The sequence below is a fragment of the Streptomyces sp. NPDC054834 genome, from assembly GCF_053611185.1.
Map to the genome: position 1 here is coordinate 171257 of NZ_JBSGZV010000014.1, position 47284 is coordinate 218540.

A 47284-nucleotide genomic window follows, 5' to 3' on the forward strand; every position below is an offset into this window, starting at 1 on the left:
CGCTGCGGTCTTCCACCTCTCGACACTGTCGCCGGAGAACCGCGAGGGCATGCTCGAGCTCTTCGGCAAGGAGGATCTGCCCAACCAGAGCTACTTCGGTGACGGCGCGGACATCCCCGACGTCGTCGTGGCGCACATCCGCGACTGCTACCGGTCGGCGGCTACCCGCTTCGACTACGTCCGCGACGATGTCCTGGTCATCGACAACATGCTCACCGCGCACGGCCGGGAGCCCTTCACCCGGCCCCGTACGATCGCCGTCGCCATGGCCGAGGCGGTCGCGGCGACCGGGCGGAGGTGACCGGGATGACCGGCCGGACCGTGTCCGCCCTGGTGAGCGATGCGTCGTACGCCCAGACGCGGATGTACTTTCTCGACGAACTTGCCCAAAAGGCTGGGGTGTTCACGGTCGCCCGCGTCCTCGACCTGACCGGTGACGTCGACCCCGCGGCATGGGACGCGGCGGTACGTGGATGTGTGCTCCGCCACGAGAGCCTGCGTACCTGCTTCCGAGTCCTCGACGGACAGCTGCGACAGATCGTCACCGACCATGAGCCCGCGCTGCGCATTCTTGATCTACGCTCCCTGCTCGGGCGGGACACCCCGGTGGACGAGCGGGAGCTGGTCGCCGACCTGGCCGGGCGGGAGGCCGCGGAACCCTTTGATCTGCGGCGTGTTCCCCTGCTCCGGACCACGCTGGTCCGGCTCACCGAGCAGCGGGCCGTTCTGCTGGTGACGCTGCATCACATCGTCGCTGACGCCTGGTCGCTGGATCTCTTCCTGCGAGAGCTCTCCGCACTGTATCGGGCCCACGTCGCCGGAACCGCGGACGGGCTTCCCGAACTCCCCTTGCAGTACGCGGATTTCGCGGCCTGGCAACAGCGTGTCGGGACAACCGGCGGCCACGACCGGCTCCTCGCCCACTGGCGTGAACGTGTCCGCGACCTGCCGGAGCTTGTCCTGCCCACCGACCGCCCGCGTCCCGAGAAGCCCTCCTACCACGGCCGGGCGCACACCGTCCCGCTCGACGACGAGCTCGCGGACCGACTGCGTGCCCTGTGCCGAGAGGAGGAAGTGAGCCTGTTCATGGCGCTGCTGGCCGGCTTCTATGTCGTGCTGCACCGCTACAGCGGTCAGGCCGACCTCGCGGTGGGCTCCACCGTGTCCGGCCGGGCCCGTCCCGAGACCCAGAACGTGATCGGCTCCTTTGTGAACATGGTCGTGCTGCGGATCCTGGTGCGTGACGACCACACGCTGCGCGACGTGCTGCGCGCCACCGCGGAGACCTGCCACGACGCCTACGAACATCAGGAACTGCCCTTCGAGCGGCTGGTGGCGGCGCACGGTGGGGCCCGGCAAGCCAACCGGAATCCGCTGTTCCAGGTCGTGTTCCAGATGATCGTCGAGCCGGACGACGACCTGTCGGTGCCGGGGCTGCGCATCCGGATGCGCGAGTCGGCCACCGGCGTCACCACCTTCGACCTGGTGTGCACCGTCACGAACACGGCCGGCCGGTTGTCGGCGACCCTGGACTACGCGACCGAGCTGTGGGACCGGGACACCGTCGCCGCCCTGGGCCAGGCCTGGCAACGGGCGCTGCGGGAGCTGGCCGGCCGACCCGACCGCGCTGTGCGGGACATCCCGCTGGCCGAGGAACACCCGTACACCCCGGACGCGCTGCCGGATGAGCTGCGCCGGGCGACGGCCCTCGCGGACCTGCCCGCCGATGCCGTACTGACCGTCCGCGACCCCTACGGCCAGCCCGCCCCTCGGGGAGCGGTCGGCGAACTCTTCCGCCTCGACAGGCCGGACGGTCCCGCGAAGCCGGCCGGCGTCGCGGTGCGGTCAGCTGGAGACGGCCGTCTCATGGTCGCGCCCTTGCGGGACGCTTCCCTGCCCGCCGTCCCGGCGCCGGCCGCCCACTCCGCGCCTGTCGGCCCCATGGAACGTGAACTGGCCGGCTTGTGGGAGGAGCTCCTCGGTCGCACCGGAATCGGACGGTACGACAACTTCTTTCAGTGCGGCGGCCATTCGCTCCTGGCAACGGTCCTCATCACCCATGTCCAGGAGCGCTACGGCGCCCATGTGACCCTCGAGGCGTTCTTCGGTCAGCCCACCCTCGCAGGCCTTGCCGAGGAGATCGTCGCCGCATCGGGCACCACCCGGCCCGGCACTGGAGCGGATGAACTGACCGCGCTCATGGACGCCTTGGAGCGACAGGAGGACCATGCCTGAAGCCGACCTCGCCGAGCGGATCCAGAACCTCACCCCGAAGCAACGCGCGGAACTGCTTCGGCAGCTGCGCGAACGCCGTATCACTCCGCCGCTGAGCCTGTTCGCCGGGCCGGCCGAGGGCGACGCACCGGTGTCCTCCGCGCAGCGCCGCATCCTCTTCCTCGGCGCGCTTCAGCCGGAGAGTTCCGCCTACACCAGCGTCAACCCGTTCCGGCTCACCGGGCGGCTCGACCCGGCCGTGCTCCACCGCTGCCTGAACCAGATCACCGCCCGGCACGAGATCCTGCGCACCGTGTTCCCCGTGATCGACGGCGTCCCCGTGCAACGCGTCCGGGATGCCACGCATGTTCCGCTGGCCGTCGTCGACCTGCGTGGACTCCCGCCCGCACGCCGCGCCGCCGAGGCGGACCGCCTCATCGCGGCCGAGCGCGGCATCCCCTTCGACCTGTCGGACGCCCCGCCCACGCGGTTCCGGCTGCTACAGCTCTCCGCCGAGGAGTCGGTGCTGCTGGCCGTGTTCCACCACGTCGCCGTCGACGGATGGTCTCTCGCTGTCCTGGGCCGGGAACTGACCGTTCTGCACGAGGCGTTCTCGCTCGGCCTGCCCAGCCCGCTGACGCCCCTGCCGGTGCAGTACGGCGGATACGCCCGCTGGCAGGCGGCCTACGAGGACAGCGAGGAGGCCCGGCGTCAACTGGCCTACTGGGAATCGCACCTCAGCGGTGCCCCCGACCGGCTCGACCTGCCCACCGACCGGCCCCGGCCACCCGTGCAGAGCCACCGGGGCGCCACTCACCACTTCGTGGTCGACGCGGCACTCACCGAGGCATTGCGCAAGCTGGGCGTACGGCAGGGAGCCACGCTCCACATGACGCTACTCGCCGCGCTCGCCACCGTGTTGTACCGCTACAGCGGTCAGCGCGACATGCTCATCGGCGGGGCCGTCGCCAACCGACGGCACAGCGAACTCCACGACCTGGTGGGCTTCTTCGCCAACTCGGTGCTGTTCCGGGTGCGCCTCGACGACGATCCCAGCTTCACGGAACATCTGGCACGGGTACGCCGGACCTGCCTGGAGGCGCACGCCCACCAGGACGTCCCGGTGGACCTGATCGCCCAGCGCCTGTTCCCCGAGCGTGACCTCGCGCGCAACCCGCTGTACCAGGTGAATCTCACGTTGCACAACACACCGGCCGTGACCGGTGCCCCGTCCGGCCTGACAGTGACGCTGCTCGACACGGCGGCCGAGTCCTCCCGCTTCGACCTCGACTTCAACATCCTCGAGACCGACGAAGGGCTCGACTGCCTGGTCGACTACGCCACTGACCTCTTCGACGCCGCCACCGTCGGCAGGCTCTCCGACTCCCTCACCGTGCTGCTCTCCGCCGTTGCCGCCGACCCCGACCGGCGTCTCTCGGCCCTGCCGGTGCTGTCCGCGCGCGAACTGCGGCGGATCGTGAGCGAGTGGAACGACACCGGCACCGAGTCCTGCGCGACCCCCCTGCACGAACTGGTGGCGGCCCAGGCGACCCGCACGCCCGACGCCATCGCGGTGTGCGCCGCGGATCACACCTTGACGTACGCCGAACTCGACGGCGCGGCAAACCGGCTCGCCCACCATCTGCGGGACGCCGGGGCCCGACCCGGCACCGTGGTGGCCGTGCTGATGGATCACGCACCCGAGACCGTGACCACACTGCTCGCGATCCTCAAGACCGGCGGCGCCTATGTGCCGCTCGACCGCACCCATCCCCCGTCCCGGACGAACGCCATGATCGCCGACAGTCAGGCCGCCGTCCTGGTGGTGTCCGACGGCCTGCCGGCAGAGGTGGACCCGGCCGGCGCCCGAGTCGTCCGGCCGGCCGCTGAAGCCGACGCGATCGCACGACGGCCCTCGACCGCCCCGGATGTCCCGGTTTCGGCGGACGACCTCATCTACCTCATGTTCACATCGGGCTCCACGGGCCGCCCCAAGGCGGCCCTGCTCACCCACCGCAACGTCGTCAACTACCTGCAATGGGCCAAGGACCACTACTCCGCGGCTGCCGGAACGGGCGTACCCGTGCACTCGCCGCTCGCCTTCGACCTGACCGTGACGAGTGTCTTCGCGCCCTTGCTCGCCGGGCAGCGCGTGCTCCTGCCGGCACCGACCGCCGACGACACCCCCGACGCCGCTCTGCACGATCTGCTGGCGAACGCCGCTGACCTGAGCTTCGTCAAACTGACGCCCTCGCACCTGAGGCTCCTGGAGCAGTCCGCGGACGGCGGTCCGCTCATCCTGCCCGCCCGGACCGTCATCCTCGGCGGGGAGGACCTGCACGAGGACACCCTGTCCGCGCTGCGCGCGGGTACGACCGCGGTCCGGATCATCAACGAGTACGGACCCACCGAGACCGCTGTGGCCTGTACCGCCTTCGAGGCAAGGAGCAGTCCGCCGGCGGGGAGCGGGGGCCGGGTGCCGATCGGCCGGCCGATCGCCAATGTCCGCGTCCACGTCCTGGACGAGGCGCTGCGCCCGGTGCCGGTCGGCGTGCCGGGCGAGGCCTGTGTCGGCGGCGCCGGAGTGGGCCAGGGTTACTGGAGGCGGCCCGCGCTCACCGCCGAACGCTTCGTGCCCGACCCCTTCGGCACGATTCCGGGCGCCAGGCTGTACCGAACCGGAGACCTGGTCAGGCTGTTGCCCAGCGGCGAGCTGGAGTACCTGGGGCGGCGGGACGACCAGGTCAAGGTGCGCGGCCACCGGCTTGAACCCGCTGAAGTCGAGGCCGCGGTACGCAGCCATCCAGAGGTACGGCAATGCGCCGTCGAGATGGTGCGCCGGGCACCGGGCGACGAGCGGATCGTCGCCTTCGTCTGCCTGCGAGACGGCTCCAGCCGCGACCGGAACTGGGACGGAGACCGCGTCGAGGAGTGGCGCCGCCTGTACGAGACCACCTACGGTGATCTGCCGGGGGACCGCGACACCCCCTTCAACCTCGCGGGCTGGCTCAGCAGTTACACCGGTCGGCCCTTGGACGAGGCGGAGATGCGCAGCTGGCTGGACGACACGCTCCGCCGCATCAGCACCCTGCGGCCCCGTGACGTCCTGGAAATCGGCAGCGGCACCGGCATGATCCTGCTGAACCTGGCGGCCGGGTGCCGAAGCTACCGGGCCACCGATGTCTCGGCCGCCGCCGTGGCGTACGTACAGCGCACGGTGGCCGCCCTGGACCTCCCGCCCGGCCGGGTCGAGGTCCGCACGGCTCCCGCGCACCAGAGCATCACCCCGGAGGCGGGGGACCCGGCACCCGACACGGTGGTGCTCAACTCGGTGGCCCAGTACTTCCCCTCGGCCGACCACCTGCTGGATGTGGTCCGGCAGGCCGTCGACGCGGTGCCCGACGGCGGCCACGTCTTCCTCGGCGATCTGCGCAGCCTGCCCCTCCTCGACCTGTTCCACACGTCCGTCCAGGTACACCGGGCCCCGGCGAACATGCGCATCGCCGAACTGCGGTCCAGGATCCGCCGACGGCGGGCCCTCGACCCGGAACTGTGTGTCGACCCCCGGCTGTTCAGGGAACTCGCGGCTCGCTGGCCCCGGGTCGCGCAGGTCCGCGTCCTGCCCAAGCGCGGCCGCTACGACAACGAGCTCAGCCACTACCGGTACGACGCCGTCCTCACTGTCGGTCCCAAGGCACCCACGCCGCAGCGATCCGGCGTGGAGCTCGACTGGGCCACCACACCGCTCACGCCGGGCGAGCTCCGGCGACTTCTGGAGCAGGAGCACCCCGAGTGTCTCCGTCTCACCGGCGTGCCCAACGCCCGGCTGTGCGCGGCCCGATCTCTGCGCGACCTCATCGAGGATCGTGCTCCTACCTCCTCCGTGGGTGAACTCCGAGCCCGGGCCAGCGCCGTGCCCCGGCACGGCTGCGCACCGGAGGACTGGTGGGACCTGGCGGACCAGTGCGCCTACGAGGTGGAACTGAGCTGGCTGGAAGGGCGGTCCGACGGCGCGTACGACGTCGTCCTGGTGCGCCGCGGGGCGGGCGCCGATTCCGCTGTGTCCTCGACCGCCTTGATGGACCGCAGTGCCACGCCACCCGCTGAGCTGTTCGACGCACGGCGCTACACCAACGACCCTCACTGGCGTCGGGCCTGCGCGGTGACCATTCCGGACATCGACGCCCACGTACGGCGCTGGCTCCCCGAACCGGTACTGCCGGCCCATTACGTCCCGCTGCCCGAGCTCCCGCTCACCTCGAACGGGAAGACGGACCGCACCCAGCTGCGCCGCCTGGCCGCGGATCCCGAGGTCGTGGAGCGGGCCGCGTGGACAGCGGCCACACGGGAGCTCACCGGTACCGAGCAGGTGGTCGCCGACGTCTGGCGCGAGCTGCTCGACTGCGGCGACGTCACGCCCGACGACGACTTCTTCGGGCTGGGCGGGCACTCCCTCCTCACCCTCCAGGTCGTCTTCCGCCTGCGCAAGCGCCTGGGCGTCGCCCTGCCGGCTCGCGCCCCGTTCGACCACCGGACCCTTGCCGAGCTGGCCGACTGTATCGACGCGCTGCGGGAGCCCGAGGGCGACGCCGGGCCGCCGCCGCTGACCGCCACGCCCCGCGGTGGCGTGCTGCCGGCCTCGTGTGCTCAGGAACGTCTCTGGTTCATGGACCAGTTGAACCCGGATGATCCCCGGTACAACGTCCCGGTCTTCGACCGGATCCACGGCCCGCTCGACCCCACGGCGCTGTCCCGGGCGCTGGACGCGCTCGTCGCCCGGCACGAGGTGCTGCGGACCCTGATCACCGCGCCCATGGGCACGCCCCGGCAGGAGATCCGGCCGCCCGAGCCGGTGCCCTTCCCGCTGGTCGACCTCACCGCTCTGCCCGTGACCGCACGGGAAGCTGAACTGGCGCGGCTGGTGCGGGCGGAGTACCACCGCCCCTTCGACCTGGCCGAGGGGCCGGTCCTGCGCACCCACCTGGTGCGCCTCGCTCCGGAGGATCATGTCCTGTTGCTGTCACTGCATCACATCGTGCACGACGGCTGGTCGTTCGGACTGTTCAACTCCGATCTCGCCGCGTTCTACCAGGCTTTCGCCGAGGGACGCGAGCCCGAACCGGCCACGCAGCCGGTCCAGTACGCCGACTACGCCGTGTGGCAGCGGCGGCTGCTCGACGAGGGTCACCTGGACGCCCAGCTGGCCTACTGGAAACACAGGCTGGCCGGCGTCACGGATCTGCCCCTGTTGCCAACGGATCACCCACGGCCCGTCCGGCCCACCGGCCGGGGCCGGCTGCTCCCGGTCTCGATCCCGGCGGAAACCGTGGGCGAGATCCGGCAGCTGTGCCGAACGACCGGGGCCACCCCGTTCGCTGTGCTGCTCACCGCGCTCAGCGCGGCCCTGTCCGCCCACACGGGCGAGCAGGAGGTGACCGTCGGCACCGATGTCGCGGGCCGGACCGCCGCGGAGACGCAAGAGATGCTCGGCTTCTTCGTCAACCAACTGGTGCTACGCGTCGACCTCGCCGGCGGGCCGACCCGGCGGGAGCTCCTGTCGCGTGTCCACGGCACGGTACTCGAGGCGCTCAGCAACCAGGACGTGCCCTTCGAACGGGTCGTACAGGCGCTCAACCCGCCCCGTAGCCGTCGGCACAGCCCGCTCTTCCAGAGCAAGCTCGTACTGAACAACACACCGGGACGGCCCGGCCTCGAGATCCCGGGGCTGCGGATCACACCGGTCCCGGTCGACCTCGACACCACCAGGTCCGACCTGGCGCTGGTACTACAGGAGAGCCGGCAGGTGCGGGACGGAAACGGCCCGCCCGACGCGGACGGGGAGATCACCGGTTTCCTGGAGTACAGCACCGAGCTGTTCGAGGAATCCACCGTCACCAAACTGCTCGACGACTTCGACCATGCCCTCAATGCTCTGATCGACGACCCAGGGCTGGGCGCCTCGGAATCGAGGGCGGCCGCCCGATGAAGACGCTCTGGACCTATCTCCATGCGGCACCTGTCCATGGGCTGCGCCTCGACCCGGACGGCAATCATGTCGTCCTCGACGATCCTGATGGCATCCTCGTCCTCGACCTCACCGGCACGCCGGTTGCCGCCTCACACCTTCCCGCGGCCGCGGACCTCGCCCCGCCGGAGAGCGGGCGCCGCATCACCACCGATGGCGTCCGGCTGACGCTGGTGCTGGACGGCATCGCTCTGGACGAGGCCGAGTTGGACAGCCCGGTCACCGCGGTCGTCACCACACCGGACGGCTCGGTCGTCGTGGCCGGCACCGAGAGGGGCACGGTGTACGGGCTGCGGCCCTTGCTCACCGAGGACGAGGCCCTGGCGTTCCTCGACAAAGAACGGGATTTGCTGCAGACCCCGGACGCCGCCGCGGCGAGGTACGCCGCCGACCTGTACCTCGGCATGAGCTCCGCCCGCTTCGCCGTGCGACGGCTGCGGCAGCTCGAGGACCGGCAGGTCCTGACCCCGGACACCGTCACCGCGGCCGTCGCCCAGATCGCGCTCCAGCACGGCCGGACACTGCGTCATGATGTCCGGGCCGCGTTCGAGGCGGGCCGGGCGCTGGCCGCGGCAGGGGAGCATCGCGCGGCTGTCGGCCTGCTCCAGGCGGCGGCCGACGATACGCGATTGCGGTCCCGCGCGCTGCACATGGTCGGCGAGTCCTTTCACCGCCTGGGGGCGGACTCGGCCGCGGCCATTGCATACGAGCAGGCGGCACTGAGCGGCCCCGGCGAGGACGACAAACGCCTGCTGTACGACAGCGCCCGGGCTCTCCAGGAGCGGGGCCGGTACGCCGAAGCGGCCGGCCGCTTCGAGACGCTGCTCGCCTGGGACGCCACATACCGGGATGCCTGGAAGCGCCATGAGGACAGCCGGATTCGTGCCGGCTCGCCCGCCCCGGACGCGGTCCGACCGCACGGCTCCTCAGCGCTCGTCAGGGACCTGGAGACGCGCGGTCTGCTAGGGGACTCCAACTCCCGGATCGAGGCGTACGACGCGCTGTTCTACGTTCAGTTCGACCACACCGGCGTGCACGACAGCGCCAAGAAGCGGCTGGAACTGGTCCAGTTGCTGACCGCCATCGGAGAGGTCTCCGCCGTGGCCACCTCGCTCGACGTCGGCAGTGGCACAATGCGCTATCCCCAGGTGCTCAACCGGTTCGGAGTGCAGTCGTACGGGATCGACCTCAGTGACGCGGGGATCCGCGTATGCGTGGACGAGCGGTGGGCGGGCCGGTTCGCCGTCGCGGACGGCACGGCGATGCCCTTCCGCGATGGCTGCTTCGACCTCGTCACGTGCATGATGGGCACGGTCAACCACCTGTCCGCAGCCCAGCGCGAGCGCTTCCTCGCCGAGTCGTTCCGGACGCTGCGGCCCGGCGGGCTCCTGGCGGTGAGCGCGTGGGATCCCGCGTGCCGCTTCCAGACGTTCCTGTCCTTCTACTCCCCGGCGGAGATGGCCCAGCTGCGGGCGCAGTTGACCGAGCGGGAGTCGCTCCGCGCGGAGTGCATGGCGGCGGGTTTCAGCGATGTGCGCGCCACGCCGTTCTGCACGTTCCCGGATTGGCTGGTGACGGGGGCCGGTGCATCAGGAACGAACGCCGACCACTTGGCCTGGCTGGCGGACCTGGACCGGGACCGCACGGCACACGATCCGACGCTCTCCGGCCAGATGTTCCTGCTCAGCGCGCGGCGTTGACCGCGGATGTGATCGGGCCCGCTTGTGCTGTTCGAGCGAGTGCGCCTGGCTTCGGATGCCATGACCATGACGCCAGAACCGGTCGCCACCATCAACGCAGGCCAGTTCTCCCTCCTGCGGGACGGACGATGCTACGAACCCGGGCCGCCCGCAGCCTGCGCGGGGTCTCGGCGAACACCGGCCGTCCTCACCACCTGACGACCCGCCACGCGCCGCGCGAGGGCCCGTACGCCATCGGTGCGGCGCTGGAGGCGGCCAGGCCTGATGCTGCGGACGTGCCGCACGTGGGCGGTTGGGTCCTGTCGGCCGTGAGCGGGACCGAGTGGTAGATGTCCAGCTTGCGGGCGCTGTCAAAGTACTGGTGTGCTGCACGCCGCCAACGCCATCCCCACCGCGATGCCGCACTTCGAGCGGCGCGGGGGTGGCAGCGCGCTCATCGTGGCGTCGATCACGGGGTGGAAGCCGGGCCCCAGGTCGTCGTACGCCTCCGTGAAGGCGGCGGAGATCCATCTCGCCGCCACACTCGGCCGGGAACTGGGCCCGCACAACATCCAGGTGAACGCGGTGAGTTCGGGTTCGGTGATGTCCGAGGGTGGGGGTCGGGCCTGGTTCCGGGACAACAGACCGGAGCAGTACGAGGCTTTCGCCCGCGATGACTTCCCCCGTGGGCAGCTGGTCGAGTTGCGCGAAGTAGCGGACGTGGCGTGCTTCCTGCTGTCGGCCCGCGCCGGCGGGGTCAACGGCACCAACATCTGCGTGGACGGCGTCCAGGACCACCCGAGCGCGGGCCGGTTCTTTCCGTAGACGCTGCCGGTCACGGCTCCCGTAGTGCCCGGACTGGTCGGCCCGCCCCGAAGACGCCCCGACGCCCGCCCTGATCGCCGACCGCGGCCGCGACCACGACAGGTACCGGCGTCGGGTCTGGGCCCAAGGCATCAAGCCCGTCACCGCCCGCCGCGGCGCTGAGCAGGGCTCGGCCTCGCCACCTGTCTGATCACCCATCGCCACGCCACTGCGGCCGGGAGCGCGGTCGCGCGGCTGCTGACCTGCTTGCGGCCGTGGAGACTGGCTGAACGCCGGAGCGGCACGTCCCCGCACGTGCGTGCGGCGCAGGCTGCGCACCAACCCCCACCTGCTACCACCCTGCTACCATGGGGTGTGACTTCCATGAAGAAGCAGACGCAGGTCCGGCTGGAAGAGGACGTGCTGGAGGCCGGCAAGGCCGCCGCGCGTGCCCGCAGGCTGGACTTCAACAAGTACGTGGAGCGGCTCATCATCGAGGACACCACCGGTGCCCGCGCCGCCGGTATGGCTGCTGCCCAGCGGCTCATCGATGAGCACGGCGTTTTCCTCGACGACCTGGAGCAGCAGCTCGACGCCCCGTACGCCGATCCGCAGCCGGGCGCCGCCGCGTGATCCTGCACGTCGACGAATCCTGGATCCTCGAAGTGGCGGAACGGGCCGGGCACCGCGATCCGGCCGCCGACGACTACGGCGTACCCATCGCTGCCGTCGCCCGCCACCGCGGTGAACTCCTCGACACCCCCGTCTACGACGGCGCCTACGCCCGCGCCGCCGCCCTGCTGCACAACCTGGGCCGCTGCCGCTGGCTGGAGCGCTCCAACCTCACCGTCGCCTGTGCCGTCGCCGTCATGTATCTCGAGGCCAGCAACATCCCTGTCAGCCCCACCCGCGAACAGCTCACCGCGCTCGCCCACGAGCTGAACAACCCGCGCTGTACCGCCGAGCGGATCGCCTCCTTCCTGCGCACCTGGAAACCCTGAATCCGAACAAGGGAGTCAGGGGCGGCGGGCGATCAGGACGTCGAAGCGCGCGTGCTCGATCAGGCTGCCCGCGGCGGCGTGTTCGGTCAGCAGGGCGAGGGTCCGCTCTCCGAACAGGGGGACGGGACGCGAAGGACGCGAGTACAGGTAGACGATGACCGTCTGGGGGTCCAAGGCCGCTCGACCGGGATGGCGTGTTCGTCGACGGCGGCGAGCGGGGACTCGGCGAGGATCTTCCGGTAGGGGCGGTCGTGCGCTGGGTACGTCTTGTGCTTGCCCGCCCGGCGTTCGCTGCCGGTGTACTCCTGAGTCAGGGACCGCAGGGCGTCCGTCTGTGCCGAGCGAGCCGTCCAGAGGCTGCCGTCCCCCATGACAACGACAGCGGCGCCCTTGGCCGTGCAGCCCACCGGAAGCGACAGCACAGCCGGCTGATCCATCCAGTGGAACGCACGGCAGGCGGTGACCATGTCGGCCGGCCAGCCGGCGTGGGGCGGGACGAACTGCTCAGCCGTTTGTTGTGAGACGGATCGTCGTGTCTCTGCGTTCGCTGGGATCACCGCGCCTGCTCCGGGATATTCTCCTCATATACCGGGGAGGGAGCTGGCCGTGTACGCGAGTCCCGACGACGAAGCCACCGCGCACCTGCTCGTAGTGGCCGCCTTCCACAACGCTGCCGCCAAGGCCGACGAACACGATGACGCCACCGTTGGCCAGTTCGCCCGGGCCGTCCTCGACCGCTTCGACGAGTACGGCGAGCTGAAGGGCCGCCTCTACGACATCGTCCGCGGGTACGCGCAGAAGTACGCCTCCCTCGAGGAGCAGGCTGCGCTGGACCGGTGGATCGCGGAGAAGACCGGCCCCTGACGCGCCGGTGTCCGACGGACAGGCCTCACCGTGTAGTTGCTGGAGGACCTCGCTAACCGGACTCGAACGCCCGGTGCCCCTTCGAGTCAGGGTCGCCTTGCGCCGCCGTCTCCGATTTCAGCACCGGAAGCGTGATGCGCAACGGACTTTGCAAGCAACTCAGCTGGCACTACCTCCACGTCGTTGACGCCGAACGCCAGCTGCTGCGTGCGGGGCTGCGGCTGCGGCTGCGGCTGTGTCGTGGCCGGGGCCGGGGCCGGGGCCGCAGCAACGTACCGCCGCTAGTCCACGCCCGTGGAAAAGAGGCCCTGCCCTCATGCACCGACCGACCTGAGATCATCGGATCCAGAACCGTGTTCGAGCCTCGAGCTCGATGATCGGTACGAATATGGCTTCTCACTGATTGCAGAGGTGGAGCGATGGTGTCACAGGCGCTGCTGGTCATGGACGTTCAGCGCAGCGTGGTCCTGCGGCTCGAGGAGCGGACGGAGGGGTATCTCTCCAGGATCGGCACCGTGGTCGCGGCTGCCCGGGCGGCGCGCATCTCGGTGATTCACGTGGTTGTGCGGTTCCGGGACGGGCATCCGGAGATCAGCCCGGACAACAAGCCGTTTGCCCCGCTGCTCGGCACGGATGTGCTGACCGAGTCCAATCCAATGACCGCTATCCACCCGGCGGTCGCCCCGCTGCCGGACGAGCCGGTGGTCGCGAAGCACTTCTTCGGTGCGTTCTCCGGCACTGACCTGGACACCCTGCTGCGGGCCCGCGGTATCGACACACTCGTTCTGGCTGGGCTCGGTACCAGCGGCGTGGTCTTCGGCACGCTTCGGGAGGCGACCGAACGCCAGTACCGTCAGATCGTCCTCTCCGACGCCTGCGACGACCTTGATCCCGAGGTCCACCAGTTCCTTGTGGACCGTGTCTTTCCCCGTGAGGCAGACGTTCTGACCATCGACGACTGGACGAAGACGCTGCCCCAAGGATCCTGAAGCCAGAGCGGGTGCGGGCACAATGCTCGCACCCGCAAGGTGCTGCCCGGCGGCTCGTGCGGCGTGTGCTCCGGATGTTGCTTCGGTGATGTGGGACCAGCAAGAGTCACCAAAGCCTCGCTGGAACGGGTCGGCCTGGACGAGAGCGCCGCACAGCAGAACCTCCCGCGCGCCCGCCGCCGGCCGCGCAACGGCAAACGCACCGCGTGACCACCAGGCTGTGGGCCCTGCCGCTCACGCCACCGCCCGTTCACGACGAGACGATCGGCTCCTACCTGAACCGGTTCGCCGATGCCAACCACCTCACCATCGGAGCACCTCTCGTCCCTGATCGTCCCGTCATGACGGCACCGCCGTGACGACACGCGAGTGGGTTACTGGCCCCCCCCGCAAGGCTCTCGCGACTCGCCGCGCTGACCATCCGGAGCCCGTCCTCCCTGATCCACGCGATGCCTCCGCTCGGCGCATTCGGCGACCCAGCCCGGTGGCTGCCGCTGTCCGCCACCGAGGAGGTCATCGAGCCGCGGCGCCGCCCGGCCTGTCGCCTCTGCATGGCCCGCCGCCATATCCGCGGCCTCGTCATTCACAGCACCTCACACCATTCGCCTCGCCGCACCCGCGCCCCCCCCAACTGCCCACCGAAGCGGCACGGCGACCCCGCGTCGCATCCCACCAGCCACAGCACAGCTGGAACAATGAAGGTCTTGCACTCGCCATCAGGGGGCATTTGTCCGTGAAGGTCGGGCTGGCACGTTCCGCCGCGGTCCAGTGGGTCGCACAGCATGCCCAATCCGATGCCGGCTATAGGGGCGCGTACTTCAGCGGCTCGACCGTCGGACTGCCGGACGATGCCGAGCTACCACCCTCCTCCGACGTCGACATCTTCGTTGTCACCGCCGCCGACAGCCCGCCTGCCAAGCCAGGGAAACTTCGCTACCAGAGCGCCCTGCTGGAGGTCAGCTACCTGCCCTGGGCCGAGCTCGCCTCCGCCGACGAGGTCCTCGCGTCCTACGATCTGGCCGGCAGCTTCCGCACCGACACGATCATCGATGACCCCACCGGCCATCTGCACAGGCTGCACGCACATATCTCGCCCCGGTTCGCTGCCCTGCCATGGGTTCGCCGCCGATGCCAGGATGCCCGCCACCGGGTCGAAGCTCGCCTGGCGGCGATCGACACCTCAGCGCCGTTCCACGAGCAGGTGACCGCCTGGTTGTTCCCCACGGGCGTGACCTGCCACATGCTTCTCGCCGCCGCCCTGCGCAACCCCACCGTCCGTCTGCGCTACCCGGCCGCGCGCGAAGTCCTCGCCACCTTCGGCCACCTTGAGCTCTATCCGGCCCTCCTGGACCTCCTCGGCTGTTCACACCTGTCCGCGCATCGCGTCCAGCACCATCTGCGCGAACTCACCGCGACGTTCGACGCCACCGCCCAGGTGGCGAAGACCCCGTTCTTTTTCAGCAGCGACATCACCCCCACCGCACGGCCGATCGCCATCGATGGAAGCCAGACCCTCATCGATGCCGGCGACTACCGCGAGGCGGTCTTCTGGATCATCGCGACCTTCGCGCGCTGCCACACCATCCTGGCCAGTGACGCTCCCAAACTGCACGACTCCCTGACTCCGGCGTTCCAGGCAGCCGTCGCCGACCTCGGCATCAGCTCCAGCCGCGACCTCCTCCTCCGTGCCGAAGAAGTCACCCGGTTCCTGCCCCGGCTCTGGCAGACCACCGAGGACATCCTGAACAGCAACCCCAAGATCACCGAATAGCGAAGGAAGAACATCGCCTCGTCCAGGGTGGTGTCAGGACACCCTGCGGTCCCGCCACGAATCCCACCTCAACCTGTCACCGCGCAGGCCAACGCCCCTATCTCTGCCAGATCTGATGAGAAGGGGCAAGCGTCGCTGAAGCAGTCCTGGCCGTCCCAGCCGTCCTGTGCCTGGGACGTGCCGCCCATGGTCCTGCCGCTCCCGAAGAAAGGCCGGGTCGGCCTGGTGATCGGGATCGTGGGTGAGGGGTGGACGGCGACCACCGGGCCGACCTGACGGTGGCCGCGCCGGGCGACGACAAGATTCGCAGCTCCGCATGGCTGCTGCCCGGCACGGACGAGGGGCTGTCGACCGGCGGCGTCACCCGGCTGTACGGCGACAGTTTCGAGCGCACCGGGAAGCTGGACCTCTATATGGGAGGCGGCGGGATCGCCCGCTAGCACTCCAGCCGTAGATCGTGATCACGCTGGACCTGCGTCGGGCTGCGAGTGCGGTGCGGGGCCGGCGCGCCGGGAAGATCTCGGGCGCCTGCGCTGTGTAGCGTGCGGGTCGGCTCAGCTGAAGATGTGGATGTTCTCGTCTACCCAGGTGCGCAGGGTCAGCGGTGCTGTGCCGGTGATCTTCTCGACGGAGTCGGAGATCTTCCAGTCCCAGGCTGCGGATTGGCGCTTGAGCTCCAGCAGGGCCTCAAGGCGCGGGCCGCCCCAGCCGAGGCGGTCGAATTCTGCCTGGGTTTCGGCGGTGGTGCGCTCGACGACCTTGATCTCCTGGCCGAGGGCCTCGCCGACGATCTCGCCCTGCCGCTGCGGGCTGAGGGCTTCGCCGCCGGTCAGGGTGTAGGCCCGGCTCTCGTGGCCGGAGGCTGTGAGGACCTTGGCGGCCACGGAGGCGATGTCCCGCGGGTGGATCATGGCGGAGACCGGGTCGCCCTCGGTGACGTACATGGTCCGCTGCTTGCCGATGGTGTCGGCGTAGCCGTAGAGGTAGACCATGAAGGTGCCGGGGCGCAGGATGGTCCACTCCAGGCCGGACTCCTGGATGACCTGCTCGCCGGCGCGGTGGCCGGAGGTCAGCGGGTCGGTGGCGCCGTAGCCGACGCCGCTGGTGGAGAGCTTGACCAGGTGCTTGACGCCGGCCTCGCGGGCGGCGGCGACGAGGGTGCGCTCCTGGACGGGGCCCTCGGGCCCGTAGCCGGGCGGGCAGACGAAGACGCGGTCGACGCCGGCCAGGGCGGCGGGGAGCGTCTCGGGCTTGTCGAAGTCGCCGGCGACGACCTCGACGCCCTCGGGGAAGCTGACCTTCTCCGGCGAGCGGGTCATGGCCCGCACGGGCACGCCGTCGGCGGCGAGCTGTGCGACGAGTTCGCTGCCGACATTGCCGGTGGCGCCAGTAACCAGAATCATGCGTGTGTCTCCTTGGAGGATGTGCTGCACGGCGGACGCCGTGCGCGAAGGCCACTTGTCGAGTGGTGAGTCAGGAGTCGCTGCGGGCGACGGAGTCGGCCGGCTCGGCGGCGGATGTTTCCGGCTCGGTCGGCTTTTGTCCGCCGGCGAGCTTGATGTCCTTGAGGAAGAGCGAGGCCACGAGTCCGATGAGGACGATGGGGATGACGGTGTAGAAGATCACGCGGAGTGAGTTCGCGTAGACGCTGGCGAGTTCGAGCCGCAGCGGGGCGGACAGCTTGCTGAGGACCTCGGGTGAGAGGGAGCCGTCCTTGTCGATGTGGACACCCAACTTGCCGAGGCGGTCGTGGAGTCCGGTGCCAAGCCGGCTGCTCATGAGGGCGGCGAAGAAGGAGACTCCGAGCGCGGTGCCGAGCTGGCGCAGGAGGGTCGCGGTGCCCTGGATGGCACCGATGTCCTGCATGCTCGCGGTGTTGCGGGCGGCGAGGCTGAGGGCCTGAGAGTTGAGGCCACCGGCGATGCCGAACAGCAGCATGTAGACGACGGCGAGCAGGATGCCGGTCGAGGGCCCGGCGGTGGAGAAAAGCACCGCGGCGATGGCGAAGACGACCATGCTGAGCGCCGGGAACCAGCGGTAGGAGCCGGTGTGACCGATGACCTTGGCGCTGAGGTAGGAGGTCAGTACGACGGCGAGCATCATCGCGGTGAGGGCGAAGCCGGATTCCGTGACATCGAGGGTGAGTACGGTCTGCAACCACAGCACCAGGTAGTTGATGAGGCCGAGGCCGACGAATCCCGAGATGAAACCGAGGATGACGACGGTGGTGAAGGTCTGGTTGGTGAACAGTCGCAGCGGGATCACCGGGTCGACCGCGCGGCGCTGCGACAGGACGAAGAGCACGATGGCGATGACGGATCCGGCCGCGAGGCCGACGATGACCGGGGAGCTCCAGGCGTATGTGACGCCGGCCCAGCCGGTGAGGAGGTCGAGGCACGGCGATCGCCAGGACGAGAAGGACAACTCCCGCGTAGTCGATGTGGGCCTTCTGGCAGCGGGCGGGCAGGTGCAGCAGCGAGGAGAGGACCAGCAGGACCACCGCACCGATGGGCAGGTTGAGGAAGAACACCCAGCTCCAGCTGGTGAGTTCGGTCAGGATGCCGCCGAGTGTGGGGCCGGCCAGGGAGGCGGCGCCGAAGGTGATGGAGAGCCAGCCGTAGTACCGGGCGCCTTCGCGCGGGGAGAACATCTCGCCGATGGTCGCGAGGACGGAGATGAACAAGCCGCCGCTGCCGATGCCCTGGACGACGCGGAAGGCGATGAGCTGACCCATCGTCTGCGCGAGGCCGCACAGGGCGGATCCGAGCAGGAAGACGACGATGGAGGCGATGAAGACGCGCTTGCGTCCGAACAGGTCGCCGAGCTTGCCGTAGACGGGGGCAGCGGCGCTGCCGCCGATGAGGTAGCCGGTGGTGACCCAGGCGAACTGGTCGAGTCCGCCCAGGTCACTGACCATGCGGGGCAGCGCGGTGGCGACGATCTGGGTGTCCAGCAGGGAGAGGAAGACCGTCACCATCAAGGTGAGGACGACGGCGTGGGTCCTGTCCGGCGCGGCCGGTTCTGCGGGGGCGCCGACGGCAGGCTCGGCTGAGCGGGAAACCATGGAAAGTCCTTGTAATCGAGGAGCGATGCCGCAGTGCGGAGCATCGCCCGAAGTGGGAGTGCGCGTAACGAACTCGGTGAAGAACGCTGCTTGCTTCAGCAGCGGAGATGGGGTGGTCGGATCCTGTGTCCGACTCCGGCCTTCTTCGGCCCTCTCAACCGTCGATCAGTCCTCAACGGACTTGTCGATCACGGTTCTTCGCAGGTCGCTTAGCTTCTCGCCACTCCCTCTGCGTCGATTACAGATGCCGGACACGCTAGCGGACGGTTCGCGGACCGTGCAACCTTGATCGTGTCGACGCCGACGCGTCAGGGACCAGGATGACCTTTCCTGGCTGGACTGTGATCACGGCGGTGGGTGCCGGTGCGGACATGGGTGCGGCCAGCGCTGATCATCGGTGCGTGAGGACAAACGATCAGGCGGTGGCGGCAGGCGACAGCGTAGACCCCGCCGCTGGCAGGAGTCGTTCGAGGCCCTGATGGACCGGATCGCGGGCCGATTCGCCCGGGTCGAACCCCGCCGCAGAATACGACGGTTGGTACTCGGTCTGCTCTCGGACCTGCCCCGCAAGAACTGGGCAGTCACCGGCTGCTGATCCGCCGCAACCGCACCACCGGTGAACTGGCCTATTACCACGCTGGTCCGCATCGCCGGCTCAAGATGGCGGGTGGAAGAGACCTTCCAGGCCGGCAAGGGCCTGGCCGGACTGGACGAGCACCAATTCCGCCGCTTCACCTCGTGGTCCCGCTGGGTAACCCTGGCCATGCTCGCTCACGCCTTCCTCGCCGTCGTCCGCGCCGACGAACACGCCCGACATCCCGCCCCGGACGGGCTGGTCCCGCTCACCTGCAACGAGATTCAGCGACTGTTCACGACGTTGGTCGTCCGGCCCGTGCATGATGCAGCCCACCGGCTCCGCTGGTCCGCCTGGCGACGCCGCCATCAGGCCCGAGTCCGCGTCAGCCATTACCGCCGACAGGGAATCTGCATCGGCGAGCAACGCCCCCAACACCCACCGCTGCCGCGCATGGCCCACATCCACCGGCACCCCATCCCGCCACGCCTCGATGGCGCCCAAGACTCCGAACCGCACCGCCATACCCACCCCCCGCCATGGTCACGTCACTCTGCTTATCTGCCGCTGACCACCGGGTACAGCCCGATTGCAGACTTCCCGAAGGTTTCCCGAACACCGCCCCGGCAGGGTGAGAACACAACGCCCGTACGAATCCCAACAGCTCAGCAACCGGCCTTGGCCCGGACATTCGTTGGGGGACTAGGGGGTGCGGGGCCGGGGGCGGACTCGTCCGCCCCCGCAGCAAAGACGGCACGGTCAGGCCGAGGCCGCGACCTTGCCGCTCAACAGAGCTCCGGAAGCGTTCCGTCAAGAAAGGGAGACCAGCGTCATGTCGTTACGCAAAGTGTTCTCTACCGTGGCCGTGGCAGCGGCCCTGGTCGGCACCGGGCTGGGGACAGCTTCGGCAGCGCAGGCAGCCGAGAAGCCCACCGTCATCGCAGCGACCCCCGTCAACGCCAAGGCACCGACAAGTGCCGCCGCTGGATATGTGTACTACGACTGGTACTGGACCAGGGCCAACTGCAAGGCTGCGGGCACAGTTCTGAAGAACGCAGGGGAGACGACCAAGTTCTACTGTGAGAACGACGGACTCGTCGTCGATCTGTACATCTGGAAGTAAGAACCGGAGAAGACACCCGCTGCACAAGTAGGCAACGGGCGCCCGCAGCCGGATCCATGGCTGTGGGCGCCTGCCTTTCTGCGGTATGCGTATTGTGCATGGACTTCTCCAGTACGGCTCTACGGGTGCTGCGGCAGGTCGCCGAGTCTGGGAGCCTTACCGGAGCGGTCTCCCAGCTCGGCTACACCCAGTCGGCGGTCTCACGCCAAGCGGCGGCCCTCGAACGGAGCGCGGGCGCTGTGCTGTTCGAGCGCCGCTTCGACGGGGTGCAGCTCACTCCCGCCGGCCTGAACCTGCTGCGGCACGCTCGCATGATCCTGGACTCCGTCGCGGCGGCCGAGCGCGAGCTCACCGGCTGTGCCGCACAGACGGAATTGGTGCGGTTGGGGATGTTCCCCAGCGCCGGGGCAGTGATCCTGCCCGGCGTGCTCACGCGGCTCGCAATGGCCACCCCGCACATCACGGTCACGACGCGTGAGGGCACCACGCCCGGCTTGCTCCGGGCGCTGCGGGCGGGCTCGATCGATATCGCCGTGCTGACGTCCCGTCCGCTGCTCCGGCCGTCGGACGGCGAGTCCCCCCGGCTGCACGCCGAGGCCGTCGAGGACACCGAACTGCTCATAGGGGCGTCGACCACCGGCTTGTTCGCCCGCCGGAGCGCGGTGCACGTCGACGAGCTCGTCGATGCTCCCTGGATCGCGGCCCCGTCATCGAGTGCAGAACCTCTGCTCGGGGTTTGGCCGGGCCTGCCTGGGCGGCCGCGCATTGTCCACACCACGGGGGACTGGCTGACGAAGCTGCACCTGGTTGCCGGCGGCTTCGGCGTGCCAACTGTCCCGTCCCGCATGTCGACGGTGCTGCCGCCTGGCGTGAGCCTGCTGCGCGTCGTGGACGGAGTACCCCCCGAGGTCCGGCGGATTCTCGTGGCGCGGCTTCCCGGCCGACCGTCCGCGGGACTCTCGGCTGTCATCCGAGCGATTACCTCGGACGCCTGACCGGTCGCCGGAGTCCGCCGACGCCGTGCACCGTCACGTGTCCCGTTGCATGACCAAGGCCTATCACCGGGAGTACGTCGAAGCCGCCTTGGCGAATACCCCGATGACGTCACATCTCGGTTCTGGCACGACGTCACCAACTGGCTGCGCCCCGACGCTCCGTGCAGCCCGGAGCGGCTGTTCTGCCAGACCCACGGACGCAGCGGACGCTCCAGCGACCAGCTCGTCCCCGGCTGGCCGTACTCGTTCGTCGCCGCCCTGGAGGCCGGCCGCACCTCTTGGTGCCGGCTGCTTGACGCGGTCGGCCTCGGCCGGGACCGCGACGTCGCAGAGGTCACCGCCGCCCAGGTCCACCGCGTCATCACCGATCTGATCGACGGCTGCCAGTGGGAGACGGGTGTCCCGGACATCCTGGTGGTCTTCGACGCCGGCTACGACGCTCCGCGCATGGCCTACCTCCACCGGGAGAAGCCGACCGAACCCGCCCGGCTCACCCCTGCCCCCGTCCGCCGGGGGTTTCGGCACCTCCGCCCGCACCTGCACTGCCCCGCCGTGCAGCGAAACCCCGCCCGGACCGGGAAGGCCAGTCGGCTCGAAGGACCGTCGTTCCGCCACCCGCCACGACGTCGGCAAAAACACCGGACGCCCTGGCAGCATCACCGAGCGGGACCAGATCAAAGGTCGCGAAGGTCAAAGAACGAGCTCAGCAGAGTCCGGGCCTCGTCCCTGGCGGCGGCCACGGCCGGTTCGGCCAGCCCGCACAGCCGGAGGCACGACGACGCGACGGCATCCGTGTCGGCCGCTTCCGGCTCACGGGAACGCCGTACCTGGATGACGACCTCCACCAGCTGGATCAGCAGTTCGCCGAGCCGCTCGGCGGGCACGCTCCGGGCGACGTCCTCGCTTGCCGCGAGGGCGCCGAGGGCGCCGTAGTTCGCCTGGAGCCGGCCCCGCTCGGCCCGGAAGGCGTCGAAGCGCTCGGCCCGCACCTCCGGCAGCAGGTAGAGCGTGCCGACGTTGTAGGGGGTGCGGGAGAGGGTACGTACGTCCACGGCGGCCACCGCGTAGAGCGCGGCGGCCGCGTCGGCCCGCTCCGGCACCAGTGCCCGGATCCGCTCCACCATCTGCAGACTGGGCCGTACGGACGTGGCCAGCAGCTCGGCGAGGATGTCCTCCTTGGTGGAGAAGTGGTAGTACAGCGACGCCTGTCTGATGCCGACCCGCTCGGCGATCATCCGGGTGCTGGTACCGGCGACCCCGCGTTCGACGAAGAGCGCCCCGGCCGCGTCGAGGATCTGCTCCCGGGCGGAAGTGCCGGGGTCGGACGGCGGCGTGTGCCGGGGCCTGCCTTGACGGGGACGCGTCGTCGTCATGGCCCCATCCTGCCACCACCCCGGCATGCCGCCGCTCCCCGTCACGTGGAGGCCGTATAGGCCCGCCAGCCGCCGTACCCGGTGATGTCGGGCGCACCCTCGACGGCGTACGGCTCGACGAGGAAGCCGCTGACCCGCCGCCCGTCGGCCAGTTCGACCGTACCGATGACCATCGGCGGGGGAACCGTGGCGGTGAACGCCCCGAAGCCCGCCGCCGGAAGCCGCCAGACCTCACCCTCGATGCCCGGCTCCGCACCGCCTGCCCCGTTCCGGGCGACCCGCCCGCCCCCGGTGTCTCCTTCGCCCTCGGCGACCCGGACCAGGCCCGGCTTGGGCGGCTCGGTGGCCAGGGCGTACAGCCGGTAGTCGCCGGTGGTGCGCGCCGGGCCCACCAGGGTGCCGCCCGCCTGCACCACCTGGGCGTTGAGCGGCTGCCCGGTGAGGTGGGCGCCGGCCACGAACAGGTCGAGTCCCGGGTTGGCGAACCGCTCGGCCAGGACGGCCAGGGCACGGTCGGAGAAGGCCGGTCCGGTGAACATCACGCCGAACGGCAGGCCGTCCACGAACCCGGCCGGAACGGCGAGCGAGGCGCAGTCCAGCAGATTGGCGAAGTTCGTGAAGCGCCCCAACCGGGCGTTGGCGCCGACCGGATCGGCCGCCACCTGCTCAAGGGTGGGATGCCAGGTCGTCGTAGGGGTCAACAGGGCCGTGCAGCCGTCCAGGGCCGCGCGTCCGGCCGCCCCGAGCGCGGCGAGCCGGGCGGTGTCGGCGGCCCAGTCGGCGGCGGTCTTGTCCCGGCCCGCCAGCACGATGCCGGCGACGGTGGGATCGAGGTCGGTGCCGATCAGATCGCGGTGCTTCTCCAGATGCGCGCCCACGGCGGCGTACCGCTCGGCGACGAACGCGCCGCCGTACAGCAGTTCCGCGGCCTGGAGCATCGGGGTGATGTCGGCCTCGACGATCTGCGCGCCGGTGCTCGCCAGCCGGGCGACCGCCGCGTCGAAGGCCTCGCGCCAGCCGTCGGCCATGCCCTGGAGATGCTCCGGAGCCGGCACGGCGACCCGGGGGCGGGCAGGGGGCGGCGGGAGCTGGGCGCCGGTACGGGAGAGCGGGTCGGCGGGGTCCGTGCCCTCGGCCAACTCGGCGGCCAGGCGGGCCAGTCGCAGGTCCCGGGCGAAGACCGTCACGCAGTCGAGGGTGTAGCAGGCGGGCACCACCCCGGTCACCGGCACCAGGCCCTTGGTGGGCTTGACCCCGACGACGCCATTGAGGGCGGCGGGCACCCGGCCGGAGCCGGCCGTGTCGGTGCCGAGCGCGAGGTCGGCGATGCCCAGCGCGACCGCGACGGCGGAACCGGAGGACGACCCGCCGGAGACGCGGGCCGGGTCCCAGGCGTTGCGCACCGCGCCGTAGGGGCTGCGGGTGCCGACCAGCCCGGTGGCGAACTGGTCCATGTTCGTCTTCCCGAGGACCACCGCGCCGGCCGCGCGCAGCCGCGCCACCGCGGGCGCGTCGGCCCGCGGGACGTAGGCGTACGACGGGGCGCCCGCGGTCGTGGGCAGGCCGGCCACGTCGATGTTGTCCTTGACGGCGGCCAGCAGGCCGGCCAGCGGCAGCGCCGGGTCGATCCCGGCCGCCTCGGCGAGCACCTCCTCGCTCGGCCTGAGGTGGATCCAGATCTCGGGCCGCCCGGCGCTCGCGATGCGGTCGTAGGCGGCCTCGACGCGAGCGGCCGGTGTCCCGGCGGTCATGCCCGCACCGCCGCGAGGATCTGGCCGGAGGTGACCTGCTCACCGGGCTTGACGTAGATCTCCAGCAGGGTCCCGGCGGCCGGGGCGCTGACCTTGGACTCCATCTTCATCGCCTCCAGGGAGAGGATCGGGTCGCCCTCGGCGACGGCGGCGCCGGGCTCGGCGACGGTCTGCCAGACGGTGGCGGTGAACGGCGCGGTGACCGGCACCGCGCCGTCGGGAACGGTGATGGGGTCGGCGGCGGCGTCCGCGCCGGCGGTCACGGGCTCAGGCGCGTCGTCCCGGTCGAACTCGCCCGCGGCCCGCCAGCGCTGCTTCTCCGCCTCGAACGCGGCGCTCTGCCGCTCCCGGAACGCCGCGATCGAGTCGGCTTCGGCCGCCAGGAAGGCGTTGTACTCGGCGATCGAGAAGGTGCCCTCCTCGGTCTCGAAGCGACCGCGACCGGCGTCCGTCTCCGCGCGCAGTTCCAGCAGCTCCTCCGCGCTGACCGGGTACCACTCGATGCGGTCGAAGAAGCGCAGCGCCCACGGCGAGTCCTGGAACAGGCCGCCCTTGCGGAACCGGTTCCAGATCTGCACGGTACGGCCGACGAACTGGTAGCCGCCGGGGCCCTCCATGCCGTAGACGCACAGGTAGGCGCCGCCGATACCGACGGAGTTCTCCGCGGTCCAGGTGCGGGCCGGGTTGTACTTGGTGGTCACCAGACGGTGCCGGGGATCGAGCGGGGTGGCGACGGGGGCGCCGAGATAGACGTCGCCGAGGCCGAGCACCAGGTAGGAGGCGTCGAACACGGTGCGGTAGACGTCGTCGGCGGTGTCCAGGCCGTTGACCCGGCGGATGAACTCGATGTTCCACGGGCACCACGGGGCGTCGTCGCGCACCCCGGCCATGTACCGCTCGATGGCCAGCCGGGTCGCCGGATCGTCCCAGCTGAGCGGCAGCCGCACCGTCCGCGAGGGGACCACCAGCTCGTGGGTGGGCGGCACCTCGTCCTCCAACTCCCGCAACAGAGCAGCGAGCTGACGAGGGCGCAGGTTCTGCCTGTCGGTGTGGATCTGGAGCGACCGGATGCCCGGCGTGACGTCGAGGATGCCGGCGGGCGCGTGGGCGGCCAGGGTCTTTTGCAGCGCGTGCACCCGCATCCGCAGGCCGAGGTCGAGCACCATGGGGCCGTACTCGACCAGGACATTGCCGTCGCCGTCGCGGCGGTAGGTGACGCCGGGACGGTCGTCGGTGGGCTCCAGACGGCCGAGCACGCCGTCGTCGCCGTCGCCGCCGGTACTGATCAGCGCGGGCGAGGACCGGCGGGCGTCGAGGCCGGCCGTCTCGGCTTCCCTGACCGGTACGAAGCGGACGGTGTCGCCGGGGCGGAGCTGGCCGAGCTTCCACAGGTCGCCGCCGGCGACCACCGCGGGGCAGACGAACCCGCCGAGGGACGGCCCGTCGGGGCCCAGCACGATCGGGGTGTCACCGGTGAAGTCCAGGGCGCCCACCGCGTACGGCGTGTCGTGGATGTTGGAGGGGTGCAGACCGGCCTCGCCGCCGTCCTGGCGGGCCCAACGGGGCTTGGGCCCGATCAGGCGGATGCCGGTGCGGGCCGAGTTGTGGTGCACCTGGTAGTCGGTGGCGTAGAGGGTGTCGATGTCCTCGCGGGTGAAGAACTCGGGCGCCGCGTGCGGGCCTTCGGTGACGGCGATCCGCCAGTGGGAGGTGATCGCGGGCCGGCGCTCGGCCGGGACCGGGCCGCCGTCGGCGGTCCGGAAGGCCCCGGGGCGCAGGACGTCCCCGGCGACCAGTGCCCGCCCGCCGTGCCCGCCGAAGCCGCCGAGGGTGAAGGTCGAGGCGCTGCCCAGGTAGTCGGGTACGTCGATGCCGCCCCGGACGGCCACATAGCTGCGCAGGCCGGGCCCCTGGCAGGCGCCGAGCACCAGGATGGAGCCGGCCGGGACCGGCACCGGCTCCCACAGGGCCACAGCGGTGCCGTCCACGGTGACCGGGACCGGAGCGCCGGTGACGGCGACCACGGTGGCGTGCGAGAAGCGCAGGGTCAGCCCGCCCGCGGTGACCTCCAGGCCGGGCGCCTCGGCCGGGTTGCCGACGGCCAGGTTGGCCTCGGTGAAGGAGACGGTGTCGAAGGGGCCGCTCGGCGGCACGCCCACGTGCCAGTAGCCGAGCCGGCCGGGCAGGTCCTGGACCGTGGTCATCGCCCCCGGGACCAGGACGTCGATGCGCGGTTCGGGGTCGCGGGCGGTGTCGAGGGTGCTGGTGCTGTGCACCGCCTCGCGCACTTCACTGTGTACGGCCAGTGCGCGCAGCAGGCCCAGGTTGGTGACGATGCCGTCCACCCGGCTCCCGGCCAGCGCCCGGCCGAGCACGTCGAACGCGGCATCCCGGCTCGGCGCCTTGGCGATCACCTTGGCGAGCATGGGGTCGTAGTACGGCGAGATCTCCAGACCGGTCTCGGCGAAGCCGTCGACGCGGACGCCGGGCATGCCGTCCGTGCCCTGGCCGGGGAAGACCGCCCGCGTGATCAGACCCGAGCTGGGCAGTGCGTCCCTGCCGGGGTCCTCGGCGTAGACGCGGGCCTCCACGGCGTGTCCGGCGGGCTCCCACTCCCGCTCGAACACCGTGTCGTCCACCCTGCCGTCGCGGGCCAGCAGGAGCATGAGTTCGACGAGGTCGACACCGTACGCCTCCTCCGTCACCGGGTGCTCGACCTGGAGGCGGGTGTTGACCTCCAGGAAGGCGGCCTCCTCGCGCACCGGGTCGTAGACGAACTCCACGGTCCCCGCGCCGCGGTAGCCGACCGAGGCGAGCAGCCGACGCGAGGAGTCGTGCAGCAGTGCGCGCACACGGCCGGGCAGGGCCGGGGCCGGGGCCTCCTCGATCACCTTCTGATTGCGGCGCTGCAGCGAGCAGTCGCGGTCACCGAAGACGGCGATCCGGCCGGTGCCGTCGCCGAAGACCTGCACCTCGACATGGCGGGCGGGACGCACCAGGCGCTCCAGGAACACGCCGGCCGACCCGAAGTGGGACTCCGCGAGCGCCGCGACGCGGGCGAAGGCCTCGCGCACCTCCTCGGTGGTGGCGCAGGCCTGCATGCCGATGCCGCCGCCACCGCCCGTCGCCTTGACCATCACGGGCAGCCCGATCCCTCCGGCCGCGGTGACGGCCTCCTCGGCGCTCCCGAGCAGCTCCGTCCCGGCCAGCAGCGGTACTCCTGCCGCCTTGGCCAGGGCGCGCGCGGTGTGCTTCTCGCCGAACGCGGTGATCTGGTCGGCGGTCGGCCCGGCGAACCTCAGGCCCGCCTCCTCCACGGCACGGGCGAAGGCGGTGTTCTCGGAGAGGAAGCCGTAGCCCGGGTGGATGATCCCGGCGCCCTGGGCGAGCGCGGCCTCGATGATCGCGTCACCGCGCAGGTACGACTCGCGGGCGGGCGCCGGACCGAGGCGTACCGCGTGGTCGGCCTCGCGGACGTGCGGAGCGGCCCGGTCGGCGTCGGAGAAGACGGCCACCGTACCGAGCCCCATCTTCCTCGCGGTACGGATGACACGGCGGGCTATCTCACCGCGGTTGGCGACGAGAACGGCGGTGGGGCGGGTCACGCGGCTCCCTCCGGGGTGCGGGCGGCCGCCGCGGACCGTGGGCCGCCGGCGGCCGGTACCGGGTCCACGACGAGCATCCGCAGCGGGGTCGGGTTGAAGTCGTTGCAGGGGTTGTTCATCTGCGGGCAGTTGGACACCAGCACCAGGACGTCCCGCTCGGCGCGCACCGCGACCCGCCGGCCCGGCGCCGACATGCCGTCCACGATGCCCAGCGCGCCGTCGGCCTCGACGGGCACGTTCATGAACCAGTTGAGGTTGGAGACGAGGTCCCGCACGCCGAGGCCCCGCCGGCCGGCCTCGGCGAGGAAGTTCTCGCGGCAGCCGTGCTGGAACATCACATGGTGGCCGTAGCGCAGGGAGTTGGACTCCTTGCCGCAGGCGCCGCCGATGGTGTCCTGGCGGTCGATCTCGTTGGCGACGACGGTCATCAGCGGGCGGCCCTCGTTGCTGCGCAGCACGGTGCCGGTGCGCACATAGGCGTTGCCCTGCCAGGCCAGGGTGTCGGGGACGCTGTAGCGCTCCTCGGGGTCGTCGGCGTCGTAGAGCAGGCAGTCGGCCGACTGGTTGCCGCCGACATCGACGATCGTCAGGACGTGCCCCTTCCTCACCACCGCCGACCAGGGCGCGTTGGGGGCCACCGTCTCGTCCAGGACGACGGCGCCCTCGACCAGGCTCGCTCCCCTCTCCAGCCGGGAGCCCTCCGCGTACACCGCGCCGACCGGGACGGTGGAGGCGACGGTGCCGCTCGAGACAGTCGGGTGGACGGTCGGGGTGTTCTCGGTCCGCGTGCTCGCCATGTCACAGTCCCCGGGCTTCGCAGTAGTCGACGGTGTTCAGGTACGCCCGGCGCAGTTCCGGTGTGGCGGTGAACCGCGGGCCGTCCGGGCCGGTCGGGGCGCCGCGCCAGGCGTGCACCCGCAGCGGCCCGACGACGTAGTTCGGGCGCGGATCCAGCGGGTGGGCCACATTGGCGACCAGCACCAGCAGTGGCATCTCCGCGACGAGTTCGACGTGCGTGCCGGGGCCGGCACCGCCTCGCCAGGCGAGGGTGCCGTCCGCCTCGACGCGTACGCCCTGGAAGAAGGACAGGCTGGGCGGCAGATCGCGCCGGCCCAGACCGTGCTTGGCGGCGGCCTTCAGGAAGAGGGAACGGCCGGACGGGGACGGCCCCTCGGGCCGGGCGTCGCCGTACTTGCGCTCGTTCCAGGCGTCGGTGGTGGTGCCGCAGAAGGCGTCGTGCCGGCCGGAGGAGTCACCGCTGACGACGGCCAGGACCCGGCCGTCACCGGACAGCAGCGGGTGGTTCTCGCCCAGGTAGGCCTGCCATGGGATCTTCAGGGTGTCGGCGACGTTGAGCCGCTCGACCGGTTCCAGCGCGTTGAAGAGCAGCAGGTGGGCACAGGCGTCACCGGTCGGGTCGTCGAACCGCAGCCGGCTGCCGCGGGCGAGGACCTTGTGCGTGTAGCCGCCGGGTGCCACCGTCTCCGCCCACACCAGCGCGGCCGGTTCCACCCCCGGCGGGCGGTACGGGCTGCCGGACGCCGGAAGGTACGGCATCCACGCACTGCCCTGGCCGCTCTGGGCACGGGCGTCGTCGCGGGCGCTGCGGACGCTGTCGGTCAGGTGCAGATCGCGCGTGGTCATGGATGTCCCGTCATCCTCTCGTCGGTGGGTCGTCGGTACGTCGTCGGTGGTGATCGGCGCTCGACCGGTGCTCGACCGGTGCTTGACCGGTGCGCCGGGGCGCGTCGCCCGCGGCGCCACCGGATCCGTCAGGCCGGCTCGGTGACGGTGCGGGCCCCGGCGGGCAGCTCGGTGTGCGTGTGGGGTACGTGCCTCAGCTCGATACGGCGGTGCAGTCGGCGGGCGACGAAGTAGGCGGCACCGACGGCGAGGCTCAGCCCGATGAAGAGCAGTGCGCTCCACCGCAGCCACCACGTGCCGCCGGTGAGGTCGTAGATCTCGGCACGGGGCCAGATCAGGTTGAGCGTCATACCGGCCTGGTAGAGCACCGCTGCCGCGTTGACCGCAATTCCCCAGGGCCCCATCGAGAACAGGTGCCGCCCCGTCTCGTCGATGCCGCGCGGAAGCCCGCCCGCGCCCCGGTGCCGGATCCGCGCGATGAGCAGCGGAAGCGTCACGCCCAGGTAGGCCAGGTACAGCATGGCGATGCAGAGGCTGGAGAGGGCGGTGAAGATCGCCGACTGCCGGACGTCGACCAGGAGCGCGATCGCTGCACCGGCGCCCACCACGATCGACGTGATGACCGGCGTACCCGTGCGGGCCGAGACCTTTCCGAGGTGCCGGTGGAACGGCAGGGCGCCCTCGCGCGCCATGGAGTACATCATCCGTGCCCCCGAGGTCTGCACGGCCAGGGTGCACGCGAACACTGCGACCGCCACGCAGCACAGCAGCAGTCGGCCCAGCACCCCGCCGAGCCGGTCGGTGAGCACCCAGGAAAGACCGCCCGCGGCCAGCTTGCCGTCGGTCAGGCTGCGTGCCGCCATCAGCCCGGCGAGTATCAGCAGCGCGCCGCCGACGCCCGACGTGACCAGCGCCCGCAGGATGGTCCGGGGCGTGGTCCGGCGCGGACTGTGGGTCTCCTCCGCCAGCTCGCCCGCCGAGTCGAAGCCGACCATGACGTACGCCGCCATCAGCGAGGACGCGAGAAAGGCCCCGGCATAGCCATCGTGGCCGGCCCAGCCGGTGTGATGGACCACCACCTGCGGCCCCCGCTCGGGAAGGAAGAACAGCACCAGCACCAGCGCGACCACACCGAGGATCTCGACCGTGACGCCGAAGCTGGTGGCGGCGGCCATCTGGCGGATGCCCAGGATGTTCACCACCGTGGTGATCACCAGCAGTACGCAGCCCAGGAGCACCGCGTTCTGCGCGCCGGTCGGGGACCCTACCGAGGGATCGGCGCCCGGTCCGCCGACGATCTGGAACCCCGACCAGATGCCCGGCAGCACGGCCTGCGCCGCGATCGCGGCCGCCGCGACGGTGAGAACCTGCCCGATGATCATGATCCAGCCGACGAACCAGCCCACCGTGGTGCCGGCCAGCCGGCTCGACCACTGGTAGACCGCCCCCGATATGGGCCAGCGCGCCGCCAGTTCGGCGAAACAGAGCGCGACCAGCAACTGACCCGCGAAGACCAGCGGCCACGTCCAGAAGAAGGCCGCGCCGCCGAGACCGTAGCCGAGGCCGAAGAGCTGGAAGACAGTGGTCAGGATCGACACGAAGGAGAAGCCCGCGGCGAACGACGCGAAGCCGCCGACTCCGCGGCGCAGTTCCTGCTGGTAGCCGACGGGGGCGGCAAGGGTCGTGACACCGCCGTCAGGGCTCTGCCCAGGGGGGATTTGGGGCCCGCTCATCACCGTACCTCCGGTCGATCGAGGGATACCTGTCGATCGACAGGTATTGCGATGGTGGGCCGGACCGGTCTCACCCCCGAGTCCCCGGAGTTAACTTCATGTATCCGCCGCGAACGGAACACGCGTTCGTGCGGGCGGGGACGTAGGTGCAGGACGAAACGGTGCTGCGTGCGCCATTCCATCGCCGCGTCCTTCCGCATCTGGGCCTGCTCCAGGGGCTGTCCGCCCTCGCGCTGCCGGCGTTCGTCCCCTGTCTGACCGCGCTCGTCCGCAGGTACGGCAGCGACGCCCGGACGTCGTCCGCGCGCTGGCTACGGTCGCCGGAACTCTCCTCCTGCTTTCCGCCAGTACCAGCTGGGTTCTGGCCCAGATCGGCTCCAGGGCGCAGTTGTCCACGTATCGTGCTGTCTCTGATCTGCCCTTCATCACCGGTGCGGGCCCGGCTATCACCGCCCTTGGCATGGCGGAGGCGGCTCGGTGTTCATTGACGCGGTGCGGCCGGGCTGGGCAATGCTCAAGCGCGCACGCTGCGAATCGTCGAGGAAGCATCGAAAAGCGGGGACGGCACACTGCGGCTGATCGTCTTCATGGGAGCGGCCACCTTCGCCGCACTTACCCTCGGTGATGGCGCCTGGCTCGCGGGTCTGCTCTAGCCGTGCTGAGGCGCGATCCAGATTTTTCGGAGTTCGGCGGTCTGAGGATGTCGAGAACGTGCCACCGGCTCCGTCCCAGGGACATCAGCGGCCACCACCGGCCGCAAGAGGAAGACGGAGAAACCAGCATGGCGATTCAGCGGATGGACAACATCGGCATCGTCGTCGAGGACATGGATGCCGCCATCGCGTTCTTCGTGGAACTCGGTATGGAGCTGGAGGGCAGGGCGGAGGTCGAGGGCCTCTTCGCCGACCAGTGCACCGGACTCGACGGCGTCCGCTGTGACATCGCGATGGTCCGGACCCCGGACGGTCACAGCCGGCTCGAGCTGGCGAAGTACCGCAGCCCCGCGGTGATCAGCGCCGGGCCGCGCAACCGGCCGCACAACATTCTGGGCACGCACCGCATCATGTTCGCCGTCGACGACATCGAGGACACCGTTGCCCGCCTGCGCCCTCACGGCGCCGAACTCGTCGGCGAGATCGCCCGGTTCGAGGACAGCTATCTGCTCTGCTACATCCGCGGCCCGGAGGGCATCATCGTCGGACTGGCCGAGCAACTGCGCTGAGAAGGAGAAACCGAACCATGCAGCCGAACAAGATCATTAGGTTCTGAACCGCCCGATCAGCCAGGAGCTGCTGGCCCGTGACGTGACCCGCCTGGCCTACGTCGCCAAGGACGGAACCCCGCGCAACGCACCGATCGCCTTCACCTGGAACGGGTCGCACATCGTCACCCCATTTCGGCTCCGCCGCCCACCCGGTGTGCAGGGCAGGGCTTTCGACGGCCACGGTCAGCATCGGCTCGGGCAAGGACCACGGCATGCGGTGATGCCTTCCACGTCGACCACCGGCAGCCCCGTCGAGCAAGGAGCAGTCGCCCGGCAGCCAGTCACTGCAGCCCGGCGCTGCGGAGGTTCCGCCGATGAGTTTCCGGCGGTTGTGCGGTCTACCCGTCGACGAAGGGAGCGCACCATGCGCGAGATCATCGTTTGCACGTTCCTGACGCTGGACGGCGTCATGCAAGCGCCGGGCGGTCCGGACGAGGACGCTGAGAGCGGCTTCGAGCACGGCGGCTGGCAGAAACCGGTGGCCGACGACGAGGTCGGCACGGCCATCGCCGGTTGGTACGAGCAGTCCGACGCGATGCTGCTCGGCCGCAAGACGTACGAGATCTTCGCGTCGTACTGGCCGACCGCCGATCCCGACAACCCGTTCACCAATCGGATGAACAGCATGCGCAAGTACGTGGCGTCTCGGACCCTGACGTCCGTCGAGTGGCAGAACTCCACGCTGCTGGAGGGCGACATCGTCGATGCCGTACGCAAGCTGAAGGCGTCCGACGGTGGCAACGTCAACGTCGTCGGCAGCGGCGACCTCGCCCAGACCCTCATGCAGCACGGCCTCGTCGACGAGTACCGGCTGACCATCCATCCGGTGATCATCGGCACCGGCAAGCGGCTGTTCGCCGACGGAGCGATCCCCACTGCGCTGGTGCCGGTCAGCGTCTCGACGACGAAGGGCGGCACCATCGTCGGCGTCTACCGGCCGAACGGTAAGCCCAGCTACGACAGCTACTAGTAGGGCGCGTATCGGGTCGTGATCAATGAGCGGGATTTCCTCTCGCGCTGATCTTCGATCCGGTAGACCGTCTTGCATGACACGTGCGCAACTGGCCGATGTGGAATGGGAGTTCATCGAGCCGTGCCTGTCGATCGGCGAGTATGGCCCGTATCCGGTGCGGCTGCGGCAGCAATTCGAGGGGGTGCTGTGGCGGTTTCGGACGGGCGGGCAGCGGCGGGAAATGCCCGCCGACTCGAAAAAGGGGGCGGTTGCGAAGAGCAAAGCGGGCGGAAGGCCGAAGACGATCCCGGGCGGGAAGAGCGACGGCGCATCCGGCGCCGTCGCAAATCCGGCTGAAGTCCGCACTCCTGGGACGCTCCCGGGGCGGGCAGACCAGAAAGGTCCACCTCGCCGCCGACCGCAGGTGCCGTCCGCTGGCTTCCGTCTTGACCGCTGGGCAGGCCGTCTACGGCCCGCAGTTCATCCCCGTACTGGACAAGGTGCGCGTCCGCGGGCCCGCCGGGCGTCCCGGCACCCGCCCGGACACGGTCGCAGGGGACAAGGCGTACGCGTCCCACAAGAACCGCGCCTACCTGCGGCGTCGCGGTATCCGCTGCACCATTCCGGACAAGGCCGACCAGGTCCGCAACCGCAAGAAGCGCGGGTCCAGCGGTGGCCGGCCACCGAAGTTCGACCCGGAGGACTGCAGGGCGCGGCACGCGGTCGAGTGCGGCATCAATTGCTTCAAGAGACATCGAGCCGTGGCCACCAAGTACGACAAACTCGCGGTCCGCTGCGAGGTTACCGTCCTCGTTGCCGCCGTCAACGAGTGGTTGTGACGTACTGGTCCGACGACAACTCGAACACCCGTACTCGCCGACCGCAGGTGGGATTGACGGTCTCACGGACCGGATGCATCCCCAGTTTGGTCATGATCCGTTCGGAGGCGTCGTTGCCCACTTGAGTGATGCTGATGATCCGCTCCAGCCCTCGCTCTTCGAACCCGAACCGTACAGCGGCCGCAGCGGCCTCGGTGGCCAAGCCCTGCCCCCAGTGGGAACGTCCCAGCCGCCAGCCGACCTCAACCGCCGGCAGTACCTCCGGCAAGAAGTCGGGCACCGAAAGGCCGGTGAATCCGGCCAGCTCGCCAGTGGACCGGATCTCCACGGCGAACAGGCCGAAGCCCTGTGACTCCCACTCGCTTTCCCATGCCTGGACCCCGCCGCGAGTCTGCTGTTCGTCACGGACGCTGCCGTCACGGATCCACCGCATGACCTCGGGGTCGGCATTGACGGCAGCCATGGGCGCAACGTCTTCCTCGCGCCAGCGACGCAGGATCAAACGGGGAGTCTCAAGCGTGACCATCCAATCATTCTGGATCACAAATGGGCTCTCCGTCATCCTCACCAGGCACTTTCGATACACGTCCTACGGCCGATCTCGTCCAATTCAGCGAGTTCCTCGTCAGAGAGCGAGAGTCCCGCGCCGACGACATTCTCGCGCAGGTGCGCCACCGACGAGGTGCCGGGAATGAGCAGGATGTTCTGCGACCGCCGCAGCAGCCAGGCCAGGGCAACCGACATCGGCGTCGCGTCCAGCCGGGTGGCCACGGCGGAAAGCGCCGTGGACTGCAGTGGGAAGAAAGGCACGTAGACAATGCCCTTGTCCGCGAGAACGTCGATCAGCTCGTCGTCCTGACGGTGGGCGAGGTTGTACATGCTCTGCACGCACACGATTGGCGCGATCGCCTGCGCCTCGGCGACCTGTTCCGCCATCGCGTCACTCACTCCGAGGTGCCGGATCAGGCCCTGCTGGAGTTCGACGGGTCTCGAAGGGCTCGGCGATCGAGCCGGACCGGGGACCCAGGGCGTCCGCCCTCGGGACGGGCGGGTCCCGGGGCCGTCACGGCCCCGGCGGGCGAGATGGCTCCCGGAACCCCTTCTGGGTCGCTGACCAGCATGTACGCCTGGGTCAAGTTGGTCAGGACCACGACGAGCCGCTCACCCTGGGAAACTCGTCCCGCCCCTGGAGCTGGCTGGCTATCGGCTGGCGCTCACGCCGGCATCATCCCGCCGGCTCACCGTAGGGGCCGCGCCGCTTTGCAGTCGGTCGCCTTCGCCCGGGCTTGTGCGCAGGCGTGGACCCGGGTGAGAACGCCCGGCGGGCAGGGACTGTGTGGAGGTTCCCTGCCCGGGCGCAGCGCAGCGTTCAGTACTGTTCGGTCTCCACGAAACCGCCGTCCGTGTCGTTGTTCGCGCCGAAGGCGTCGGCAGCGGCGGTGGGGTCGAATCCGGGCGGGCTGTCCTTGAGGCCCAGGCCCAGGCCGGCCAGCTTCGCCTTGACCTCGTCGATGGACTTCGCACCGAAGTTGCGGATGTCCATGAGGTCGGCCTCGGAGCGCGCCAGGAGCTCGCCCACGGAGTGGACTCCCTCTCGCTTGAGGCAGTTGTAAGAGCGGACGGTGAGCTCGAGCTCCTCGATCGGCAGGGCGAGATCGGCGGCGAGGGCGGCGTCCGTGGGGGACGGGCCCATGTCGATGCCCTCGGCGTCGATGTTCAGCTCGCGGGCGAGACCGAACAGCTCGACCAGCGTCTTGCCGGCGGAGGCCATGGCGTCACGCGGACGCATCGCCTGCTTGGTCTCGACGTCGACGATCAGCTTGTCGAAGTCGGTGCGCTGCTCGACACGCGTGGCCTCGACCTTGTACGTGACCTTCAGAACCGGCGAGTAGATCGAGTCGACCGGGATACGGCCGATCTCCTGGCCCACCTGCTTGTTCTGCACGGCGGAGACGTAGCCGCGGCCACGCTCGACCGTCAGCTCCATCTCCAGCTTGCCCTTGCCGTTGAGCGTGGCGAGGACGAGGTCGGGGTTGTGCACCTCGACACCGGCCGGGGGCGCGATGTCGGCGGCGGTGACCAGACCCGGACCCTGCTTGCGCAGGTACATCACGACCGGCTCGTCGTGCTCCGAGGAGACGACCAGCTGCTTGATGTTGAGGATCAGGTCGGTGATGTCCTCCTTGACGCCCGGCACGGTGGTGAACTCGTGCAGGACGCCGTCGATGCGGATGCTGGTGACAGCGGCACCGGGGATCGACGACAGGAGGGTGCGGCGGAGCGAGTTGCCGAGGGTGTAGCCGAAGCCCGGCTCCAGCGGCTCGATCACGAACCGGGAGCGGAACTCGTCGACGACCTCTTCAGTGAGGGACGGACGCTGAGCAATCAGCACGGGGTGTTGCCTCCAGTGATTTGGCGCCCGTTTGTGACGCCGTTGACACCACGAAGGGTACGGGCCATACGGGCGATTCGGTGTCCGGCGAGGCCGAACCGCCCGTCTCCCAACTCAGCCAGGAGGCTTCGGGGGCCCCGCTCCGCCGCCCTCGCCGGCGACCAGGACGCCGCTGGGCGTGTCGAGTTGACCCTGCCGGAGAGCGGAGTATGCGGCGGCGCGGGCATGATTGACGAGCTCCGAGGCAGCTCAGGCTGGCACGGGCGGCGGCTGCTACGGGGCCCTGACCACCCCGCAGACCGGCGTTGCCACCCCGGCCTCCTCGGGTGGCTGCTGACTCCCGTGCCCGACCTCGATGCTCGCGGGGCCGCGACCGGAACCGGGGACAGTGCTGCCGGGCTGTGGCTCAGGCGTCGATGATGACGGGGATGATGAGGGGCTTGCGGCGGTGGGTGCGGAACGCCCAGTTCGCCACGGCGCGGGCGAGGAGCTGTTCGAGTTGGTGCGCGTCCCCGACGCCTTCCTCGGCCGCGGTGGCCAGGGTCTTCTCGATGACGGGGATGACCGGCTCGAAGGTGGTGTCGTCGTGGACGAAGCCGCGGGCCAGGAAGTCGGGCGCCTCGGCGAGGGCGCCGGTGTCTGCGTCGACGATCGCCACCACCGTGACCACGCCTTCGGCGGCGAGGGTGAGGCGGTCCTTGAGGGAGGCTTCGGTGGCGCCGCCGACTTCCATGCCGTCCACGTAGACGTTGCCGGCGGGCACCTTGCCGGTGATGGACGCGCGCCCGTCGACGAGGTCGACGACGACGCCGTCCTCGGCGATGACGACCCGGTCGGGGTCGACACCGGTACGGATGGCGAGGTCGCCGTTGGCCCGCAGGTGGCGCCATTCGCCGTGCACGGGCATGACGTTGCGGGGTTTGACGATGTTGTAGCAGTACACGAGTTCGCCGGCGCTGGCGTGCCCGGAGACGTGCACCTTGGCGTTGCCCTTGTGGACCACGTGAGCGCCCCACCGGGTGAGTCCGTTGATCACCCGGTAGATGGCGTTCTCGTTGCCCGGGATGAGGGAGCTGGCGAGCAGGACGGTGTCGCCCTTGCCGATGCGGATCATGTGGTCACGGTTGGCCATCCGTGACAGCGCGGCCATCGGTTCGCCCTGGGAGCCGGTGCACACCAGAGTGATCTTGTGGTCCGGGAGCTTCTCCAGCTCCTTCGTGCTCACCACCAGACCGGACGGGACCTTCAGATAGCCCAGGTCACGGGCGATGCCCATGTTGCGGACCATCGACCGGCCGACGAAGGCGACCTTGCGGCCGTGCTGGTGGGCGGCGTCCAGGATCTGCTGGATGCGGTGCACATGGCTGGCGAAGCTGGAGACGATGACCCGGCGCGGCGCGGTGCGCATCACCTGCTCGATCGCCGGGTTCAGCTCACGCTCGGAGGTGGTGAAGCCGGGTACTTCGGCGTTGGTGGAGTCGGTGAGGAACAGGTCGACGCCTTCCTCGCCCAGGCGGGCGAAGGCGCGCAGATCGGTGATGCGGTCGTCGAGAGGGAACTGGTCCATCTTGAAGTCGCCGGTGTGCAGCACCATCCCGGCCCGGGTGCGGATCGCGACCGCGAGGCTGTCGGGGATGGAGTGGTTGACCGCCACGAACTCGCAGTCGAAGGGCCCGAAGCCGCGCCGGTCGCCCTCCCGCACCCGCACCGTGCGCGGCCGGATGCCGTGTTCCTTGAGCTTGGCCTCCAGGAACGCCAGCGTCAGCTTGGAGCCGACGACGGGAATGTCGGACCGCTCGCGCAGCAGGTACGGCACGCCGCCGATGTGGTCCTCGTGGCCGTGGGTGAGTACCACGGCCACGATGTCGTCCAGCCGGTCCCGGATCGAGGTGAAGTCCGGCAGGATGACGTCCACGCCGGGCTGGGTCTCTTCGGGGAACAGCACGCCGCAGTCGACGATCAGCAGCTTGCCCGCATGCTCGAAGACGGTCATATTGCGGCCGATCTCACCCAGGCCGCCCAAAGCGATGACCCGCAGTCCTGCTGCGGGAAGGGGCGGGGCGGCTTTCAGCTCGGGGTGCGGATGACTCATGCCTTGACGCTACCGCAGGTTGGAAAGGTGATCCATTGCCTGTTCGATGTCTCTGCTTCTCGGCGGAGGGGTGCCCGTGACGGGTGCCCTGTGCCCTTGGAACCTTCGGCTCATGCCGACGGCCGGGACAGGAAACGTTGAAGGCGGTACTGCTTGCCGCGCGCAAGCGTACGCCAGGCGTGTGCGAGAAGCTCTCGTGCACGTTGTCATGCCGCCCGGATTCGGCTGCCTCCTGGCCGCCATGCGCTGGTGTGCGTCATGCGTCCGATGCTGCCACCCGCCACTGGCAGCTCCGCTGCTTGCTGCGGCCAACGGGACCCCCTATGTACGCGACCGGCAGCAGCGCTTGCCACCCCATAGCCAAACGGCAGCAGCCAGCACATGAGGTCCCCTGGGGAATGGGACTTTCGGACGTGCGCCGTCGTTGGGGCGGCTATGCGGGGAGAATCGGCGGGTGCTGTCCCGCGCCGGGGTCTGACTCGTGTGAGAGTGGGCCCGGGCGTCTGGTTACGGATGTGTCGATCTTCGGATGCGGGTCTGCGTCCCGCAGGAACCCGCCATGTTCCACCGCAGCCTGCGGGACAACATCGCCTTCGCCCGGCCCGGCGCCACCGACGAAGAGATCCACGCGGCGGCCGCGGCTGCGTACGTCATGGAGTTCGCCGACCAGCTGTTCCAGCTGTTCCCCCCCAGCGGCGGTGTGAGTGCCGGGCTGCCTGACGCGGCCGTGGCGGTGGGGTGGGAGGAGGCCGTCACAGACGCGGTGACCGGCAAGGGATCACCTGAAGGGGCTTCGAAATTTCGGACGCTATTCGGAAAGTCGGGGTGGTACGGATACTGGAGAGGCGACCGGCAATGTCGACGCCGTCTGCGAAACCGGCCCCGCTCCGCTGTCCATCCGCACAGTGCGGCCGTTCTCGATCGGCTTGACCTGCGGCGTTTCACTCATAAAGCCCTGCGAATGTTTCGGTGTTGCTCGTGAACCATGCGAGAGGTATTGACGCCGTTCACCGGTTCCCTATTATCCAGATTGCCCGACACTTCGACCCTTGTTCGGTATAACGAACACACCTCAAGCCGCTCCACTCGCACAACAGGACGCCTCCGGGTCACGCCCACCGCAACGGCCGAGCCGCAAGGAGCGTGTCGCACGATGCATATGTCATGGCCTCGCCAATCCTTCTCCCGTCGTCGTGCGCCTCCCGCGCCGCAGCTCGGACGGCTCGCGGAGTGCGTGGGGTCACCCTGCGGCGGGCCTGCACCACGACGATCAACGTCCGACACAGGCCGGTGCGTTTCGCAGTAGCCCGAAGACGCCGGGCGCCACCGGTCTTTCAGAAGGTCTCGCAGGACCGGGAAGCCGCGAGGGGGGCGGCGCGGTGCCCACGGACCGCTACGAACCGCACCACATCGACAGTCCGGACAGCCTCTGACGGGGCCAACCGGAACCGCTTACTCAAGGATTACGAGGTCCCCATGCGCAGACGAAGTTCCAGCCGCAGACATCTGTCTGTGGTGCTCGCCGCTGCGGTCGCGGCCCTGGTCGCGTTGGCGGCGACACTCGTCGCCAGCCCGGCTCAGGCGGCCACCGGCGGCGCCTTGCGCGGTATTGGTTCCGGCCGGTGTCTCGATGTGCCGAACGCCAGCCAGACCGACGGCACGTACCTGCAGATCTGGGACTGCTCGGGCGGGACCAACCAGCAGTGGACGTTGACGGACAGCAACCAGCTGACCGTGTACGGCAACAAGTGCCTGGATGTTCCGGGCCACGCCACCGCGGCCGGTACCCGGGTGCAGATCTGGACCTGTAGCGGCGGCGCGAACCAGCAGTGGCGGGTGAACTCCGACGGCACGATCGTCGGCGTGGAGTCCGGGCTGTGCCTGGACGTCACGGGCTCCGGCACGGCCAACGGCACGGCGGTGGAGATCTGGACGTGCAACGGCGGCAGCAACCAGAAGTGGACGGGCCTGTCCGGGACGTCGACCCCGCCGGGGGGCGGCACGTGTTCTCTTCCGTCGACGTACCGGTGGACGTCGACGGGTGCGTTGGCGCAGCCGGCGAACGGGTGGGTGTCGCTGAAGGACTTCTCCAACGTGGTGTACAACGGCAAGCACCTGGTCTACGCGTCGAACGTGTCGGGATCGGGGTACGGCTCGATGGCGTTCAGTCCCTTCACGAACTGGTCGGACATGGCGTCGGCCGGCCAGACCGGGATGAGCCAGTCCACGGTGGCGCCCACGCTGTTCTACTTCGCGCCCAAGAACGTCTGGGTGCTGGCGTCCCAGTGGGGTGCGTGGCCCTTCTTCTACCGCACGTCGAGCGACCCCACCAACCCCAACGGCTGGTCCTCGCCGCAGCCGCTGTTCACCGGCAGCATCCCCAACTCCGCCCCGATCGACCAGACCCTGATCGGTGACGGTCAGAACATGTACCTGTTCTTCGCCGGTGACAACGGCAAGATCTACCGGGCCAGCATGCCGATCGGGAACTTCCCTGGCAGCTTCGGCTCGTCGTACACGACGGTCATGAGCGACTCGACGAACAACCTGTTCGAGGCGGTGCAGGTCTACAAGGTTCAGGACCAGAACCAGTACCTCATGATCGTTGAGGCGATAGGTGCGAACGGGCGCTACTTCCGCTCGTTCACGGCCTCCAGCCTGAGCGGTTCGTGGACCCCGCAGGCCAGCAGCGAGAGCAACCCCTTCGCGGGCAAGGCCAACAGCGGTGCCACCTGGACCAACGACATCAGCCACGGTGACCTGGTCCGCAACAACCCCGACCAGACCATGACCATCGACCCCTGCAACCTGCAGTTCCTCTACCAGGGCAAGTCCCCCACCGCGGGCGGCCCCTACGACCAACTGCCGTGGCGGCCGGGTGTCCTCACCCTGCAGCGCTGACCTGCCTGATTCACGGTGATCGCGATGTGGTGCGGTCCGCCGACGCGTAGACGAGCGGTTTACTGCGTGGGCGACTCCACCTGCTGACCGGTACGCACCACCTCCAGGAACCCCAGCCCTGCGCCGACTGGGGTTCCTCTCTTTTGTGGGACTTTCATCGTGGGTACGGACCGAGCACTACGACGCCACCGGGGACACCGCTTGCCGGGCGTGACGTGCCGTGCATTCCGCAAGTTCCATCCGGGCTCGACCTGTCCGTGTCGTCCTCGCCGTCACCCTCCTCGAGGCGTCGTCACCACCGGTGGCGTCTACGGCCCGGAGGCCGACGCTGTCGTCCAGGACGAGCTCGCCGCCGACGCCGAAGACGAACGCGTGCAGCAGCTGCAGGACGAGCAGCGCCGCCAGCAGCAGGAAGCCGGAGCCGGCCGCCGCGCCGCTCTCGCCCCGGACGTCTTGCGCCACGCCCTTATGGGCACGCTGGCCCGTACGGCCTGCTGGACTCGCTCAGCGGTGACGAGCGGGCGGTTGTGGGCCGACGGTCCGAGTCCGACCCGGCGGCCGCGTTCGCCTTCGACGCGGTGCTCGCCCGCGCGTACGAGGTCGGCACCGGGGGCTGCGCGGGGACCGCGTCATGACGGGCCGCCCGGAGACGCTCGTGGTCGCCACGTGGGCGGAGTCGGAGTCGACAGTCGGCGGCCATCACGCCGACTGTCACGCCGCCGCCCGGCCACGCGACAGCGGCCGCCCGCATGCCCGATATGGGCGCGGCTTCCCGGTGCGCTCATGACTTCAGTGACGTGTGACAGCGAATGTTGATGGTTCGCCACTGGCGGAGGCTGTGGTCAGTGGCCGCCGCTCGGGGGCTCGCAGCCTGTGCCGTCGGGGTAGCCGCCGAAGGCATCCGCCTTGGTGGAGTCACTGCTCATCGTGCCCTCCACGCACCAGGGAGAGGCGCCGATGTCGATGAGGAAGCCGACCCCGGCGGACCCGTCCTGGTACGCCTGCACCTTCCCGGCGGAGTAACCGAGGCTGGTGAGCGCGTTGCGGACCTTGTCCGGGGCGAAGTCGCCGCGCTGGCGCAGCGGTTCGAGTGCACTCTTGACGCGTCCGACGGCGGTGAGTCCGTCGCAGCGGCTCTGGCCGTGGAGCGGGATGGGAACTGTGAAGCCGTGGTTTTCGGCGTAGTGGTCGGTCGGCGGCACGGTTGAGCTGGGGGTAGTGGCGGCCGTGGGCGCGGTCCGCTTCGGGCTCTCGCCGGGGCAGGGGAAGTCCGCTGGTGTACTCGGCGTCGATATGCCGGTCGGCGTTGGATGCGAACGCCGGTACGCGTCGGCGGTGTCGCCTGCCCGCTGCGTTCCGCACCCCGCCGCCAGCAGGGCAATCACCGCCAACGGCAGCATCCCGAGCCGGGCTCTCGTCTTCCTTGGCGTCGTCATCCCCCGATCCTTCCCCGCAGCTCGGTGAGCGTCATGAGTACTTCTACTCATCCGGCCACACCACCCCGGTCAGCCTTCGGCGGCAAACCTCGCTCGCGGCCGGCCTGGCGCCACCACGTCAGGGGCCGGAAGAACTCCGGGACGCCGTGGCTGAGTTACTCGTCCAAGCTCAGCGGGCTCGCGGTGCGAGACGGCGAAGTCGTCGCGAAGGCGATCGCCGCCAAACAGCGCGCCGTTCACGCCCTGCCGGCGGGCGGTACACAGGGGCACTGAAGGGCCAACCACCCGCCAGCCGCGTCCCCAATCTCACAGGGCAACACAACTAGGGCGCCGCAGCGCCGCCGGTGGTGTCTGCTGGGGTGGCTGCGGGAGCGTCCGCAGTGCGGCTCGCCTGCTCGTCGGCTGCTTCCAGCAGGCGGAGGGCAGGCGGGTTGACGGGTTGTGGTGTTCCCTGCAGGTCGTACTGGAACAGTGCGATTCCCTGCTGAGATGCCCACGCGATGGCCGGCGGGGTGTAGCCGGCCATTGAAAAGAACAGCGCGGAACGCTGCTTGGCGGCCGCTACGCCGTGAAGTTGCTGGACGGTGGGACGGGTGGTCGGGCTTCCTTCCTTCTTCACCTGAGCCACAGCGCGCTCGGCAAGGACGTCGATGCCTTCGTCCGCACCGACGGGAGTGGCCACGGCATCGGTGAAGCCCAGATAGCGCATCCAGTCGACGGCAGCGAGTTCCGCGTCCCGGGCGTCCCGGATCAGCCGTTGTACGGGGCGATGGGCTGCGGCAGTGGACGGGGCGGCCGCCGCGGCCTCTTCCCGGGCCGCCAGAGCGACTCGCAGGCGCGGATTCTGGGAGAACGAGAAAACCAACCCCCCGACCGTCAGCTGTCCCCAGCTCGCTTCAGGTGCGTCGATCACGTCCTCGGGCTGGGGGTCGAACCGGTAGGAGACGCCCTTGTCCGATACGGCCGCTCCTCGGTCGGTGAGGATCAGCAGGGCGGGGCGTTCCTTCAGCCCCTCGGTCGCCGACTGCGCGACACACAGAATCCGTTCGTCCACGGCGACGTGCCGACGGGCCAGTCGCTCCGCCTCGGCGTGAAGGCGTGGATTGCGCGCCTCGACCGTCTTTTCCAGGCAGTGGGCTATCGCCTCGCCCTGCGGCGTTCCCCGCGCCGGGAGATCATCGAGCAGTTCCCGCACCGCGCTTTGCAGCGCCCGCGCCGCTTCGCGTGCGCGGCGCTCCGCGATTTCGGTGGCAGCGGCCTGCCGCTCCCGCTCGGCGCGTGCGGCAGAACGGGCCCTCGTCCGGGCGTACCGCGCCGCATCGCGTTCATAGCGGGCGGTGTTGCGCCGGCCGGCCGGAGTCTTGCCGAGCAGCCACAGAACCGATCCGGTGAGGACGAAGACGGCTGCTCCGCTCGCCCACACGGCAGGGGACAGGAAGAGACCCACGAGCAGTACGAGCATTCCGATGGCCATCACAACGGCGAGCACCGCCGAGATCGACTCGACGCGGACATCGCTCGGTGAACGCGGTGCCCTCTTGCTCGGGGTGTCGACGGCACCGGTTGCCGGTGTCCCGGTCACCTCCACAGGCTGCTGGTCCGCGGGCGTCCGGCCGAGCCCACGGCAGCCTCCGGCACCCTGACCGTGGTAACCGATGACCCCGTCGCTCACCGGTGCCTTGCGCCCACACACCGGACATCTACCACTACCCACCGAACCCCCTCAATGTGCCCCTGTACGCAGGAGAACGAACAGTAATTGATTCCGCACCCACTGTCGGACACAGAGTTGGAGAGGTTCATGCGGGAAAGGAAGATCGACCACGCACTCTGGGCCAGAGAGTCGGGGGCTTCCTCGCCGGAGCGGAACTGCGGGCGCCAGCGCCCCAGACTGGGCAGCCCGAGTCACGACGCCTCGATGCGTCCGGTGTCGGAGTCCACCAGCGAGAGGAAGTCCCGTACGGCCTCCTCGAGATCGGCCCTGCCGACTTGCACCGGAGGGCGGCTGCGGAACCCGAGCCCGTACTGGGGGTCGGGAGCCACAGCTTGCGACTGCTGCTGGCAAGAACATCCCCGCGTCGGTCGCCCTGTGGGCCGAGGAAGCGTCATGGAGTTCCCCTTCGCTCCCGACGTCTGGCCCAAGCGTCTGGAGGGCAAGGAGGTCATCGCCGCGTACATGCGCCTGTACCCCGACCACATCGACCTTCACGACTTCCCCGCCTTGCCGATCCACCAGACCATCGATCCTTGATCGTTGATCACGGCTGTGTGGTGGGGAACGCGACTCGTGCGGTAATCATCAGCAACCGGCGGATCACGGGCCTGACGGCCGATGTGACCGCTGAACTCGTCGTCGAAGTCGGCCCGTTGTGGCATCAGCGCCGCCAGAGCAGGCTCGCCTCCCGCAAGCGGCAGCGGGCCGTGGGCGCTGGCGCGAAGCACCGGCTGGTGTTCGTCGACCGGCTCCTGGCCACACTCGTCCATCTCCGTCATGGGACCACTCACGGCGTGCTGGCCTGCTGGTTCGGGGTGGACCGCGCCACCATCACCCGGGCGATCAACGAGGTGCGGCCCCTGCTCGCCGAGCGGGGGTGCACCATCAGCCCCGACATGCGGCTGCGGACCCTGGCCGAAGTTGTCGACCATATGGGCGCGACTGGCAAGACTGGCATCATCGACGGCACCGAGATACGGGTCCGGAGGCCGGCTGCCGGACGCAAGGGCCGGGACAAGTTCATCTCCAGCAAGAACAAGCAGAACGCCGTCAAATCCATGGTGGTCACGGACGACGAGGGACGCGTGCTGTTCTGCAGCCCGACCCGGCCCGCGAGCTGCGCGGACATCACCCACGCCCGCCAGTTAGGGCTGGTCGAGCTCCTGGACGGCGGGCCCGCGGTCGAGATCCTCGCCGATGCCGGCTACCAGGGGCTGGGCGCACAGACCGGCGGACGCGTAGTGACACCACCGCCCGCAAGTTCAAGAAGAATGCCCCGGACTGAGACTGGATCCTGGGGACCACTGGGGCGCTCCGTCCCCACGGTCGCGTCGTTCTCGCGGACTGTCCGGTTTGGTCACTTGGTGTCCAAGGTGACCCAGGGCGCGACGGGTGGCGGGCGGGTCCGTCTGGGGAAATGAGCGGCAGAGTCCCCCTGGTACGCGGTACCGTGCGCCGATGTCAGCGATCAAGAAGTTCCAAGTCACCTTTGACTGCGCAGAACCTGAGCGCCTCGCTCGTTTCTGGTGCGAGGTGTTGGGGTACGTCGTACCGCCGCCGCCAGAGGGGTTTGCCACTTGGGATGATTTCAAGCTTTCGCAGCCACCTGAGCAGCGGGATTCATGGTTCGCCTGCATAGATCCCTCAGGCGTGGGCCCGCGACTGTACTTCCAGCGCATCCCCGAAGGCAAGATCGTTAAGAATCGGGTGCATCTCGATGTCCGGGTCGGCACCGGGCTCGTGGGGGACGAGCGCCTCGCCACGCTCGAAGCCGAGTGCGCACGACTGGTCGCGCTCGGCGCCACGCACGTGCAAACGCTGTATGCCGATGAGGAAAACGAGTCGTGCATCCCGATGCTGGACATCGAGGGCAACGAGTTCTGTATCGACTGAGCACTCTCCGAGCCGGGGAGCAGCCTCCCCAGGGCCGCTCTGGTCTCGTATGAGGCGGGAGTTACCCCATGAGGGCGAGGTTGTGCATCCGGGCGATGCCGAGCGTGGCGGTGTGAACGCCGTCGCCTTTCAGACGGCAGTCGCGAAGGATCTTCCATGCCTTCATCCGTGCGAAGGCGTGCTCGACGCGGGCGCGGACCTTGCGGTGGGAGGTGTTGTGCTCCTCCCTCCAGCAGGCAGTTCGGTCTGGCCGCGTTCACGGCGGTGCGGGATGAGCAGGCCGGTGCCCCGATAGCCGCCGTCCGCGATGGCCGTGGCCCGGCCGACGGCGGCCTTCGCACCGGAAAGTTCCCATGCCTTGCAATCGTTGCGGTTGCCCGTGACCGGTCGGCCGACGGCGACGACGAGTCGGGTATCGGCGTCGATGACGACCCGGTGGTTGGTCGAGTACCGGTAGTTCTTCGACTGCTCGGCAACCGTATGATCCCGCGTGGGCACTAGGGCCTGTGTGACGTTGTGATCAGCCAGTTGCCTTCAGCAGGTCGTTGATCCAGATCATTGAGGCACGGAGGTGGAGGCCGGCGAGGTAGCT

35 protein-coding genes and 9 pseudogenes (1 of these 44 only partly in view) are annotated in these 47284 nt (G+C 69.7%); 26 read left to right on the plus strand and 18 right to left on the minus strand.

What is annotated here, in order from left to right:
* The 7 genes from ACWGJM_RS20760 to ACWGJM_RS20790 form a co-directional block, all read left to right on the plus strand.
* Positions 1-301: the 3' portion of a TauD/TfdA family dioxygenase gene (locus ACWGJM_RS20760; protein ID WP_453413148.1), read on the plus strand. It extends 638 nt beyond the left edge of the window; the window shows 301 of its 939 coding nt (coding positions 639-939); the start codon falls outside the window, past its left edge; it ends in the stop codon at positions 299-301.
* A 5-nt stretch (positions 302-306) separates the two neighbouring features.
* A complete protein-coding gene (locus tag ACWGJM_RS20765; RefSeq protein ID WP_453413149.1) occupies positions 307-2235 on the plus strand; it encodes a condensation domain-containing protein in 1929 nt (642 codons plus the stop codon).
* Positions 2228-8200, plus strand: coding sequence for an amino acid adenylation domain-containing protein (locus tag ACWGJM_RS20770; RefSeq protein WP_453413150.1), 5973 nt, complete (start codon positions 2228-2230; stop codon positions 8198-8200). Before ACWGJM_RS20765 ends, ACWGJM_RS20770 begins: the two co-directional genes overlap by 8 nt.
* Positions 8197-9939: a methyltransferase domain-containing protein gene (locus ACWGJM_RS20775; protein WP_453413151.1), complete on the plus strand. Its 1743-nt coding sequence runs from the start codon at positions 8197-8199 to the stop codon at positions 9937-9939. Before ACWGJM_RS20770 ends, ACWGJM_RS20775 begins: the two co-directional genes overlap by 4 nt.
* Positions 9940-10302: 363 nt before the next feature.
* Positions 10303-10743, plus strand: coding sequence for an SDR family NAD(P)-dependent oxidoreductase (locus ACWGJM_RS20780; RefSeq protein ID WP_453413152.1), 441 nt, complete (start codon positions 10303-10305; stop codon positions 10741-10743).
* Between the two features lie 363 nt (positions 10744-11106).
* Positions 11107-11355 carry a hypothetical protein gene (locus ACWGJM_RS20785; RefSeq protein ID WP_453413153.1) on the plus strand — a complete coding sequence of 83 codons (249 nt, stop codon included), beginning with the start codon at positions 11107-11109 and terminating at the stop codon, positions 11353-11355.
* Positions 11352-11723: a fic family toxin-antitoxin system, toxin component gene (locus ACWGJM_RS20790; protein ID WP_453413154.1), complete on the plus strand. Its 372-nt coding sequence runs from the start codon at positions 11352-11354 to the stop codon at positions 11721-11723. Before ACWGJM_RS20785 ends, ACWGJM_RS20790 begins: the two co-directional genes overlap by 4 nt.
* Before the next feature lie 15 nt (positions 11724-11738).
* On the opposite strand, the gene ACWGJM_RS20795 is transcribed toward ACWGJM_RS20790, so the two are convergent.
* Entirely contained in the window at positions 11739-11897 is a 159-nt protein-coding gene (locus ACWGJM_RS20795; RefSeq protein ID WP_453413155.1) for a hypothetical protein, read from the minus strand.
* 432 nt (positions 11898-12329) lie between these two features.
* On the opposite strand from ACWGJM_RS20795, the gene ACWGJM_RS20800 reads away from it, so the two are divergent.
* From ACWGJM_RS20800 to ACWGJM_RS20820, 5 genes are all read left to right on the plus strand, one after another.
* Entirely contained in the window at positions 12330-12587 is a 258-nt protein-coding gene (locus ACWGJM_RS20800) for a hypothetical protein (protein ID WP_453413156.1), read from the plus strand.
* 419 nt (positions 12588-13006) lie between these two features.
* Positions 13007-13576, plus strand: coding sequence for a cysteine hydrolase family protein (locus tag ACWGJM_RS20805; protein WP_453413157.1), 570 nt, complete (start codon positions 13007-13009; stop codon positions 13574-13576).
* Positions 13577-13782: 206 nt separating this feature from the next.
* Positions 13783-13935 (plus strand): hypothetical protein, encoded by a 153-nt coding sequence (locus tag ACWGJM_RS20810; RefSeq protein WP_453413158.1) that lies wholly within the window; start codon positions 13783-13785, stop codon positions 13933-13935.
* A gap of 374 nt (positions 13936-14309) precedes the next feature.
* Entirely contained in the window at positions 14310-15347 is a 1038-nt protein-coding gene (locus ACWGJM_RS20815; RefSeq protein ID WP_453413159.1) for a hypothetical protein, read from the plus strand.
* Positions 15348-15595: 248 nt separating this feature from the next.
* Positions 15596-15787, plus strand: coding sequence for a hypothetical protein (locus ACWGJM_RS20820; protein ID WP_453413160.1), 192 nt, complete (start codon positions 15596-15598; stop codon positions 15785-15787).
* Between the two features lie 114 nt (positions 15788-15901).
* Here the strand turns inward: ACWGJM_RS20820 and ACWGJM_RS20825 are convergent, their stop codons facing one another.
* The 3 genes and pseudogenes from ACWGJM_RS20825 to ACWGJM_RS20835 all read right to left on the minus strand — a co-directional run.
* On the minus strand, positions 15902-16750 hold the full coding sequence (locus ACWGJM_RS20825; RefSeq protein WP_453413161.1) for an SDR family oxidoreductase: 849 nt from the start codon (positions 16748-16750) through the stop codon (positions 15902-15904).
* A gap of 70 nt (positions 16751-16820) precedes the next feature.
* Positions 16821-17771 (minus strand): MFS transporter, encoded by a 951-nt coding sequence (locus tag ACWGJM_RS20830; RefSeq protein ID WP_453413162.1) that lies wholly within the window; start codon positions 17769-17771, stop codon positions 16821-16823.
* A 67-nt stretch (positions 17772-17838) separates the two neighbouring features.
* A pseudogene (locus tag ACWGJM_RS20835) lies at positions 17839-18411 on the minus strand (MFS transporter); the annotation flags it as partial.
* Between the two features lie 576 nt (positions 18412-18987).
* Between ACWGJM_RS20835 and ACWGJM_RS20840 the strand changes: the two are divergent.
* The 4 genes and pseudogenes from ACWGJM_RS20840 to ACWGJM_RS20855 form a co-directional block, all read left to right on the plus strand.
* Positions 18988-19390: pseudogene (locus ACWGJM_RS20840) on the plus strand (IS701 family transposase); the annotation flags it as partial.
* A 427-nt stretch (positions 19391-19817) separates the two neighbouring features.
* Complete coding sequence (locus tag ACWGJM_RS20845; RefSeq protein WP_453413163.1) at positions 19818-20108, plus strand: hypothetical protein; 291 nt, start codon at positions 19818-19820, stop codon at positions 20106-20108.
* 98 nt (positions 20109-20206) lie between these two features.
* Positions 20207-21103, plus strand: coding sequence for a LysR family transcriptional regulator (locus ACWGJM_RS20850; RefSeq protein WP_453413164.1), 897 nt, complete (start codon positions 20207-20209; stop codon positions 21101-21103).
* Positions 21104-21148: 45 nt separating this feature from the next.
* A pseudogene (locus tag ACWGJM_RS20855) lies at positions 21149-21682 on the plus strand (transposase); the annotation flags it as partial.
* A gap of 95 nt (positions 21683-21777) precedes the next feature.
* Here ACWGJM_RS20855 and ACWGJM_RS20860 read toward each other — a convergent pair.
* From ACWGJM_RS20860 to ACWGJM_RS20885, 6 genes are all read right to left on the minus strand, one after another.
* A complete protein-coding gene (locus ACWGJM_RS20860; protein WP_453413165.1) occupies positions 21778-22476 on the minus strand; it encodes a TetR/AcrR family transcriptional regulator in 699 nt (232 codons plus the stop codon).
* Positions 22477-22517: 41 nt separating this feature from the next.
* A complete protein-coding gene (locus ACWGJM_RS20865; RefSeq protein WP_453413166.1) occupies positions 22518-24227 on the minus strand; it encodes an allophanate hydrolase in 1710 nt (569 codons plus the stop codon).
* Complete coding sequence (gene uca / locus ACWGJM_RS20870) at positions 24224-27832, minus strand: urea carboxylase (protein ID WP_453413167.1); 3609 nt, start codon at positions 27830-27832, stop codon at positions 24224-24226. The genes ACWGJM_RS20865 and uca overlap by 4 nt, the downstream gene beginning before the upstream one ends.
* Positions 27829-28629: an urea amidolyase associated protein UAAP2 gene (locus ACWGJM_RS20875; protein ID WP_453413168.1), complete on the minus strand. Its 801-nt coding sequence runs from the start codon at positions 28627-28629 to the stop codon at positions 27829-27831. The genes uca and ACWGJM_RS20875 overlap by 4 nt, the downstream gene beginning before the upstream one ends.
* Before the next feature lies 1 nt (position 28630).
* The gene (locus ACWGJM_RS20880; RefSeq protein WP_453413169.1) at positions 28631-29476 is read right to left on the minus strand and encodes an urea amidolyase associated protein UAAP1; all 846 of its coding nucleotides are present in this window, start codon (positions 29474-29476) and stop codon (positions 28631-28633) included.
* Between the two features lie 128 nt (positions 29477-29604).
* Positions 29605-31209, minus strand: coding sequence for an amino acid permease (locus ACWGJM_RS20885; protein WP_453413170.1), 1605 nt, complete (start codon positions 31207-31209; stop codon positions 29605-29607).
* Between the two features lie 781 nt (positions 31210-31990).
* On the opposite strand from ACWGJM_RS20885, the gene ACWGJM_RS20890 reads away from it, so the two are divergent.
* The 4 genes and pseudogenes from ACWGJM_RS20890 to ACWGJM_RS20905 form a co-directional block, all read left to right on the plus strand.
* The gene (locus ACWGJM_RS20890) at positions 31991-32431 is read left to right on the plus strand and encodes a VOC family protein (RefSeq protein WP_453413171.1); all 441 of its coding nucleotides are present in this window, start codon (positions 31991-31993) and stop codon (positions 32429-32431) included.
* Between the two features lie 406 nt (positions 32432-32837).
* The gene (locus tag ACWGJM_RS20895) at positions 32838-33443 is read left to right on the plus strand and encodes a dihydrofolate reductase family protein (protein WP_453413172.1); all 606 of its coding nucleotides are present in this window, start codon (positions 32838-32840) and stop codon (positions 33441-33443) included.
* 76 nt (positions 33444-33519) lie between these two features.
* Positions 33520-33672 (plus strand): annotated as a pseudogene (locus ACWGJM_RS20900) (transposase); the annotation flags it as partial.
* Positions 33673-33702: 30 nt separating this feature from the next.
* Positions 33703-34207: pseudogene (locus ACWGJM_RS20905) on the plus strand (transposase); the annotation flags it as partial.
* 40 nt (positions 34208-34247) lie between these two features.
* Here the strand turns inward: ACWGJM_RS20905 and ACWGJM_RS20910 are convergent.
* The 3 genes and pseudogenes from ACWGJM_RS20910 to ACWGJM_RS20920 all read right to left on the minus strand — a co-directional run bounded on the left by ACWGJM_RS20910 (position 34248) and on the right by ACWGJM_RS20920 (position 36656).
* On the minus strand, positions 34248-34790 hold the full coding sequence (locus ACWGJM_RS20910) for a GNAT family N-acetyltransferase (protein ID WP_453413173.1): 543 nt from the start codon (positions 34788-34790) through the stop codon (positions 34248-34250).
* Between the two features lie 38 nt (positions 34791-34828).
* Positions 34829-35297: pseudogene (locus tag ACWGJM_RS20915) on the minus strand (aldo/keto reductase); the annotation flags it as partial.
* Between the two features lie 336 nt (positions 35298-35633).
* On the minus strand, positions 35634-36656 hold the full coding sequence (locus ACWGJM_RS20920; protein WP_453413174.1) for a DNA-directed RNA polymerase subunit alpha: 1023 nt from the start codon (positions 36654-36656) through the stop codon (positions 35634-35636).
* Positions 36657-36797: 141 nt separating this feature from the next.
* Between ACWGJM_RS20920 and ACWGJM_RS20925 the strand changes: the two are divergent.
* Positions 36798-36993 (plus strand): annotated as a pseudogene (locus ACWGJM_RS20925) (flavoprotein); the annotation flags it as partial.
* A gap of 69 nt (positions 36994-37062) precedes the next feature.
* Here the strand turns inward: ACWGJM_RS20925 and ACWGJM_RS20930 are convergent.
* On the minus strand, positions 37063-38748 hold the full coding sequence (locus ACWGJM_RS20930) for a ribonuclease J (RefSeq protein ID WP_453413175.1): 1686 nt from the start codon (positions 38746-38748) through the stop codon (positions 37063-37065).
* A gap of 559 nt (positions 38749-39307) precedes the next feature.
* Here ACWGJM_RS20930 and ACWGJM_RS20935 point away from each other — a divergent pair.
* Together ACWGJM_RS20935 and ACWGJM_RS20940 are read left to right on the plus strand one after the other, a co-directional pair.
* Positions 39308-39730 (plus strand): hypothetical protein, encoded by a 423-nt coding sequence (locus tag ACWGJM_RS20935; RefSeq protein WP_453413186.1) that lies wholly within the window; start codon positions 39308-39310, stop codon positions 39728-39730.
* A gap of 494 nt (positions 39731-40224) precedes the next feature.
* Positions 40225-41649 (plus strand): non-reducing end alpha-L-arabinofuranosidase family hydrolase, encoded by a 1425-nt coding sequence (locus ACWGJM_RS20940; RefSeq protein WP_453413176.1) that lies wholly within the window; start codon positions 40225-40227, stop codon positions 41647-41649.
* 177 nt (positions 41650-41826) lie between these two features.
* On the opposite strand, the gene ACWGJM_RS20945 is transcribed toward ACWGJM_RS20940, so the two are convergent.
* From ACWGJM_RS20945 to ACWGJM_RS20955, 3 genes are all read right to left on the minus strand, one after another.
* Complete coding sequence (locus ACWGJM_RS20945) at positions 41827-42111, minus strand: hypothetical protein (RefSeq protein ID WP_453413177.1); 285 nt, start codon at positions 42109-42111, stop codon at positions 41827-41829.
* Positions 42112-42491: 380 nt separating this feature from the next.
* Positions 42492-43085 carry a hypothetical protein gene (locus ACWGJM_RS20950; RefSeq protein ID WP_453413178.1) on the minus strand — a complete coding sequence of 198 codons (594 nt, stop codon included), beginning with the start codon at positions 43083-43085 and terminating at the stop codon, positions 42492-42494.
* Positions 43086-43407: 322 nt separating this feature from the next.
* A complete protein-coding gene (locus tag ACWGJM_RS20955) occupies positions 43408-44667 on the minus strand; it encodes a restriction endonuclease (RefSeq protein WP_453413179.1) in 1260 nt (419 codons plus the stop codon).
* Positions 44668-45074: 407 nt separating this feature from the next.
* On the opposite strand from ACWGJM_RS20955, the pseudogene ACWGJM_RS20960 reads away from it, so the two are divergent.
* From ACWGJM_RS20960 to ACWGJM_RS20970, 3 genes and pseudogenes are all read left to right on the plus strand, one after another.
* Positions 45075-45333, plus strand: a pseudogene (locus ACWGJM_RS20960) (nuclear transport factor 2 family protein); the annotation flags it as partial.
* Positions 45333-46220, plus strand: a complete 888-nt coding sequence (locus ACWGJM_RS20965; RefSeq protein ID WP_453413180.1) for a transposase family protein — start codon at positions 45333-45335, stop codon at positions 46218-46220. The pseudogene ACWGJM_RS20960 and the gene ACWGJM_RS20965, both read left to right, overlap by 1 nt.
* 37 nt (positions 46221-46257) lie before the next feature.
* Positions 46258-46692, plus strand: coding sequence for a VOC family protein (locus ACWGJM_RS20970; RefSeq protein ID WP_453413181.1), 435 nt, complete (start codon positions 46258-46260; stop codon positions 46690-46692).
* A gap of 61 nt (positions 46693-46753) precedes the next feature.
* Here ACWGJM_RS20970 and ACWGJM_RS20975 read toward each other — a convergent pair.
* Positions 46754-47205 (minus strand): annotated as a pseudogene (locus tag ACWGJM_RS20975) (transposase); the annotation flags it as partial.
* Between the last annotated feature and the right edge of the window lie 79 nt (positions 47206-47284).

Excerpts from the sequence above, each read along its gene's own strand:
- ACWGJM_RS20765 (WP_453413149.1), top strand. The coding sequence starts at position 307 with ATGACCGGCCGGACCGTGTCCGCCCTGGTGAGCGATGCGTCGTACGCC.
- ACWGJM_RS20770 (WP_453413150.1), top strand. The coding sequence starts at position 2,228 with ATGCCTGAAGCCGACCTCGCCGAGCGGATCCAGAACCTCACCCCGAAG.
- ACWGJM_RS20775 (WP_453413151.1), top strand. The coding sequence starts at position 8,197 with ATGAAGACGCTCTGGACCTATCTCCATGCGGCACCTGTCCATGGGCTG.
- ACWGJM_RS20785 (WP_453413153.1), top strand. The coding sequence starts at position 11,107 with ATGAAGAAGCAGACGCAGGTCCGGCTGGAAGAGGACGTGCTGGAGGCC.
- ACWGJM_RS20805 (WP_453413157.1), top strand. The coding sequence starts at position 13,007 with ATGGTGTCACAGGCGCTGCTGGTCATGGACGTTCAGCGCAGCGTGGTC.
- ACWGJM_RS20825 (WP_453413161.1), bottom strand. The coding sequence starts at position 16,750 with ATGATTCTGGTTACTGGCGCCACCGGCAATGTCGGCAGCGAACTCGTC.
- ACWGJM_RS20845 (WP_453413163.1), top strand. The coding sequence starts at position 19,818 with ATGTCGTTACGCAAAGTGTTCTCTACCGTGGCCGTGGCAGCGGCCCTG.
- ACWGJM_RS20850 (WP_453413164.1), top strand. The coding sequence starts at position 20,207 with ATGGACTTCTCCAGTACGGCTCTACGGGTGCTGCGGCAGGTCGCCGAG.
- ACWGJM_RS20860 (WP_453413165.1), bottom strand. The coding sequence starts at position 22,476 with ATGACGACGACGCGTCCCCGTCAAGGCAGGCCCCGGCACACGCCGCCG.
- ACWGJM_RS20865 (WP_453413166.1), bottom strand. The coding sequence starts at position 24,227 with ATGACCGCCGGGACACCGGCCGCTCGCGTCGAGGCCGCCTACGACCGC.
- ACWGJM_RS20875 (WP_453413168.1), bottom strand. The coding sequence starts at position 28,629 with ATGGCGAGCACGCGGACCGAGAACACCCCGACCGTCCACCCGACTGTC.
- ACWGJM_RS20880 (WP_453413169.1), bottom strand. The coding sequence starts at position 29,476 with ATGACCACGCGCGATCTGCACCTGACCGACAGCGTCCGCAGCGCCCGC.
- ACWGJM_RS20885 (WP_453413170.1), bottom strand. The coding sequence starts at position 31,209 with ATGAGCGGGCCCCAAATCCCCCCTGGGCAGAGCCCTGACGGCGGTGTC.
- ACWGJM_RS20890 (WP_453413171.1), top strand. The coding sequence starts at position 31,991 with ATGGCGATTCAGCGGATGGACAACATCGGCATCGTCGTCGAGGACATG.
- ACWGJM_RS20895 (WP_453413172.1), top strand. The coding sequence starts at position 32,838 with ATGCGCGAGATCATCGTTTGCACGTTCCTGACGCTGGACGGCGTCATG.
- ACWGJM_RS20910 (WP_453413173.1), bottom strand. The coding sequence starts at position 34,790 with ATGGTCACGCTTGAGACTCCCCGTTTGATCCTGCGTCGCTGGCGCGAG.
- ACWGJM_RS20930 (WP_453413175.1), bottom strand. The coding sequence starts at position 38,748 with ATGAGTCATCCGCACCCCGAGCTGAAAGCCGCCCCGCCCCTTCCCGCA.
- ACWGJM_RS20935 (WP_453413186.1), top strand. The coding sequence starts at position 39,308 with ATGTTCCACCGCAGCCTGCGGGACAACATCGCCTTCGCCCGGCCCGGC.
- ACWGJM_RS20940 (WP_453413176.1), top strand. The coding sequence starts at position 40,225 with ATGCGCAGACGAAGTTCCAGCCGCAGACATCTGTCTGTGGTGCTCGCC.
- ACWGJM_RS20950 (WP_453413178.1), bottom strand. The coding sequence starts at position 43,085 with ATGACGACGCCAAGGAAGACGAGAGCCCGGCTCGGGATGCTGCCGTTG.
- ACWGJM_RS20970 (WP_453413181.1), top strand. The coding sequence starts at position 46,258 with ATGTCAGCGATCAAGAAGTTCCAAGTCACCTTTGACTGCGCAGAACCT.